The organism is Streptomyces sp. NPDC043896, from assembly GCF_056435605.1.
Map to the genome: position 1 here is coordinate 1 of NZ_JBWKEE010000004.1, position 41,512 is coordinate 41,512.

Annotated in this window: 32 protein-coding genes, 1 tRNA gene and 1 rRNA gene; 22 read left to right on the forward strand and 12 right to left on the reverse strand. The window is 73.4% G+C overall.

What is annotated here, in order from left to right; genetic code table 11:
• Positions 1-138 precede the first annotated feature (138 nt).
• The 3 genes from rrf to AC069X_RS06565 all read left to right on the forward strand — a co-directional run bounded on the left by rrf (position 139) and on the right by AC069X_RS06565 (position 1,068).
• A 5S ribosomal RNA gene (gene rrf / locus AC069X_RS06555) occupies positions 139-255 on the forward strand.
• Positions 256-260: 5 nt separating this feature from the next.
• Positions 261-333: transfer RNA gene (locus AC069X_RS06560), tRNA-Thr, on the forward strand.
• Between the two features lie 102 nt (positions 334-435).
• Entirely contained in the window at positions 436-1,068 is a 633-nt protein-coding gene (locus AC069X_RS06565; RefSeq protein WP_478725796.1) for a hypothetical protein, read from the forward strand.
• Positions 1,069-1,089: 21 nt separating this feature from the next.
• Here AC069X_RS06565 and AC069X_RS06570 read toward each other — a convergent pair whose 3' ends face one another.
• Entirely contained in the window at positions 1,090-3,672 is a 2,583-nt protein-coding gene (locus AC069X_RS06570) for a SpoIIE family protein phosphatase (RefSeq protein ID WP_478725798.1), read from the reverse strand.
• Positions 3,673-3,839: 167 nt separating this feature from the next.
• Between AC069X_RS06570 and AC069X_RS06575 the strand changes: the two genes are divergently transcribed.
• From AC069X_RS06575 to AC069X_RS06615, 9 genes are all read left to right on the forward strand, one after another.
• Positions 3,840-9,338 carry a HAMP domain-containing protein gene (locus AC069X_RS06575; RefSeq protein ID WP_478725799.1) on the forward strand — a complete coding sequence of 1,833 codons (5,499 nt, stop codon included), beginning with the start codon at positions 3,840-3,842 and terminating at the stop codon, positions 9,336-9,338.
• A 235-nt stretch (positions 9,339-9,573) separates the two neighbouring features.
• A complete protein-coding gene (locus tag AC069X_RS06580; protein ID WP_478725801.1) occupies positions 9,574-10,254 on the forward strand; it encodes a response regulator in 681 nt (226 codons plus the stop codon).
• A 169-nt stretch (positions 10,255-10,423) separates the two neighbouring features.
• Complete coding sequence (locus tag AC069X_RS06585; RefSeq protein ID WP_478725803.1) at positions 10,424-13,207, forward strand: FtsK/SpoIIIE family DNA translocase; 2,784 nt, start codon at positions 10,424-10,426, stop codon at positions 13,205-13,207.
• Positions 13,208-13,510: 303 nt separating this feature from the next.
• Entirely contained in the window at positions 13,511-14,413 is a 903-nt protein-coding gene (locus tag AC069X_RS06590) for a helix-turn-helix domain-containing protein (RefSeq protein WP_478725805.1), read from the forward strand.
• 125 nt (positions 14,414-14,538) lie between these two features.
• Positions 14,539-16,044, forward strand: coding sequence for a 30S ribosomal protein S12 methylthiotransferase RimO (rimO, locus tag AC069X_RS06595; protein WP_478725807.1), 1,506 nt, complete (start codon positions 14,539-14,541; stop codon positions 16,042-16,044).
• On the forward strand, positions 16,041-16,697 hold the full coding sequence (gene pgsA, locus AC069X_RS06600; protein WP_478725809.1) for a CDP-diacylglycerol--glycerol-3-phosphate 3-phosphatidyltransferase: 657 nt from the start codon (positions 16,041-16,043) through the stop codon (positions 16,695-16,697). The genes rimO and pgsA overlap by 4 nt, the downstream gene beginning before the upstream one ends.
• 56 nt (positions 16,698-16,753) lie before the next feature.
• Positions 16,754-17,263 (forward strand): CinA family protein, encoded by a 510-nt coding sequence (locus tag AC069X_RS06605; protein ID WP_478725811.1) that lies wholly within the window; start codon positions 16,754-16,756, stop codon positions 17,261-17,263.
• A 109-nt stretch (positions 17,264-17,372) separates the two neighbouring features.
• Entirely contained in the window at positions 17,373-17,753 is a 381-nt protein-coding gene (locus AC069X_RS06610; RefSeq protein WP_007266936.1) for a helix-turn-helix domain-containing protein, read from the forward strand.
• Between the two features lie 197 nt (positions 17,754-17,950).
• A complete protein-coding gene (locus tag AC069X_RS06615; RefSeq protein ID WP_478725813.1) occupies positions 17,951-18,220 on the forward strand; it encodes a hypothetical protein in 270 nt (89 codons plus the stop codon).
• Here AC069X_RS06615 and AC069X_RS06620 read toward each other — a convergent pair.
• The 4 genes from AC069X_RS06620 to AC069X_RS06635 form a co-directional block, all read right to left on the reverse strand.
• Complete coding sequence (locus AC069X_RS06620) at positions 18,168-18,938, reverse strand: SDR family NAD(P)-dependent oxidoreductase (RefSeq protein WP_478725814.1); 771 nt, start codon at positions 18,936-18,938, stop codon at positions 18,168-18,170. The two genes, AC069X_RS06615 and AC069X_RS06620, sit on opposite strands and share 53 nt — an antisense overlap.
• A 32-nt stretch (positions 18,939-18,970) precedes the next feature.
• Positions 18,971-19,783, reverse strand: a complete 813-nt coding sequence (locus tag AC069X_RS06625; protein WP_478725815.1) for an Fpg/Nei family DNA glycosylase — start codon at positions 19,781-19,783, stop codon at positions 18,971-18,973.
• Between the two features lie 121 nt (positions 19,784-19,904).
• Positions 19,905-20,615 carry a hypothetical protein gene (locus AC069X_RS06630; RefSeq protein WP_478725817.1) on the reverse strand — a complete coding sequence of 237 codons (711 nt, stop codon included), beginning with the start codon at positions 20,613-20,615 and terminating at the stop codon, positions 19,905-19,907.
• Positions 20,616-20,982: 367 nt separating this feature from the next.
• Positions 20,983-25,575, reverse strand: coding sequence for an ATP-dependent helicase (locus AC069X_RS06635; RefSeq protein ID WP_478725819.1), 4,593 nt, complete (start codon positions 25,573-25,575; stop codon positions 20,983-20,985).
• An 80-nt stretch (positions 25,576-25,655) separates the two neighbouring features.
• Here AC069X_RS06635 and AC069X_RS06640 point away from each other — a divergent pair, with 80 nt between their 5' ends.
• From AC069X_RS06640 to AC069X_RS06650, 3 genes are all read left to right on the forward strand, one after another.
• Positions 25,656-26,522: an AraC family transcriptional regulator gene (locus AC069X_RS06640; protein ID WP_478725821.1), complete on the forward strand. Its 867-nt coding sequence runs from the start codon at positions 25,656-25,658 to the stop codon at positions 26,520-26,522.
• A 105-nt stretch (positions 26,523-26,627) separates the two neighbouring features.
• The gene (locus AC069X_RS06645) at positions 26,628-27,338 is read left to right on the forward strand and encodes an AzlC family ABC transporter permease (RefSeq protein ID WP_478725823.1); all 711 of its coding nucleotides are present in this window, start codon (positions 26,628-26,630) and stop codon (positions 27,336-27,338) included.
• Positions 27,335-27,643, forward strand: a complete 309-nt coding sequence (locus tag AC069X_RS06650; RefSeq protein WP_478725825.1) for an AzlD domain-containing protein — start codon at positions 27,335-27,337, stop codon at positions 27,641-27,643. Before AC069X_RS06645 ends, AC069X_RS06650 begins: the two co-directional genes overlap by 4 nt.
• On the opposite strand, the gene AC069X_RS06655 is transcribed toward AC069X_RS06650, so the two are convergent.
• A complete protein-coding gene (locus tag AC069X_RS06655; protein WP_478725827.1) occupies positions 27,612-28,634 on the reverse strand; it encodes a hypothetical protein in 1,023 nt (340 codons plus the stop codon). The two genes, AC069X_RS06650 and AC069X_RS06655, sit on opposite strands and share 32 nt — an antisense overlap.
• An 81-nt stretch (positions 28,635-28,715) precedes the next feature.
• On the opposite strand from AC069X_RS06655, the gene AC069X_RS06660 reads away from it, so the two are divergent.
• Together AC069X_RS06660 and AC069X_RS06665 are read left to right on the forward strand one after the other, a co-directional pair.
• Complete coding sequence (locus tag AC069X_RS06660) at positions 28,716-28,910, forward strand: DUF3046 domain-containing protein (protein WP_478725829.1); 195 nt, start codon at positions 28,716-28,718, stop codon at positions 28,908-28,910.
• Positions 28,911-29,210: 300 nt separating this feature from the next.
• Positions 29,211-30,302, forward strand: coding sequence for an AI-2E family transporter (locus tag AC069X_RS06665; protein WP_478726342.1), 1,092 nt, complete (start codon positions 29,211-29,213; stop codon positions 30,300-30,302).
• On the opposite strand, the gene AC069X_RS06670 is transcribed toward AC069X_RS06665, so the two are convergent.
• Complete coding sequence (locus tag AC069X_RS06670) at positions 30,256-31,011, reverse strand: Clp protease N-terminal domain-containing protein (protein WP_478725831.1); 756 nt, start codon at positions 31,009-31,011, stop codon at positions 30,256-30,258. The two genes, AC069X_RS06665 and AC069X_RS06670, sit on opposite strands and share 47 nt — an antisense overlap.
• Before the next feature lie 137 nt (positions 31,012-31,148).
• On the opposite strand from AC069X_RS06670, the gene AC069X_RS06675 reads away from it, so the two are divergent.
• Complete coding sequence (locus AC069X_RS06675; protein WP_478725833.1) at positions 31,149-31,721, forward strand: HPP family protein; 573 nt, start codon at positions 31,149-31,151, stop codon at positions 31,719-31,721.
• Positions 31,722-31,993: 272 nt separating this feature from the next.
• Positions 31,994-32,824 carry a S1 family peptidase gene (locus tag AC069X_RS06680; RefSeq protein ID WP_478725835.1) on the forward strand — a complete coding sequence of 277 codons (831 nt, stop codon included), beginning with the start codon at positions 31,994-31,996 and terminating at the stop codon, positions 32,822-32,824.
• 62 nt (positions 32,825-32,886) lie between these two features.
• On the opposite strand, the gene AC069X_RS06685 is transcribed toward AC069X_RS06680, so the two are convergent.
• Positions 32,887-33,738, reverse strand: a complete 852-nt coding sequence (locus tag AC069X_RS06685; protein ID WP_478725837.1) for a hypothetical protein — start codon at positions 33,736-33,738, stop codon at positions 32,887-32,889.
• A 234-nt stretch (positions 33,739-33,972) separates the two neighbouring features.
• Here AC069X_RS06685 and recA point away from each other — a divergent pair, with 234 nt between their 5' ends.
• The 3 genes from recA (at position 33,973) to AC069X_RS06700 (ending at position 38,483) form a co-directional block, all read left to right on the forward strand.
• A complete protein-coding gene (recA, locus tag AC069X_RS06690; RefSeq protein ID WP_478725839.1) occupies positions 33,973-35,085 on the forward strand; it encodes a recombinase RecA in 1,113 nt (370 codons plus the stop codon).
• A gap of 3 nt (positions 35,086-35,088) precedes the next feature.
• The gene (gene recX / locus AC069X_RS06695) at positions 35,089-35,652 is read left to right on the forward strand and encodes a recombination regulator RecX (RefSeq protein ID WP_478725841.1); all 564 of its coding nucleotides are present in this window, start codon (positions 35,089-35,091) and stop codon (positions 35,650-35,652) included.
• A gap of 290 nt (positions 35,653-35,942) precedes the next feature.
• Positions 35,943-38,483 (forward strand): FtsX-like permease family protein, encoded by a 2,541-nt coding sequence (locus AC069X_RS06700; RefSeq protein WP_478725843.1) that lies wholly within the window; start codon positions 35,943-35,945, stop codon positions 38,481-38,483.
• Between the two features lie 109 nt (positions 38,484-38,592).
• On the opposite strand, the gene AC069X_RS06705 is transcribed toward AC069X_RS06700, so the two are convergent.
• The 4 genes from AC069X_RS06705 to AC069X_RS06720 all read right to left on the reverse strand — a co-directional run bounded on the left by AC069X_RS06705 (position 38,593) and on the right by AC069X_RS06720 (position 41,300).
• A complete protein-coding gene (locus AC069X_RS06705) occupies positions 38,593-38,991 on the reverse strand; it encodes a rhodanese-like domain-containing protein (RefSeq protein ID WP_478726344.1) in 399 nt (132 codons plus the stop codon).
• Positions 38,982-39,518 (reverse strand): cupin domain-containing protein, encoded by a 537-nt coding sequence (locus tag AC069X_RS06710; RefSeq protein WP_478725845.1) that lies wholly within the window; start codon positions 39,516-39,518, stop codon positions 38,982-38,984. Before AC069X_RS06710 ends, AC069X_RS06705 begins: the two co-directional genes overlap by 10 nt.
• A 78-nt stretch (positions 39,519-39,596) precedes the next feature.
• The gene (locus AC069X_RS06715; protein WP_311318651.1) at positions 39,597-39,683 is read right to left on the reverse strand and encodes a putative leader peptide; all 87 of its coding nucleotides are present in this window, start codon (positions 39,681-39,683) and stop codon (positions 39,597-39,599) included.
• A 33-nt stretch (positions 39,684-39,716) separates the two neighbouring features.
• On the reverse strand, positions 39,717-41,300 hold the full coding sequence (locus AC069X_RS06720) for an FAD-dependent monooxygenase (RefSeq protein ID WP_478725847.1): 1,584 nt from the start codon (positions 41,298-41,300) through the stop codon (positions 39,717-39,719).
• Between the last annotated feature and the right edge of the window lie 212 nt (positions 41,301-41,512).

Consider the following 41,512-nt stretch of genomic DNA (forward strand, 5'->3'; position numbering starts at 1 on the left):
CAGATGTGGAAGCCCGGTAACGGGTGGAGCTGACTGGTACTAATAGGCCGAGGGCTTGTCCTCAGTTGCTCGCGTCCACTGTGTTAGTTCTGAAGTAACGAACTCGCCTTGCCGGCTGGAGTTCAAACTTCATAGTGTTTCGGTGGTCATAGCGTTAGGGAAACGCCCGGTTACATTCCGAACCCGGAAGCTAAGCCTTTCAGCGCCGATGGTACTGCAGGGGGGACCCTGTGGGAGAGTAGGACGCCGCCGAACAACCCGCCCTTTTAGCTCAGTCGGTAGAGCGTCTCCATGGTAAGGAGAAGGTCAACGGTTCGATTCCGTTAAAGGGCTCTGACTTGACAAAAAGGCCCCCGCCTGATGGCGGGGGCCTTTTTTGCGTTCTAGGCTCCTTCGCGGCGCGACAGTCCACGAACGAGCGGGGAGAGAACGGCGATGTCGGAGAACAAGGCGGCCCAGGCGGAATTCGAGGAGGCGTGGAACGACGCGCGGTACACGCGTGCCGAGCTGCCGCCGGTCGACGTCAACGCCGTCCTGGCGGAGCGGTACGAGACGGACGAGCCCGTCGTCTTCACCGCGGACGCCCTCTGGGACATGGAGGTGCGAAAGGCCGGAGATCCGGCGTCCTTCATCCCCTACGTCGTGCAGGCCGGCACCGCGGCCGCGTGGGTGTCCGGGCGGGACGGCGGAGAGCTGGGTGACGTGTTCGTACGCCGTTCGGCGCAGCGGCTCTGGCTGTGTCCCGAGGAGTACGGGCTCGTGCTGGAAGAGGTGTACCTCGATCACCAGGCGAAGGTGGTCACCTTCCTGGGCCGGGCGGAGTTCCCGGAAACCCCGGACGGACCGCTCGTGGCCGGGACGGGACAGCCGCTCTTCCACGTCCAGCACGGGGTCGCCGGCACGGCGGAGCGGCCCACCAACACCTGGCGCATCGTGCTCCTCACCGACGAGCCGGACGAGCGCGTGGTGAAGGTGTTCGAGGAGATGGCCGCGGACGTGTGGCTGCCCGGGTTCGTCGAGAACTACGTACGGGACGTCCTCGGCGTCCCCCTGACCCGCAAGCAGTAACTGCCAAGGGCGGGGCAGGGGTCAGGAGCCTTCGCGCTGCTGGGGGACGCGGAAGGCCAGGATGGCCATGTCGTCCGAGGCGGGTTCGGCGGCGAAGCGTTCGACCGCGCGCAGGACGCGGGAGGCGACCGCGCCCGCCGTGAGGCCGGTACAGGTGGTGAGGACCTCGGCGAGGCCGTCGTCACCCAGCATCCGGGAGCCTTCGCGCCGCTCGGTGACCCCGTCCGTGACGCAGAGCAGGACGTCGCCCGGGTCGAGGGTCAGCGTCTGCTCGTAGAGGTCGAGGTCGTCGATCACGCCGAGCAGGGGCTGCGGCTCGGCCGCCGGGGTGACCCGGCCGTCCGGGCGCAGGCGCAGCGGGAGGGGGTGGCCGGCGCAGACCACCTTCATCAGGGCGCCGCCGTCCGGCTGGGGGTGGAGCTCCCCGTAGAGGAGGGTGAGGAAGCGGCTGCGGGCGCCCTCGTCGAGGATGGCCGTGTTGAGCCGCTCCAGTACCGCGGGCCCGCCGAGGCCCTCGCGGGCCAGGAGGCGCAGGGCGTGGCGGGCCAGGCCGGTGACGGCGGCCGCCTCGGGGCCCGTGCCGCAGACGTCGCCGATGGCGAAGCCGTAGGCGCCGTCCCGGATCGGGAAGACGTCGTAGAAGTCGCCGCCCACCTCGTTGCCCTCGCCGGCGGCGCGGTAGATGACCTCGACCTCCATGCCGGGGATGGCGGGGGAGCCGGGCGGGAGGAGGCTGCGCTGGAGGGAGCGGCTGATGGCCGTCCGCTCCGAGTAGAGGCGGGCGTTGTCGAGGGCCAGGGCAGCCCGGCGGGAGAGGTCGTCGGCCAGTTCGAGGATCTCCTGGCGGAAGTGCTCCTCGCTGGGCTTGCCGAGGGTCAGCATGCCGATCACCCGGTTGCGGGCGAGGAGGGGCAGGACGACCGTCTCGCCCCCGACCGCCGCGGCCGTGGCCGGCCAGGGCCGGGCGCCGGCCTCGCGGACCGGTTCCGGCGGACTGACCCGGGAGAGCAGGGCCTTGAGTCCGTCGATGCGTTCCTCGTCCTCGTGCAGGACGTACGCGAGGTACGGGTCCGAGGCCTGGTCGGCGATGGTGTAGACGGCGCACCAGGTGGCCAGGGTCGGGACGGTCATCTGGGCCATCAGTGCCAGGGTCTGGTCCCGGTCGAGGGTGCCGGCGAGCAGGTCGGAGGCCTCGACGAGGAAGGAGAGGGAGCCGCGGCGCAGCCTTTCCAGCTCGCCGAGGCGGGCGGACTCGACCGCGAGGGCGATCCGGTCGGCGGCGAACTGGAGGCGCAGGGCCTCCTCGTTGGTGTAGCGGCCCGGGTTCTCGGCGGCGACGCCGAGGGAACCGGTGAGGCGGCCCTCGACCTTGAGGGGGACGGTGACGACGGAGCGCATGCCGGTGGACTCCAGGAGCGGTACTGCTCCGGGGACGACGGCGAGGTCGTCGTGGACGGCGGGCAGGCGGGCCGATCCGTAGCGGCTGGTGCCGGCCTCGACGGGGACGCGGGCGAAGCGCTGGCGGGTGGAGGGCAGGCCGGTGGTCGCGCGGACCTCCAGCTCGGTCTCGTCGTCGGTGGCCAGCAGCAGGAAGGCGGCGTCGGCGTCGAGCATGTCGCGGGCCCGCTCGACGGTGCGCTGGAGCAGTCCGTCGAGGTCGTCGGGGGCGGGGGAGCCGATGAAGACCTCGAAGGGGTCCGCCGGGCGGGGGTCGCTGTGCTGGCCGTCGGAGGACGGGACGCGTGCGGGGGTCTGGAGGAGGGCGCGCTCGTCGTCGTGGACGAGGAGGCAGACGATGGAGGGCTCGCCGTGGGCGTCGCGTACCCGCAGGTGGGAGGCGTAGACGGGGATGACGCGGCCGTCTGCGCCGCGGATGCCGTAGCTGCCCTCCCAGCGGGAAAGGCGCAGGGCCTCGGCGACGCCGGTGCCGGTGCCGGGGGTCTGGGGCCAGGCGGCGATCTCGGCGAGTGGGCGGCCGACGGCCTTCTCGGCGGGGTGGCCGAAGATGTGCTCGGCGTCCTCGTTCCAGGCGGAGATGGCGTCGGCGGCGTCGATCTGGAGCACGGCCACGCGGACCCGGCTCTCGGCGAGGGGCAGGAACTGATCGGGGACGACGGGGCCGGCGGAACGGGTACCGACCGGACGGTCCGGCAGGTCGAGGCGGAACCACACGTGCTTGTGGGTGGTCGTGTACTCGACGCCCCAGCGGGTGGCGAGGGCGGCGCAGAGCATGAGGCCGCGTCCGCTCTCGCGGTCGGGGTCGGCGTACGGGCGGTCGCCGGGGTGCCGCAGCGGGAGCTCGCGCTCGGGGTACCGGTCGGCGACCTCGACGCGTACGCCGTCCTCGGCGCGCAGGCACAGGACTTCGGCCCTGGTTCCGGCGTGGACCACGGCGTTGGTGACGAGTTCGCTGGTCAGCACCACCGCGTCGTCGACGATGTCCGCGAAGCCCCAGCCCTGCAGCGTGTCGCGCACGAACGCGCGGGCGGCGGCGACCGACCGCCCTTGAGGGTCGAAACTGGCAGCCGCCCGTGCCGTGATCACAAGTCTCCTTCGACGCGGTTGGACATCGGATGCCAGGTTACTTACCTTCGCGGTCCCCATGAGGCCGTCGTACGGGATTCCACCCGCAGGGTGCGGCCGGTGTGCGATGGTGCCGAAGTGTTATCGCCGGGTTCGGCCAGGGTGAAACACTGGGCAGGCTTGGAGAGCCGGCTCTTGGACAGCCGGTGTCCGGTGGAACAGCGGTCGACCCTTTCGGGAGGGACACGGTGGAGTCTGGCGCAGCGGTGCGGCGTACGGGAACGCGGCCCAAGGGCGGGCGGTCCCGGCGGAACGGGACGACGGAAGTCGACACCGCCGCTCTGAACCGTCTGCTCACGGCCCTGGTGTCGATGCGGGACGGGAACTTCCGCAAGCGGCTGACGGTGTCCGGCGAGGGCGTGATGGCGGAGATCGCCGCCGTCTACAACGAGGTCGCCGACCGGAACCTGCACCTGACCGGGGAGCTGTCCCGGGTCCGGAGGATGGTGGGCCGTGAGGGCAAGCTGAGCGAGCGGCTGGAGACGGGCGCCTGCGAGGGCTCCTGGGCGGCCGCGATCGACGCGTCCAACCAGCTGGTGGACGATCTCGCGCGGCCGGTGTCCGAGGTGGGCCGGGTGCTGTCGGCGGTGGCCGAGGGCGACCTGGACCAGCGGATGGACCTGCGGACGCAGGCCCCGGACGGGGTGGGGCATCCGCTGCGCGGGGAGTTCCTGAAGGTCGGGCGTACGGTCAACAACCTGGTCGACCAGCTGTCCGCGTTCACCGACGAGGTGACGCGGGTGGCGCTGGAGGTCGGTACCGAGGGCAAGCTCGGCGGTCAGGCCCAGGTGCGTGGTATGTCCGGTTCCTGGAAGGATCTGACCGACTCCGTCAACACCATGGCGTACCGGCTCACCGCTCAGGTGCGTGACATCGCCCTCGTCACGACGGCGGTCGCCAAGGGGGATCTGTCGCGGAAGGTCACGGTTCACGTGGCCGGCGAGATGCTCCAGTTGAAGAACACCGTGAACACGATGGTGGACCAGCTGTCCTCGTTCTCCTCCGAGGTGACGCGCGTCGCCCGTGAGGTGGGCACGGAGGGCGAGCTGGGCGGCCAGGCGAAGGTGCCCGGGGTCGCGGGCGTGTGGAAGGACCTCACGGACTCCGTCAACACGATGGCGGGGAACCTGACGGCCCAGGTGCGCGGGATCGCGCAGGTCACGACGGCGGTGGCCAACGGCGACCTGTCGCAGAAGGTGCGGGTCAGCGCGCGGGGCGAGGTGGCGCAGCTGGCCGAAACGATCAATCAGATGACGGAGACCCTGCGGACCTTCGCGGACGAGGTCACGCGCGTGGCCAGCGAGGTCGGGGCGAAGGGCCTCCTCGGCGGTCAGGCGCAGGTGCCGGGTGCGGCGGGTACGTGGAAGGACCTCACCGACTCGGTGAACACGGTCTTCCGCAACCTCACCACGCAGGTGCGGGACATCGCGCAGGTGACGACCGCCGTGGCCAACGGCGATCTGTCGCAGAAGGTCACGGTCGACGTGGCCGGCGAGATGCTGGAGCTGAAGAACACCGTCAACACGATGGTGGACCAGCTCCAGTCGTTCGGTGCCGAGGTGACGCGCGTGGCCCGTGAGGTCGGCGTCGAGGGCGAGCTGGGCGGTCAGGCGCAGGTGCCGGGTGCGGCGGGTACGTGGAAGGACCTCACCGACTCGGTGAACACCGCTTTCCGCAACCTCACCGGGCAGGTGCGCAACATCGCGCAGGTGACCACGGCGGTGGCCAACGGCGACCTGTCGCAGAAGGTCACGGTGGACGTCTCCGGTGAGATGCTCCAGCTGAAGAACACCGTGAACACGATGGTGGACCAGCTGTCCTCCTTCGCCGACCAGGTGACGCGGATGGCGCGGGACGTGGGCACGGAGGGCCGGCTCGGCGGCCAGGCCCGGGTGGAGGGGGTCTCCGGCACCTGGAAGGAGCTCACCGACTCCGTCAACTTCATGGCGGGGAACCTGACGTCGCAGGTGCGGCAGATCGCGCAGGTGACGACGGCGGTGGCGCGGGGCGACCTGTCGCAGAAGATCGACGTGGACGCCCGGGGCGAGATCCTGGAGCTGAAGAACACCATCAACACGATGGTCGACCAGCTCTCCGCCTTCGCGGAGCAGGTCACCCGGGTCGCCCGGGACGTGGGTACGGAGGGCCGGCTCGGCGGCCAGGCGCAGGTGCCCGGCGTGGCCGGGGTGTGGCGGGACCTGACGGACTCGGTGAACGGCATGGCCGGGAACCTGACGTCGCAGGTGCGCAACATCGCGCAGGTCGCGACGGCGGTGGCGCGGGGCGACCTGTCGCAGAAGATCGACGTGGACGCCCGGGGTGAGATCCTGGAGCTGAAGAACACCCTCAACACGATGGTCGACCAGCTGTCGAACTTCGCGGAGCAGGTGACGCGGGTGGCCCGGGAGGTGGGTACCGAGGGCATCCTGGGCGGCCAGGCCGAGGTGAAGGGCGTCTCGGGGACCTGGAAGGACCTCACCCAGTCCGTCAACTTCATGGCGAACAACCTGACCTCGCAGGTGCGCAACATCGCCGAGGTGACCACGGCCGTGGCCATGGGCGACCTCTCGAAGAAGATCACGGTCGACGCCAAGGGCGAGATCCTCGAACTGGTCACGACCGTCAACACGATGGTGGACCAGCTGTCGTCCTTCGCGGAGCAGGTGACGCGGGTGGCGCGCGAGGTGGGTACCGAGGGCATCCTGGGCGGTCAGGCCCGGGTCCGCGGGGTCACCGGCATCTGGAAGGACCTCAGCGACAACGTCAACACGATGGCGGGAAACCTGACGGCCCAGGTGCGGGGGATCGCCCAGGTCTCGGCGGCGGTCGCCAACGGCGACCTGACGAAGAAGGTCACCGTCGAGGCACGCGGCGAGGTCGCGCAGCTCGCCGACACCGTCAACACGATGGTGAAGACCCTGTCGTCCTTCGCGGACGAGGTCACGCGCGTGGCGCGTGAGGTGGGTACGGAGGGCCGCCTCGGCGGCCAGGCGCACGTCCCCGGGGTCTCCGGGACGTGGAAGGACCTCACCGACTCGGTGAACTTCATGGCCTCCAACCTCACCGGTCAGGTGCGGCAGATCGCCATGGTCACGACGGCCATCGCCAAGGGCGACCTGACCAAGAAGATCGACATCGACGCCCGGGGCGAGATCCTGGAGCTGAAGACGACGATCAACACGATGGTCGACCAGCTGTCCTCCTTCGCCGACCAGGTGACCCGGGTGGCGCGCGAGGTGGGTACCGAGGGCATCCTCGGCGGCCAGGCCCGGGTCCGTGACGTGGACGGCACCTGGCGGGACCTGACCGAGTCCGTGAACGAGATGGCCGGGAACCTGACCCGGCAGGTGCGCGCCATCGCGGCCGTGGCGACCGCGGTGACCCGGGGCGATCTGAGCCTGAAGGTCGACGTGGACGCGGCGGGCGAGATCCAGGTGCTCCAGGACAACATCAACACGATGATCGTCAACCTGCGCGACACCACCCTGGCCAACAAGGAGCAGGACTGGCTCAAGGGCAACCTCGCCCGGATCTCGGCCCTGATGCAGGGCCGCCGGGACCTCGACGACGTGGCCTCGCTGATCATGAGCGAGCTGACCCCGGTGGTGTCCGCGCAGCACGGTGCCTTCTTCCTGGCCGTGCCGGCCGGGGGGACTTCCGAGATCGGGACGGACGGGGGCGCGGAGGGCTCGTACGAGCTGCGGATGCGCGGGAGCTACGCGTACGCGGGCGGCCAGATGCCGATCTCCTTCCGGCCGGGTGAGGGGCTGATCGGGACGGTCGCCGAGGAGAAGCGGACGATCCTCGTCGAGAACACCCCGCCCGGCTACCTGAAGATCTCCTCGGGGCTGGGCGAGGCCCCGCCGGCGCACGTGATCGTGCTGCCGGTGCTGTTCGAGGGGAAGGTGCTCGGGGTCATCGAGCTGGCGTCGTTCACGCCGTTCACGCAGATCCAGAAGGACTTCCTGAGCCAGATCGCCGAGATGATCGGTACGAGCGTCAACACCATCTCCGTGAACTCGAAGACGGAGATGCTGCTCAAGCAGTCGCAGGAGATGACGGAGCAGCTGCGCGAGCGCTCCGACGAGCTGGAGAACCGGCAGAAGGCCCTCCAGGCGGCGAACGCGGAGCTGGAGGAGAAGGCCGAGCTGCTGGCCCGGCAGAACCGGGACATCGAGGTGAAGAACACCGAGATCGAGGAGGCCCGGCAGGTCCTGGAGGAGCGGGCCGAGCAGCTCGCGGTCTCGATGCGGTACAAGAGCGAGTTCCTCGCCAACATGTCGCACGAGCTGCGGACCCCGCTGAACTCGCTGCTGATCCTGGCCAAGCTGCTCGCCGACAACGCGGACGAGAACCTCTCGCCGAAGCAGGTGGAGTTCGCGGAGACCATCCACGGGGCGGGCTCGGACCTGCTCCAGCTGATCAACGACATCCTGGACCTGTCGAAGGTCGAGGCCGGGAAGATGGACGTCTCGCCGACGCGGATCGCGCTGGTCCAGCTCGTCGACTACGTGGAGGCCACCTTCCGGCCGCTGACCGCGGAGAAGGGCCTGGACTTCTCGGTACGGGTCTCCCCGGAGCTGCCCGCGACCCTGCACACCGACGAGCAGCGGCTGTTGCAGGTGCTGCGCAACCTGCTGTCCAACGCGGTGAAGTTCACGGACAACGGGGCGGTGGAGCTGGTGATCCGGCCCGCCGGGGCCGATGTGCCGGCGGAGATCCGCGAGCAGCTGCTGGAGGCCGGTTCGCTGCGCGACGCGGACGCCGACCTGATCGCCTTCTCGGTGACCGACACGGGCATCGGGATCGCGGCGAGCAAGATGCTGGTGATCTTCGAGGCGTTCAAGCAGGCCGACGGCACGACCAGCCGCAAGTACGGCGGCACGGGCCTCGGGCTGTCGATCAGCCGGGAGATCGCCCGGCTGCTGGGCGGTGAGATCCACGCGGCCAGTGAGCCCGGCCGCGGGTCGACCTTCACCCTGTACCTGCCGCTGCACCCGAGCGAGCTCCCGCCGCAGGGGTACGCACCGCCGACGCCCGGCGGGGCGCGCGTGGAGTACCGCAGGACGGCCGAGGAGGAGCCGGCGGCCGTGCAGCCGCTGCCGGCGGTGCTGCCGTCGCCCGTGAGCGCGGCCCAGCAGCTGCCGGCGCCGGCGGCGGAGGCGGCGGGGCCGGGCTCCTCGGCGCTGTTCCGGCGGAGGCGCAAGCCGCTGAACGGTCCGCTGCCGCGTACGGAGGTGCCGGGTCAGCCCGAGGGCGACGACTGGGAGATGGAGGGTCCGGTCCCGGCGGCGCCGCGCACGTACGACTTCCACGGCGAGCGGGTGCTGATCGTGGACGACGACGTGCGCAACGTCTTCGCGCTGACCAGCGTGCTGGAGCAGCACGGGCTGGCGGTGCTCTACGCGGAGAACGGCCGGGAGGGCATCGAGGTCCTGGAGCAGCACGACGACGTGGCGGTGGTGCTGATGGACATCATGATGCCGGAGATGGACGGGTACGCGACGACTTCGGCGATCCGGCGGATGCCGCAATTCGCGGGGCTGCCGATCATCGCGCTGACGGCGAAGGCGATGAAGGGGGACCGGGAGAAGGCCATCGACTCCGGGGCTTCCGATTACGTCACCAAGCCGGTCGAGCCCGACTACCTGCTGACGGTCATGGAACAGCACATGCGCGGAGACTGATCGGAAGGCGGTCCGTGGGCGGGGTCCGTGAGGGGAACCTTCGGGCCTCCCCTCACGTTTCCGCTTCGTGCACAGTGACATCTTGGTGACAGGGTGTGGCGATCTCGGGACTGGGGCTACGATGACCGGCACAAGGACGGACGGCGCAAGGATGCCGTCCTCTGGGGCGGGGCCCGGCGCGCATGCCGGAGCCAGGAGCCGGGGAGGCCCCATGCCGGGGCGAGGAGGACAGGGCATGGTGCAGAAGGCCAAGATCCTCCTGGTCGACGACCGGCCGGAGAATCTGCTGGCGCTGGAGGCCATCCTCTCCGCGCTCGATCAGACACTGGTCAGGGCGTCGTCGGGGGAGGAAGCGCTCAAAGCGCTGCTGACGGACGATTTCGCGGTCATCCTGCTGGATGTCCAGATGCCGGGCATGGACGGATTCGAAACGGCCGCGCACATCAAGCGGCGCGAACGGACCCGGGACATCCCGATCATCTTCCTCACCGCGATCAACCACGGTCCGCACCACACCTTCCGCGGTTACGCGGCGGGCGCGGTGGACTACATCTCGAAGCCGTTCGATCCGTGGGTGCTGCGCGCCAAGGTCTCGGTGTTCGTCGAGCTGTACACCAAGAACTGCCAGCTGCGGGAGCAGGCGGCGCTGCTGCGCCTCCAGCTGGAGGGCGGCAGCACCAACGGCGACGGCAGCCGGGAGACGGCCGGGCTGCTGGCCGAGCTCTCCGCGCGGCTGGCGGCGGTCGAGGAGCAGGCCGAGGCGCTGACCAAGCAGCTCGGCGAGGACGCGGCGGATGCCGCGGTGGTGGCCACGGCCGCGCATCTGGAGCGCAAGCTGACCGGGCTGCGGCGGGCGCTGGACGCGCTGGAGCCGGGCGCGAGCGGGGGAGCGCCGGTCCTGCCGGCCCAGGGCTGACGGGCTCCGGGCCGCCCGCCCCGCCGGGGCGAAACGGCCCGGTCCGCAACCCCGCTGGGTACCCGTCAGTTCTGCCGTGGCGTCAAAGCGCTTACGGGCCCGGCGACACGAACGGGTGAAGGGGTGGGCACGCGTGTCCACCGGCGTGCGCACAGGTAATCTCGGGCCCATGGCCTCAAGTACGTCCGGCAAGGGTTCCCAGAGCACGGCGGGCACCGCGAAGGGCCGCACCGGCCGTACGACGGCGCCCACCAAGAAGGCGGCCCCCCGTAAGCCCCCCGCCAAGAAGGCCGCCGCGGCCGCCAAGCGCCCCCCGGCGAAGAAGGCCGCCGCCAAGCCGGCGCCGTCGCCGACCGGGGGAGTGGTGCGGCTGGTCCGCTGGTGCTGGCTCGGTCTCGCGCACGCGGTCGGCGGGCTGTTCCGCGGCATCGGCCGGGGCGCCAGGAACCTGGACCCGGCCCATCGCAAGGACGGTGTGGCGCTGCTGCTGCTCGCCCTCGCGCTGATCGTCGCGGCCGGCACCTGGTCGAACCTGAGCGGGCCCGTCGGGGACCTGGTCACGATGCTGGTCACCGGCGCCTTCGGGCGGCTGGACCTGCTCGTGCCGATCCTCCTCGGCGTCATGGCGGTACGTTTCATCCGCCACCCCGAGCAGACCGACGCCAACGGCCGCATCGGCATCGGCCTGTCCGCCCTGGTCATCGGGGTGCTCGGACTGGTGCACATCGCCTGCGGGGCGCCCGGCCGGGACGAGGGCACCACCGCCATGCAGAACGCGGGCGGGCTGATCGGCTGGGGCGCCTCGAAGCCGCTGATCTTCACGATGGGGGCGCCGCTGGCGGTGCCCATGCTGGTGCTGCTGACGGTCTTCGGGCTGCTGGTGGTCACCGCCACCCCGGTCGCCGCGATCCCGCAGCGGCTGCGCCGCCTGGGGATCCGGCTCGGGGTCATCCAGCCCAACGAGTACGACGAGGGGTACGGGGAGCAGGAGGGCACGGGCCGCCCCGACGGCCGGCCCGACGCCCGGCAGTGGCGGGCGCGTACCTCCGGGGACGCCGACGGGACGGTGGACGAGGCCGAGGAGGCGGAGCCGGCCCGCCGGCGCCGGCCCCGGCGGAGTGCCGGGCGGCCGGGCGAGCGGGAGCCGGACGCCGTGGACGTGGCCGCGGCGGCGGCGGCCGCGCTGGACGGGGTGGTCTACGGGGGGCTGCCGCCGAACCCGCTGGTCGCCGACCTCACCCAGGGGATCTCCGCCCGGGGGGAGGGCGTGGAGGTCACCGCTCCGGTGCCGCCGGCCCGGGAGGAGCGGCCGGCCCCGGCCCCGCCCCGGGCGGCGGTGCTGCCGACGGACGACGCGGACGCCCCGCACGAGCGCACCGCGGCGGCCTCCGGGACGCTGTCGGTGCCGGACCTGACGAAGACCCCGCCGCCGGCCCAGCCGCTGCCGCCGCGGGCCGAACAGCTCCAGCTGCGCGGGGACATCACGTACGCGCTGCCCTCGCTGGACCTGCTGGAGAAGGGCGGCCCCGGCAAGACCCGCAGCGCCGCCAACGACACGGTGGTGGCCGCGCTGACGAACGTGTTCACCGAGTTCAAGGTGGACGCGCAGGTCACCGGATTCACCCGGGGCCCGACGGTGACCCGGTACGAGGTGACGCTCGGCGCCGCGGTGAAGGTCGAGCGGATCACCGCGCTGGCGAAGAACATCGCCTACGCCGTGGCCTCCCCGGACGTGCGGATCATCAGCCCGATCCCGGGCAAGTCGGCCGTCGGCATCGAGATCCCGAACACCGACCGCGAGATGGTCAACCTGGGCGACGTACTGCGGCTCGCGGACGCCGCCGAGGACGACCACCCGATGCTGGTCGCGCTCGGCAAGGACGTCGAGGGCGGCTACGTCATGGCCAACCTCGCGAAGATGCCGCACGTGCTGGTCGCGGGCGCCACGGGCTCCGGCAAGTCCTCCTGCATCAACTGCCTGATCACCTCGATCATGGTGCGGGCCACCCCGGAGGACGTCCGGATGGTGCTGGTCGACCCCAAGCGGGTGGAGCTGACCGCCTACGAGGGCATCCCGCACCTGATCACGCCGATCATCACCAACCCCAAGCGGGCCGCCGAGGCCCTCCAGTGGGTGGTGCGCGAGATGGACCTGCGCTACGACGACCTGGCCGCCTTCGGCTACCGGCACATCGACGACTTCAACCAGGCGATCCGGGACGGCAAGATCAAGCTGCCGCCGGGCAGCGAGCGGGAGCTCAGCCCGTACCCGTACCTGCTGGTGATCGTCGACGAGCTCGCGGACCTGATGATGGTGGCCCCGCGCGACGTCGAGGACTCGATCGTGCGCATCACCCAGCTGGCCCGCGCGGCCGGCATCCACCTGGTGCTCGCCACCCAGCGGCCCTCGGTGGACGTGGTGACCGGTCTGATCAAGGCGAACGTGCCCTCACGGCTCGCCTTCGCGACCTCTTCCCTGGCCGACAGCCGGGTCATCCTGGACCAGCCGGGCGCGGAGAAGCTGATCGGCAAGGGTGACGGGCTGTTCCTGCCGATGGGTGCGAACAAGCCGGTCCGTCTCCAGGGCGCCTTCGTCACGGAGGAGGAGATCGCAGGGATCGTGCGGCACTGCAAGGACCAGATGGCGCCCGTGTTCCGGGACGACGTCACGGTCGGGCAGAAGCAGAAGAAGGAGATCGACGAGGAGATCGGTGACGACCTGGACCTGCTGTGCCAGGCGGCGGAGCTGGTGGTCTCCACCCAGTTCGGCTCCACCTCGATGCTCCAGCGCAAGCTGCGGGTGGGCTTCGCCAAGGCGGGGCGGCTCATGGACCTGATGGAGTCCCGGGGGGTCGTCGGCCCGAGTGAGGGCTCCAAGGCGCGCGACGTCCTGCTCAAGCCCGACGAGCTGGACGGGGTGCTCGCCGTGATCCGCGGCGAGGAGGTCCCGTAGGCCTCCGGACGCCCCCGGAGGCACCGGGGTCCCGGGCGAAGCGGAATCCCCGGGGGCCCCGGACGTACCGCTAGAACGGGGGTCCGTCCGGCTCACCCGACCGAATGGGATCGTGGCCGGATCGTCACCGGATCCGGCGGCAACCGTTTCCCTTGGGCGTGCGTCAAGTTGAGGGAGGCACCGGAAGCCGTTCCCGTCGCCATTCGGATGGCGTAGGAAGCGGACCCTCCGGTTGCCCCACCCTTTCGTCACCCCCCTAGACTGGACATCCAGCAGGTGGCTACACGCTCGAAAGGCGCCCTTGTGTCCATCGGCAAATCCAACTCCCCCGAAGAAGAGCGGCCTTCGACCGACGGCCGGTCCGAGGACCGGCCCGAGGACCGCATCGTCGAGCGCTCCGCCGAAGAGCCGTCCATCGGGACGGCCCTGAAGAAGGCCCGGATCGCCGCCGGGCTCACCGTCGACGAGGTCAGCTCCACCACCCGTGTGCGCATCCCGATCGTGCACGCGATCGAAGAGGACGACTTCACGCGGTGCGGCGGCGACGTGTACGCCCGCGGTCACGTCCGTACGCTGGCCCGCGCCGTACACCTCGACCCGGTACCCCTGGTCGAGCGCTACGACGCGGCTCACGGAGGCAGGCCGGCGCCGACCCCCGCCGCGCCGATGTTCGAGGCCGAGCGGATCCGTCCCGAGCGGCAGCGGCCCAACTGGACCGCGGCCATGGTCGCCGCCATCGTCGCGGTGATCGGCTTCGTCGGGTTCACCGCCTTCAGCGGCGGCGACGAGCAGTCCAAGCGTCCGGTGGCGGAAGGTTCCGTCTCGCCGAAGCCCGCGCCCAAGCAGTCCGCGGGGAAGCAGCCGGCCGCGCCGAGCCCCCAGGCCCCCAAGCCGGAGCCCTCGGACAGCGCCATCGCCGCGGCCCCCAAGGACCTCGTCACCGTCGTCCTGACGGCCGACTCCGGCGAGAGCTGGATCTCCGCGAAGGACCACAGCGGCCGGCTCCTCTTCGACGGCACCCTCGAACAGGGCGAGTCGAAGACCTTCACGGACAAGGAGTCGGTGGACCTGGTCCTCGGCGACGCCGGGGCCGTCAAGCTGTTCGTGAACGGCAAGGAGATCAAGGAGCGGTTCGAGTCGGGACAGGTCGAACGTCTCACCTACACCAAGGACGACCCTCGGCAGGGGCAGGCCCAGGCGGGCTGACCAGCGCGGAATAAGAAATTCCAGATCCCCGGGAGCCCGGGCGGCAGCCGCCGCCGGCCCCGGGGATCTTGCCGTGGGGGGACTTGGGGCGGGGGGCGGCGCCGGGACGAAGTAGTCTTGAGTCCATGCCCGAACGCCGTACCGTCGCCCTTGTCACTCTTGGCTGCGCCCGTAACGAGGTGGACTCGGAGGAGCTCGCAGGCCGCTTGGCGGCGGATGGCTGGGAGCTCGTCGAGGACGCCGCCGACGCGGACGTAGCCGTCGTCAACACCTGTGGCTTCGTCGAAGCCGCCAAGAAGGACTCCGTAGACGCCCTGCTGGAAGCCAACGACCTCAAGGATCACGGCAAGACCCAGGCCGTCGTCGCCGTCGGCTGCATGGCCGAGCGCTACGGCAAGGAGCTCGCCGAAGCGCTTCCCGAGGCCGACGGCGTGCTCGGCTTCGACGACTACGCCGACATCTCCAACCGCCTCCAGACCATCCTCAGCGGCGGCAGCGTCGAGGCGCACACCCCGCGCGACCGGCGCCAGCTGCTGCCGATCAGCCCCGCCGAGCGGCAGAGCGCCGACGTGGCGCTGCCCGGCCACGCCCAGGCGGCCGCCGAGGAGCCCGCCCCGGCCCCCGCCGACCTGCCGGACGGGCTCGCGCCCGCCTCCGGGCCGCGCGCGCCGCTGCGCCGCCGCCTGGACAAGAGCCCCGTCGCCTCGGTCAAGCTCGCCTCCGGCTGTGACCGGCGCTGCTCCTTCTGCGCCATCCCGTCCTTCCGCGGCTCCTTCATCTCCCGCCGCCCCTCCGACGTGCTGGGCGAGACGCGCTGGCTCGCCGAGCAGGGCGTCAAGGAGATCATGCTGGTCTCCGAGAACAACACCTCGTACGGCAAGGACCTGGGCGACATCCGCCTGCTGGAGACCCTGCTGCCCGAGCTGGCAGCCGTCGAGGGCATCGAGCGCGTCCGCGTCAGCTACCTGCAGCCCGCCGAGATGCGGCCCGGTCTGATCGACGTGCTCACCTCGACCCCCAAGGTCGTGCCGTACTTCGACCTGTCGTTCCAGCACTCGGCCCCCGACGTGCTGCGCGCCATGCGCCGTTTCGGCGACACCGACCGCTTCCTGGAGCTGCTGGACACCATCCGCTCCAAGGCCCCGCAGGCCGGCGTCCGGTCCAACTTCATCGTCGGCTTCCCCGGCGAGAAGGAGTCGGACTTCGCCGAGCTGGAGCGCTTCCTCACCCACGCCCGCCTCGACGCCATCGGTGTCTTCGGCTACTCCGACGAGGACGGCACCGAGGCCGCCGGCTACGAGGACAAGCTGGACGAGGACACCATCGCCGAGCGGCTCGCGCACATGCAGCGGCTCGCGGAGGAGCTGACCTCGCAGCGCGCGGAGGAGCGGATCGGCGAGACCCTGGAGGTCCTCGTGGAGACCGTCGTCCCGCTCGACGAGGCGGAGGAGGGCGAGGGCGCCTACGGGCGCGCCGCGCACCAGGCCCCCGAGACCGACGGCCAGGTCGTCTTCACCGACGGCGCGGGCCTGGTCCCCGGGCGCATCGTCACCGCCAAGGTCGTCGGCACCCTGGGCGTGGACCTCGTCGCCGAGCCCCTGGGCGTGGAACTCGAGGAGGCGGCCGGATGACCGGAGTCCCGGCATCGGCGGCGGGCGGGACCGGCCGCCGGCCCGCTCCCGGCACGAAGCTCGGGACTGCGGCCGTCAACCAGGCCAGCCTCTGGAACATCGCCAACATCCTGACGATGATCCGGCTCGTCCTCGTGCCGGGATTCGTCCTGCTGCTGCTCGCCGACGGGGGCTACGACCCCGTCTGGCGGGCCCTGGCCTGGGCGGCCTTCGCCGTCGCCATGATCACGGACATCTTCGACGGGCACCTGGCCAGGACGTACAACCTGGTCACGGACTTCGGGAAGATCGCCGACCCCATCGCGGACAAGGCGATCATGGGGTCGGCGCTCGTGTGTCTCTCGTGGCTCGGGGACCTGCCCTGGTGGGTGACCGGGGTGATCCTCGGCCGCGAGCTCGGGATCACGCTGATGCGGTTCTGGGTGATCCGGTACGGGGTGATCCCGGCCAGCCGGGGCGGCAAGCTCAAGACCCTGGCCCAGGGCACGGCGGTGGGCATGTACGTGCTCGCGCTGACCGGGCCGCTGGCGACCATGCGGTTCTGGGTGATGGCGGTGGCCGTCGTGCTGACCGTCGTCACCGGTTTGGACTACATCCGGCAGGCCGTGGTGCTGCGCCGGGCCGGTCTGGCGGCGGAGCGGGCCGCGAAGTGACACACGGGGCGGGGGATGCGCCGGGGGCCGCGGAAGCGGCGGAAGGCGCCGCAGGGGTGGCGGAAGTGGCCGAAGACGTGCTGCGCCTGCTTGCGGAGAGTGACCAGACCCTCGCGGTCGCGGAGTCGCTGACCGGCGGAATGGTGGCTTCCGAGCTGACGGCCGTGCCGGGGGCGTCGCGCGCGTTCCGCGGCTCGGTCACCGCGTACGCCACTGAACTGAAGCACCGTGTCCTCGGGGTGGACGCGGAGCTGCTCGCCGCCGAAGGTGCGGTGAACGCGCAGGTCGCGGAGGAGATGGCGGCCGGCGTGCGGCGGGTGCTGGGTGCATCGTGGGGGATCGCGACGACCGGAGTGGCCGGCCCCGACCCCCAGGACGGGCAGCCGGTGGGCACCGTGTTCATCGCCGTGGCGGGTCCGGCGGGCAGGAAAACGGCCCGGCTGCGGTTGAACGGCTCCCGTACGGAAATCCGTAGGGAGAGTGCACGGACAGTGCTCGAACTCCTCTCGAGCGAACTCCGCGAGAATCTGCGGGGGCAGGATACGGAACAGAACGGGGGGATTTGATGTTTGCAGCCCTGAGTGAACACGACATCGCTCCCCGCACGGCCGCGGCGCGAGGCGGTACGGTGGGGCGTGAAGGTTACGGCTACACGGTCAGAGGAGGGAGCCACCGATGATTCTGCTCCGTCGCCTGCTGGGTGACGTGCTGCGTCGGCAGCGCCAGCGCCAGGGCCGTACTCTGCGCGAAGTCTCCTCGTCCGCCCGAGTTTCGCTCGGCTATCTCTCCGAGGTGGAGCGGGGGCAGAAGGAGGCATCCTCCGAGCTGCTCTCCGCGATCTGCGACGCGCTGGACGTACGGATGTCCGAGCTGATGCGCGAAGTCAGTGACGAGCTGTCGCTGGCGGAGCTCGCGCAGTCGGCAGCCGCGAGCGAACCGGTGCCGGCACCGGTGCGCCCGATGCTCAATTCGGTCTCCGTGGCCTCGGTCACGGGCGGACCCGAGCGGGTGACCATCAAGGCACCCGTGGAAGCGGTGAACGTCGTAGCCGCTTGAGCGCGCCGTCGAGTACATGAGCGTGGCGGGAGCCCCGGGTGGTGCCTACGGCACCGGCCGGGGCTCCTTGCCGTCCGCGGGGCGTGCGGGGTGCCGGTGGGGGCGTACGGGGCTCTGTGCCGGGCGTTCTGGGTGCGGGGGCGGGGAGGGTGCGGGAGGATGGGCCCGTCCGGGAACCGGCCCTCCGGGAGGTCGCCGTGCGGCGGTTGCTGCGCATACCTGTGACGGCGCCCCTCGCCCTGGCGGTGGGGGCGCTGTGGTGGTGGGCCGTGCTGCGGCTGGTGCTGGCGCCGGCCGAGGCGGGACCGGTGGAGGGCGCGATGGCGGTGGGCGGCTGGGGGCTGGGGCTGCTGCCGGTGCACTGCGTACCGGGGCCCGTGCGCGGGGCCGGACGGGCCCGGGGCGCCGCGGGCGCTACCAGGGCATCGACACTCCGCCGTTCGGGCGCAGGATCTGGCCCGTCATGAAGGACGAGGCGTCGGAGGCCAGGTAGAGCACGGCCTGGGCGATGTCCTCGGGCTCCCCGACCCGGCGCAGCGGGGACATGCGGACCATGGCCGCTTCGGTCTGCTGCTGCACCTCCGGGCCGTGGCGGGCGGTCATGGGGGTGCGGATCCACCCCGGGGCGACGGCGTTGACGCGGATCCCGTGCGGGCCGCTCTCGGTGGCGAGGGTCCTGGTCAGCTGGACGACGGCGGCCTTGGCGGCGCTGTAGCAGAGGAGGCCGGGCTGGGCGGCGTCCACGGCGCCGGAGGCCATGGTGACGACCGAGCCGGGGCGGCCCGCGGAGATCATGGCGCGGACGGCCTCCTGGCAGGTGCGCAGGACCCCCTTGAAGTTGACGTCCAGGACCCGGTCGAGGTCCTCGTCGGTGGTCTCCAGGACGCTGCTGGTGTGCATGATCCCGGCGATCGCGGCGACGACGTCGAGCGGCCCGGCGGCGGTGACGGCTGCCCGCACGGCTGCCCGGTCGGTGACGTCGAGGGGGTGGGCGGTGGCGGAGCCGCCGTCCTTGCCGATCAGGGCGGTGGTCTCGGCGAGGCCCCGTCCGTCGCGGTCGGCGCAGTGGACGGCGGCGCCGGCCCGGGCCAGCAGCAGGGCGGTGGCCCGGCCTATGCCGCCGGCGGCCCCGGTGACGAGCGCGGTGCGGCCGGTGAGGTCGTACGCGGCGGTGGGTGTGGGCATGCCAGGACGGTACGAGCGCATCTGACGAGCCGTCAACTACCGGGACGCTCCGGGAACGGGCCGGACTGGCAGCGGGGGCACCAGTACGTGGGCCGGCCGTCCTGCGGGGCCTCGCGGACCGGGGTGCCGCAGCGCAGGCAGGGGCGGTGGGCGCGGCCGTACACGAACAGCTCCCGGCCGGGGTGGCGGCTGCCGGTGGTGTTGCGGGCCCCGCCGTGCCCGGCGTTCGCCGCCAGCAGGCGCTGGGCGGCGGCCGCGATCCTGGGGACGGTGGCCGCGGGGTCCGGGAGCGCGCCGACCGGGGTCCAGGGCGTGGCCTGGGCCAGGAAGCAGAGCTCGCACTTGTAGATGTTGCCGATACCCGCCAGGTTGCGCTGGTCGAGCAGGGCCTCGCCGAGCGGGCGGCCGGGGTCGGCCAGGAGGTTGGCGGCCGCCCGGTCCCGGTCCCAGTCGGGGCCGAGGAGGTCGGGGCCGAGGTGGCCCACGGCCCGGCCCTCGTCGGCGGTGCGCAGCAGTTCGAGGACGGGGAGCCGGTAGCCGACCGCGGTGGTCCCGGCGGTGGCCAGCACGGCCCGGATCTCGAAGACGGGGCCGCCGCGCCACTTCTCGCCGGGGCCGAAGAGGCGCCAGGTGCCGTCCATCCCGAGGTGGCTGTGGAGGGTGAGGCCGCCTTCGAGGCGGGCCAGCAGGTGTTTGCCGCGCGGGGTGACGTCGAGGGTGGTGCGGCCGGTGAGGTCGGCGGTGGCGAAGCGGGGCACGCGCAGGTCGGCGTGGGTGAGGGGCTTGCCGGCGAAGGCCGCGTGCAGGCGGGCCGCCGCGCGGTGGACGCTGTCTCCTTCGGGCATGGGGCCATTGTCGGCCCGCCCGGCCTCCGCGAGGCCCCGGGGACGCGCGGAACCCCCTGGGCGGGATGCCGCCGCAGGGGGTCCGGGGGTCAGGAGGCGGGAGGGGCCGGTTGGCCGCCCGTCACTTCCAGGTGAGGCCCTTCTGGGGCGGGCTGGACAGGTTGTTGTACGGGTTGCCCCAGTACAGGGCGCCGGAGACCTTGGTCTGCGCCGACGGGGCGAGGGCGATCACGCAGTTGGTCTGCGTCTGGCCGGTGGTGAAGCCCTTCGGAAGCGAGTCGTCCTTGCACTTCTCGAACTTGCCGATGATCGAGACGCCCTGCGCCTCGCTGCCGTCGCCGAGCAGGCCCTTGATGTGGCCCACCGAGGAGTACGACAGGTCCGTCGTGCCGGTGTTCTTGACCGTGTAGCGGATGTAGTAGGGGATCATCCCCTTGACCTTGTCACCGAGCTTGAGCGGCTCCAGGTCGGCAGGGTTGCCCTGCTCGATCGAAGCGACGGTGAGGGCGAGCTGGCCGCCCTTGTTGCTGCCGTAGCTGAACGGGACGGTGGCCGCCTCGCCGATCTTGAAGGCCTGGCCGGACGCGGCCACCGCGCCGCCGCCCGCACCGCCCGGGGCGGCGGAGGCACCCGCCGAGCCGTCGTAGCCGCTCGCCGAGGAGCTGGGCGCCGCTGCCGGGGCGCTCGGCTGGGCCGAGGAACCGGCCGACGGCGCGGCCGGAGCCGCCGGGATCTCCTCGTTGCCGTCCTTGCAGCCGGTCAGGACGAGGGTTCCGGCGACGGCGAGGCCGGCCGCGGCGAGGGTGGTTTTGCGCATGCTCTTGGTGCTCACTGTCGTGTCCCCCATGGAGGGGCACCGCCGAACGCGGTGCCTGTGATCACCTTTGATAAGCCACGGATAAGCGGCGGTGCCAGCTCTGGGGCGCCTGGGGAACGGCTGGCAGCAGTTTCGTGACATGCCCAAGACATACGTGTCCGGGCCGAGACCGGACCGGCTCCCCGGGGGAGGCCGCACCGGCTCCCCGGGGGAGGCCGCACCGGCTCCCCGGGCGAGGCCGGGCCGGGCCTCCCGGCGGACCGGTCCCGACGGCCGCGCCCCCGGCGGAGCGGGACCGGCGGGCCGGTCTCGGCGGAGCGGCCTTGGCGGCCCGGACCCGGACGCCACGCCCCCCCGCGGCCGGGTTCCCGGCGGCGCGGCCTCAGCTGCGCAGCCGCAGTCCCCTCGGCGTGGCGTGGAAGCCGGCCGCCTCCAGCGCCCGGCCCAGCGGCGAGGTCAGCGCCGCCGCCGCGTTGATCCGCTCCACCGTCAGCGCCGGCAGCGTCCCCGCGCGGGAGCCGGCCGCCAGCGCCTCCGTGGCCGCCGCCAGCCGCGGATCCCCGGGATCCGCCCAGGCCAGCAGGGTCTTGCCGCCGCGCTCCAGGTACAGCACCAGCTCACCGTCGACCAGGACCACCAGCGAGCCCGCCTTGCGGCCCGGCTTGTGCGCCGCGCCGGCCGGGGGCTCCGGCCACGGCAGGGCCGCCCCGTACGCGTTCGCCGGATCCGCCGCGGCCAGCACCACCGCCGCCAGCGGGGGAGGGTTCTTCTCGGCGGCCCGGAGTCGGTCCACGGCCCCGTCCATCGCGAACTGGGCCGCGCCCAGCCCCTCCACCACGTACCCCCGGCGGGCCTGGCCGCTGTCCTCGAACGCCGACAGCACCCGGTACACCGCGCTGAAGCCGCCCTCGACGCCCTCCGCCGCCACCGCGCCCCGGGTGACCACCCCGTGCCGGTCCAGCAGGGTGCGCGCCAGGGCGTGGGCCCGGTGCGTCGGATCGGGGGCCCGCTCGGGCAGCAGCGCCCAGCGGCCCGAGACCGTCGGCGGGCCCGTACGGGACACCGAGGCGCTCAGGCTGCCGTACCGGCCGCGCGGCACCGTACGCCGCGCCCGGTGCGCGGTGGCGCCCGCCGTACGGCCCGACCCCAGCAGGGAGCGCAGCGGGGCCAGCGTGTCGTTCGTCAGCCGGCCCGACCAGGCCAGGTCCCACAGCACCTCGGACAGCTCCAGATCGGAGGCCTCCGGATGGCGGACGCGGACGGACTGCGTGATCTGGCGGAAGAACAGCCCGTACCCGCCCGACAGGCTCTCCAGGACCGCCTGGTGCAGTGGGCCCGCCTCCAGCGGATGCGGATCGGGCAGCAGCAGCGGAGCGGCCTCCGCCAGGTACAGGGAGATCCAGCCGTCCTTGCCCGGCAGGGCCCCCGCACCCGCCCACACCACCTCCCCGGTGGTGGTCAGCTCGTCCAGCAGCGTCGGCGAATAGCCCGCCACCCGCGAAGGCAGGATCAGCCGCTCCAGCGCCGACGCCGGCACCGGAGCCCCCTGGAGCTGCTCCACCGCGCGGGCCAGCCCGTCGATCCCGCGCAGGGCACCGCCCAGGTGCTGCCACTGCGGCAGGAAGGTGGCCAGCGAGGCCGGCGGGACCGGCTCCAGCTCCTGGCGCAGCGCCGCCAGCGAACGCCGCCGCAGCCTGCGCAGCACCGTGGCGTCACACCACTCCTGGCCGATCCCCGCCGGATGGAACTCGCCCTGCACGACCCGGCCCGCCGCGGCCAGCCGGTGCAGGGCCCCCTCGGTCACCGCCGCGCCCAGGCCCAGCCGGGTGGCCACCGCGGTGGTGGTGAACGGCCCGTGGGTGCGCGCGTACCGGGCCAGGAGGTCGCCGAGGGGGTCCTTGACCGGCTCGGTGAAGGCCTCCGGGACCCCGACCGGCAGCGCCGTGCCCAGCGCGTCCCGCAGCCGGCCGGCGTCCTCGATCGCCGCCCAGTGGTCCGCTCCGCCGATCCGCACCCGGATCGCCCGCCGGGCCGCCTCCAGCGCCGACGGCCAGGCCGCCCCGGCCCCGCGCGCGGCCAGCTCGGCATCCGTCAGCGGACCCAGCAGCCGCAGCAGGTCCGCCACCGACTCGGCGTCCTTCGCGCGCCGGTCCTCCGTCAGCCACTGGAGCTCCCGCTCCAGCTCCTCCAGCACCTCCGCGTCGAGCAGTTCCCGCAGCTCCGCCTGGCCCAGCAGCTCGGCCAGCAGCCGCGAGTCCAGGGAGAGCGCCGCCGCCCGCCGCTCGGCCAGCGGCGAGTCGCCCTCGTACAGGAACTGGGCGACGTACCCGAAGAGGAGGGAACGGGCGAACGGCGAGGGCTCGGGGGTGGTGACCTCGACCAGCCGGACGCGGCGCGCCTCGATGTCCCCCATCAGCTCGCTCAGGCCCGGCACGTCGAACACGTCCTGGAGGCATTCGCGTACGGCTTCCAGCACGATCGGGAAGGAACCGAACTCCGATGCCACCTGGAGCAGTTGCGAGGCCCGCTGGCGCTGCTGCCACAGCGGGGTGCGCTTGCCCGGACTGCGCCGGGGCAGCAGCAGGGCGCGCGCCGCGCACTCGCGGAACCGGGACGCGAACAGCGCCGAACCGCCCACCTGGTCGGTGACGATCCCCGCCACCTCGCCCTGGTCGAACGCCACGTCGGCGGCTCCCAGCGGGGCCTGCTCGTCGTCGAACTCGAACGCCGCCGGCCGGGCGGGATCGTGGTCCAGCAGGTCCATGGAGAGCAGGTCGGCGTCCGGCAGGCGGAGCACGATCCCGTCGTCGGCGTGCATCACCTGGGCGTCCATGCCGTACTTCTCGGCGAGCCGGGCCCCCAGCGCCAGCGCCCACGGGGCGTGCACCTGGGCGCCGAACGGCGAATGGACGACGACCCGCCAGTCGCCGAGCTCGTCACGGAACCGCTCGACCAGGATGGTCCGGTCGTCCGGGACGTGCCCGCACGCCTCCCGCTGCTCCGCGAGGTACGCCAGCACGTTGTCGGCGGCCCAGCCGTCCAGGCCGGCCGCCAGCAGCCGCAGCCGGGCGTCCTCGTCGGCCAGCGCACCCAGCTCCCGCAGGAAAGCCCCCACCGCGCGGCCCAGTTCGAGGGGACGCCCCAGCTGGTCACCCTTCCAGAACGGCAGCCGGCCCGGCACCCCCGGGGCCGGGGTGACCAGGACCCGGTCGCGGGTGATGTCCTCGATCCGCCAGGAGGTGGTGCCCAGGGTGAACACGTCCCCCACGCGGGACTCGTAGACCATCTCCTCGTCGAGCTCGCCGACCCGGCCCCCGCCCTTCTTCGGGTCGGCGCCCGCCAGGAACACCCCGAACAGCCCGCGGTCCGGGATGGTCCCGCCGGAGGTCACCGCGAGCCGCTGCGCGCCGGGCCGCCCTGTGATCGTCCCGGCCACCCGGTCCCACACCACCCGGGGTCTGAGCTCGGCGAACGCGTCCGACGGGTAGCGGCCCGCCAGCATGTCCAGCACCGAGGTGAACGCCGACTCGGGCAGCGCCGCGAAGGGAGCCGCCCGTCGCACCAGCGCCAGCAGATCGTCCAGCTGCCAGGTGTCCATCGCGGTCATCGCCACCAGCTGCTGCGCCAGCACGTCCAGCGGATTGGACGGGATCCGCAGCGACTCGATCGCCCCCGTCCGCATCCGCTCGGTGACCACGGCGGCCTGCACCAGGTCCCCCCGGTACTTGGGGAAGACCACGCCCGTGGAGACGGCGCCCACCTGGTGCCCGGCACGGCCCACCCGCTGGAGCCCGGAGGCCACCGAGGGCGGCGACTCCACCTGCACCACCAGGTCCACGGCGCCCATGTCGATGCCCAGCTCCAGGCTGGAGGTGGCGACCACGGCCGGCAGCCGCCCCGCCTTCAGGTCCTCCTCGACCAGCGCCCGCTGCTCCTTCGACACCGACCCGTGGTGGGCGCGGGCCAGCAGCGGCGGGGCGCCCAGGGCGGCACCCGACTGCGCCATGATCTCTGCCGGGGGCGGGGCGCCCTCGGCGAGCGGCTCGCCCGTGGCGCGCTCGTGGGCGATCTCGTTGAGCCGGTTGCACAGGCGCTCCGCCAGCCGGCGGGAGTTGGCGAACACGATCGTCGACCGGTGCGCCTGCACCAGGTCCGCGATCCGCTCCTCCACATGCGGCCAGATCGACGGCTTGTCACCGCCCTCCCGGCCCTCGGTGGCGGGGGAACCCCCCAACTCGCCCATGTCCTCGACCGGGACGACGACCGAGAGGTCGAACTCCTTCGCGGACGGCGGCTGCACGATCTCCACCCGGCCGCGCGGCGCGAGGTAGCGGGCCACCTCCTCCACCGGCCGGACCGTCGCCGACAGCCCGATGCGGCGCGCCGGGCGCGGCAGCAGCTCGTCCAGCCGCTCCAGGGACAGCGCCAGGTGCGCGCCGCGCTTGGTCCCGGCGACCGCGTGCACCTCGTCCACGATCACGGTCTCCACCCCGGACAGCGCCTCCCGCGCCGCCGAGGTCAGCATCAGGAACAGCGACTCCGGGGTGGTGATCAGGATGTCCGGCGGCCGCACCGACAGCGACCGGCGCTCGGCCGCCGGGGTGTCCCCCGACCGGATCCCGACCCGGATGTCCGGCTCCGGCAGGCCCAGACGGGCCGACTCCTGCCGGATCCCGGTCAGCGGGCTGCGCAGGTTGCGCTCGACGTCGACCGCCAGGGCCTTCAGCGGCGACACGTACAGCACCCGGCAGCGCTTGCGCGGCTCCGCCGGCGGCGGCTGCGAGGCCAGCCGGTCCAGCGCGGCGAGGAAGGCCGCCAGGGTCTTGCCGGAACCGGTCGGCGCCACCACCAGGACGTCCGAGCCCTCCCGGATGGCCCGCCAGGCGCCCTCCTGCGCGGAGGTGGGCGTACGGAAGGCCCCCGTGAACCACGAGCGGGTCGCGGGGGAGAACGAGTCGAGCGCAGCGCCTGCCATGCCCCCATCGTGCACCCCGCCACTGACAGCGGACCCGACCTGCGCAAACGCGCCGCCGGGACGGGGCGCAGAATGAGGACATGGGGACGGACGGCGGACGCGGGGAGTGGGCACGGCACTGGCGGTACGAGGAACTGCCCGGCCTGGACCTGCTGCGCGCCCACTACGTGCGCCACACCTTCCCGCGCCACGCCCACGACGGGTACGTCATCGCCGCCGTCACCGGCGGCGTCGAGGAGATCGGCCTGCCCGGCGGCACCGTACGGGCCGGGCCGGGCAGCGTGGTGCTGATCAACCCGGAGGTCGCGCACACCGCCCGCGCCGGGGTGCCCGAAGGCTGGGCGTACGCCACCCTCTACTCCCCGCGGGAGCTGATCGCCGAGGTCGCCGCCGAGATCGCCACCCCGCGCGGCACCCCCGGCTTCACCGCCGACATGGTCGCCGACGCGCAGGGCGCGCGGGCCATCACCGAGGTGCACCGGGCCGCCGAGGCCGGGAACGCGCTGGCCGCCGACACCCTGCTGCGGGGCGTGGTCGCCCGGATGCTGAGCAGGCACGCCGGCCCGCTGGCCGCCCGTACCGTCCGCGGCGCGGCATCAGCCGACGCCGAACGGGCCCGCGCCGTACTGGAGGAACGCATGGCGGAGCCGCCCTCGCTGGAGCAGCTCGCGGCCGGACTGGGGACGAGCCCCTTCGCGCTGCTGCGCGCCTTCCGGGAGCGGTACGGGATGCCCCCGCACACCTGGCTGACCGACGCCCGCGTCCGCAGGGCGCGCCGCCTCCTCGACGCGGGGACCCCGCCCGCCGAGGCCGCCGTCACCGTCGGCTTCACCGACCAGCCGCACCTGAACCGGCACTTCACCCGCATCGTCGGCGTGCCGCCGGGCGCCTACCGGCGGGAGCGCGCCGGCTGGTCCCGGCCCGTGGACACCGGGGGACTCGGGTAGCCGGCGGGTGCGCCGCCGGGGCCGGGCCGCGAGCGCGCAAGAACGTACAAGACCGCCGGGTGCCCGCCCGCCTACCTTCGCGGGGTGGAAACGGATCAGAGGGTTGTGAGGGAGACCCCCGACGGGGTCGAGGGGCGGCCGGGGGCCGCCGTCGTACGGGATTCGCTCGGGGTCGGCGTGGCCGTCGGGCTGTCCGGGTTCGCCTTCGGGGTGACCGCGGCCGGGGCCGGGATCAGCGTGCTCCAGGCCTGTGTGCTGAGCCTGCTCGTCTTCACCGGCGCCTCGCAGTTCGCGCTGGTCGGAGCACTCGCGGCGGGCGGCAACCCGTTCACCGCCGCCGCCGGGGCCTTCTTCCTCGGCACCCGCAACGCCTTCTACGGGCTGCGGCTGTCGCAGCTGCTGGCGCTGCCGAAGGCCGTCCGGCCCCTCGCCGCGCACTGGGTGATCGACGAGACCACCGCCGTGGCCCTGGCCCAGCCCGACCGCAGGTCGGCCCGGCTCGGCTTCACCGTGACCGGGCTGACCCTCTTCGTGCTGTGGAACCTCACCACCCTGCTGGGCGCGCTCGGCGCCGAGGCCATCGGCGACACCGCCGCCTGGGGACTGGACGCCGCCGGGCCGGCCGTGTTCCTCGCGCTGCTCGCCCCGATGCTCAAGAGCGCCACCGAGCGGGCCGTCGCCGCCCTCGCCCTGGTGCTCGGGCTCGGCTTCCTGCCGGTCCTGCCCGCCGGGGTGCCCGTACTGATCGCCGCGCTGGCCGCCCCCGCGGTGCTGTGGATGAAGGGCCGCCGATCGCCGGAGGGAGAGCGCTCGTGAACGTCTGGATCGCCATCGGCCTCACCGTCGCCGGATGCTACGCCGTCAAGCTCGCCGGACTGCTCGTGCCCGCCGGGGCCCTGGAACGGCCCGCGGTGCGCAGGCTCTCCGCCCTGCTGCCCGTGGCGCTGCTCGCCGCGCTCACCGCCCAGCAGACCTTCAGCACCGGCCAGGAGCTGGTCCTCGACGCCCGGGCCGCCGGTCTCGCCGCCGCCGGCGTCGCGCTGCTGCTGCGTGCCCCCTTCCTGCTGGTCGTCGGCGCGGCCGTGGTGGTCACCGCGGGCGTCCGGGCGCTGGGAGGCTGACCGCGCCGCCCCCGGCGGGCGCCCCCAGCGGCCGCCCGTACGCCCGCAGGGTCAGCAGGGCCTCCAGGGTGGCGATCGGCCGCCGCTCCAGCGAGCTGCCCGGTGCCCAGGCCCGGCGGCGCACCGGCCAGCCGCCGTCGGGCTGCTGCTCCGCCGCGAGGAAGTCCAGCGAGCCGCGCACCTCCTCGTCGGTGAACCAGCTCCGGGCCAGCGACTCCGGCCGCCGCGCGTAGTCGTGCGGGAACAGCTGCTCCCCCGGCGCGTAGCCGGGGGCCGTCGGGTACTCCGCGCGCCGGTCCGGTTCGAGCACCGCCAGCCGCCGCGCGCGCACCAGCCGCCCCAGCCGGTCGGCGGCGGCCGCCGCGCGCGCCCGGTCGGGGGCGCCGTCGAGGAAGGCCACCGCGCTCTGGACCTCGTACGGGTGCCAGGTGCGCAGCGCCTCGACCCGCTCCCAGCAGAAGTCCGTGGCCCGGAAGAGCCAGGCGTGCCAGATCCGGTTGCGGTGCAGCACCCCGACGACGGGGCCCGTGGTCAGCAGCGCCCCCGGCGGGTCGTCGCACACCGGGTGGTAGGGGGCGGCGGGGTAGTCGCGCGGGCCCGGGAGGACCAGCGGGAGCGCGCCCTCCGGGGTGGAGATCCGGGTCAGGTGACGGCAGAGCCGTTCGATGCGCTGCCCGGCGCACCGGCCGAGGCCGTCGAGGATCCGCAGGGCGTGCGCGGTGTGCAGGGGCTGGCTCAGCGGACCGCGCAGGTCCGGGTCGAGGGCGTGCCCGTAGCCGCCGTCGTCGCCGAGGTAGGAGCCGAGGGCGGCGTCCACGGCGTCGGGATCCCCGCCGAGGAAGTGGAAGGCGAACCGCCGCTGCTCCAGCACCCGGGCCGTGAGCCAGACGAACTGCTCGGCGCGGGCCAGCGGGGTCGAGGGGGCGGAGGAGGGGGCCGAGGGGGCCGCCGGGCTCGGTGGGGCCGGCGCGGAAGCTTCGTCTCCAGGCATGCGTGACACCGTAGGGCGCGCGCACGGGGGCGCAGGGGAGCAACGGGGCCGGTGCACTCTCCGGGGCGGGATACTGGTGGCATGCGGTTGACGATTTTCTGGGAGCGGATGGCCGAGCACTTCGGTGCGGCCTACGCCGAGTCCTTCGCCAGGGACCACGTGATGGCCGAACTGGGCGGACGCACCGTCCACCAGGCGCTCGACGCCGGCTGGGAGACCAAGGACGTGTGGCGCGCGGTGTGTTCGGCGATGGACGTGCCGGCCTCGCTGCGCTGACGCCGCCGGCCGCGCCGCGGGCGGCTTCGCGGGCGGCTTCGCGGGCGGCTTCGTGGTCCGGGCGGCCGGTGGGACAGACTGGACGGCGTGGCAGCGACAGACAGCACGACCGACGACCGGCCCGAACACCCGCGGGACGCAGGACATCCGGGCCTCCCGGACCAGGCCGGGCCGGCCACCCCGCCGCTGGACGGGGCCGGCCCTGGCGGGGAGAGCGCCCCGGGCACCGCTCCGGCCGCAGGCTCGGGCGGCGGGCCCGAGGGCCCCGCACCCGCCGCCCCCGCCGGGGGAGAGGCCCGGATGCCGCGCTGGCTGCCGCGCGCGGTGGTCCTCGTACTGGCCCTCGTCGCCTGCTTCCAGCTCGGCAGCTGGGCCTTCCACCAGCTGATCGGGCTGCTCGTCAACATCCTGATCGCGTTCTTCCTCGCGCTCGCCATCGAACCGGCCGTGGCCAGGATGGCGGCCCGGGGCATGCGCCGCGGGCTCGCCACCTTCCTCGTGTTCCTCGGGGTGTTCGTCGCGAGCGCGGGATTCCTCGCGCTGCTCGGCTCGATGCTCGCCGGGCAGATCATCGACATGGTCGCGGGCTTCCCCGGCTACCTCGACTCGGTGATCGACGCGATCAACCGTACCTTCCACACCGAGCTGTCCCGGCTGGAGATCCAGGACAGCCTGCTGCACTCCGAATGGCTCCAGAAGTACGTGCAGAACAGCGCCAGCGGTGTGCTCGACGTCTCCACCACCGTGCTCGGCGGGCTCTTCCGGCTGCTGACGGTCTTCCTGTTCTCCTTCTACTTCGCCGCCGACGGGCCGCGGCTGCGCCGCGCGCTGTGCTCCGTACTGCCCCCCGCCAAGCAGCGCGAGGTGCTGCGGGCCTGGGAGATCGCCGTGGCCAAGACGGGCGGCTACCTGTACTCGCGCGGGCTGATGGCCCTCATCTCGGGCCTCGCGCACTACGTCCTCTTCGCGGTGCTCGACGTGCCGTACGCGCCCGCGCTCGCGGTGTGGGTGGGGCTGGTCTCCCAGTTCATCCCCACCATCGGCACCTACCTGGCGGGTGCGCTGCCGATGCTGATCGCCTTCGCCGCCGATCCGTGGGACGCGCTGTACGTCCTCGGGTTCGTGGTGGTCTACCAGCAGTTCGAGAACTACGTCCTCCAGCCGAAGCTGACCTCGAAGACCGTGGACATCCACCCCGCGGTGGCCTTCGGCTCGGTCGTCGCCGGCACCGCGCTGCTGGGCGCGGTCGGGGCGCTCATCGCGATCCCGGCCGTCGCCACCCTGCAGGCCTTCCTCGGCGTGTACGTGAAGAGGTACGAGCTGACGGGCGGGGCGGCCGAGGAGGCTACTGCGCCGCGTCCCCGTCGAGTACGGCTGCGAGGACTTCGGTGACGGTCGCCTCGGCGGCGGCCTTGTCGAGTCCGGCGGCGCTCAGCGGGCCCTCGCCGTTCTCCAGCTCCAGCAGCGCGAGGAGGATGTGCTCGGTGCCGACGTAGCCGTGGCCCAGGCGCAGGGCCTCGCGGAAGGTGAGCTCCAGGGCCTTCTTGGCGTTCGCGTCGAAGGGGATGAGGTCGGGGACCTCCGCCGCCGCCGGGGGCAGGGTGGCGGTGGCGGCCGCGCGCACGGCCTCGGGGGTGACGTCCCGGCTGGTGAGGACGTGGGCGGCCAGGCCCTCCGGTTCGGCGAGCAGCCCGAGGAGCAGGTGCTCGGTGCGGATCTCGGTGTTGCCGGCGGCGCGGGCCTCGTTCTGGGCGGACATGACGACGTTGCGGGCGCGGGGTGTGAAGCGTCCGAAGCCCGCGTTCGGGTCGAGGCCGGGGTCGCCGTCCTTGTCCGCCTTGGGGACGAAGCGCTTCTGGGCCGCCTGGCGGGTGACGCCCATGCTGCGGCCGATGTCGGTCCAGGAGGCGCCGGAGCGGCGGGCCTGGTCGACGAAGTGGCCGATGAGGTGGTCGGCGACGTCCCCGAGGTGCTCGGCGGCGACGACGGCGTCGCTGAGCTGGTCGAGGGTGTCGGTGTGGACCTTCTTGATGGCCTCGATCAGGTCGTCGAGGCGTACCGGGTTGGTCATGCGAACGGGTTCCACCGAAGGGTTCGTCATGAGTGCAACCCTAGGTTGACACCCAGGGGGTGTCAACCAGTGGTTGTCACCTGTGTCGTGGGTGCGGGCGGGGCCCGGGGTGGGGGTGTGGCTCCCGTATAGGGCCGGGATGCGGGCGGCGCGTAGACCTGGCCCCCATGAGTGTGGACACGAGCGGCACCCGTACGGGCCGGGCCGCGAAGGCGCTCGGCCGCGCCCGCCCGGCCCTCCCGAACTCGCTGGCGGGACGGGCCCCCGCGCCCGCGTCGCCCGCCCGGGTCACCGCCCTGCACAGCGGCGGGGTCGCGGCGGCCGCGCTGCTGGTGCTCGTCGGCATCGGCGCCGTCCTGCACGAGCCGGTGCTGATCCCGCCGATCGCGGCGAGCGCAGCCATCGTCTACGGGGTGCCCGCGCTGCCGCTGGCCCAGCCGCGCGGCGTGGTCGGGGGGCACCTGCTGTGCGCGGCGGTGGGCTACCTCGGACTGGCGGCACTGGGGGACGCGCCGTGGGTGGCGGCGCTGGGGGCGGGGGTGGCGGTGGGGGTGATGACCCTGGCCCGGACCCCGCATTCGCCGGCGGCGGCGACCACCGTGGTGGTGGTGCTCCAGGCGCCGGATCCGCTGGTGTTCGTACCGCTGTTGACGGGGGCGGCGCTGCTGCTGGTGCTGGCCGGGATGGCGGCCTCGCGGGCCCGGCGGGGTGCGGTGCGCTACCCCGTGTACTGGTGGTGAGCCGGGGCGGAAGGGCCGGGGCGCGGGCCTCGCGGCCCCGGCGGCCCGTCAGGTGCCGTGCGGTGGGCCGGGTCTGAGGCGTCGCCGGCCCGGCCGCGGCCGGTCCGCGTCGCGGGGTGGCGGAACGGGCGATTCTGTCCGCCCTTCCGGGGGCCGGATGGACGGATCTCCCACGGGGAAGGCCCTCTTGTGGGCCGGCCCGCTCCGGTTTGAGAATGCACATGACAACCGAAGGATCTTCGGTCGCATCCTCACCAGAGGGGACCCCCCACATGCACAAGCCTCTCGCCGGCCTCGCGCTCTCGTTACTCCTGACCGGAGTGGCGGCGGCCCCGGCCATGGCCTCGGCAACCGACACCGCGCCCGCCGTCGCGGTCACCTACGCGGGCACGGTCGCGCTCAGCAACTGCTCCGGCTCGGTCGTCCGCACCCCCGACTCCCAGCCGGGCGACCCCGCGCTGGTCCTGTCCAACGGGCACTGCCTGGAAACCGGCTTCCCGGCGGCCGGCGAGGTCCTCGTCAACAGGGCGTCCAGCCGTACGTTCTCCCTGCTCAACGCCTCGGGCGCGAAGGTCGCCACGCTGCGCGCCGGCAAACTCGCCTACGGGACGATGACGGACACCGACGTCTCGCTCTACCAGCTGACCAAGACGTACGCGCAGATCCAGAGCCAGTACGGCATCGGTGCCCTGACCCTCAACGACACCCGCCCGGCGCAGGGTTCGTCAGTCAAGGTCGTCTCCGGGTACTGGAAGCGCACCTACAGCTGCGCCATCGACGGGTTCGCGTACCGGCTCAAGGAGGGTGCCTGGACCTGGAAGGACTCGGTCCGCTACACCCCGTCCTGCAACACCATCGGCGGCACCTCCGGATCGCCCGTGATAGACACCGCCACCGGCAAGGTCGTCGCCGTCAACAACACGGGCAACGAGAGCGGCGGCCGCTGCACCGACAACAACCCGTGCGAGGTCGACGAGAGCGGCAACGTCACGGTCCGGCAGGGCATCAACTACGCCCAGCAGACCTACACCCTCGTGCCCTGCATCGGCCCCGGCAGCCAGATCGACCTGAGCCGACCCGGCTGCGCCGTGCCGAAGCCGTAACCCCGCGCCGCGCGGCCGCGGCCGCGGTCCCCGGCCCGTCGGCGCCGGGGCCGCGCCCGCCGCTACGGCGTGGGCGAGGACCCGGTGACGGACATCCAGTGCCGGACGGTCTCCTGGTGGGAGCCGGTGGCGGTGGCCGTGCCCACCGCCACCGCGTCGGCGTATCCGGGCCCGGCCTCGCCCTCGGCCGGGCACGGCAGGCCCGCGCGGGTCAGCAGGGCGAGCGGCCACTCGGGGCCGGCCCCCGGCGGCTCCCCGTCGAAGGGGGTCCACTCCCAGGGCCCCTCGAACAGCCAGGCCCGCCCCCCGGCGTCGGCGACCTCGTCACCCGGCTCCAGGAACGCGTACGGGCGCAGCAGCAGCTCGTAGGTGTAGGGGATCCCGTTGTCCGGGTGCAGGCCGTACCCCCAGCCGTCGAGGTGGCTGCCGTCCGGGAACTCCCGGTAGGACAGGCCCAGGGGCAGCACGGACACCGTCATCCCGGGGCGCGGCAGCCAGCCCCTGTCCTCCGGCGGGTCGTGGACGTCGACGCACGTCACGTGCACCACCGTCGGAGGCACCCCGACCAGACAGGTGTCCCCGGCCTCCAGGCGCCCGGGCGGAGGGTCGGTCCGGAACAGCTCCACCTCCGCCTCGGGGATGAGGGAGCCCTCCCGCTCGACGCCCAGGGCGACGATCCCGTTCCAGTCGTAGAACGGGCTGCCGGTGTCGATGTCCCACCACGGCCACCGCACGGCGACGCAGTCGCGCTCCAGGCCCCGCTCGACCCGGGCCGGGGTGAACGCACACGCGACCGACAGCACGTCCCCGGCCCGGAATCCCGGGTCCTGCGCGTACGCCGTCGGGGCGTCCTCGCAGGGGGCGGCCGTCGGCCGCCGGTGCGACGGAGAGGTGGAGAGGTGGTGCTCGCGCATGTGGGCCCCCCGGCGGTGAGTGGATCAGGGACGATCCGCGCCGCACTGTAGCCGTCTCCCGCGGCGGCGCCCGGGCGCCCCTCCCGGTGCGGGCGTGGCTCGCTTGACAGGGAAATCGAACATCCATTCTGATGGGTTATCCACAGCCGAAACGGGCGTGGGAGCGCATTGTCAGTGGCAGGCGTTAGCGTCAATGGCGTGAAGCGATCGACTCAAGCAAACCGGGTGGAACCCATGGCAGGCACCGACCGCGAGAAGGCTCTCGACGCCGCGCTCGCACAGATTGAACGGCAATTCGGCAAGGGTGCGGTCATGCGCCTCGGCGACAAGCCGAACGACCCCATCGAGGTCATCTCCACCGGGTCGACCGCGCTGGACATCGCCCTCGGCGTCGGCGGTCTGCCGCGCGGCCGCGTGGTCGAGATCTACGGCCCGGAGTCCTCCGGCAAGACGACCCTGACCCTGCACGCCGTGGCCAACGCGCAGAAGGCCGGCGGCACGGTGGCCTTCGTGGACGCCGAGCACGCGCTCGACCCCGAGTACGCCCGCGCCCTCGGCGTGGACACCGACAACCTCATCCTGTCCCAGCCGGACACCGGCGAGCAGGCGCTCGAGATCGTCGACATGCTGGTCCGCTCCGGCGCGCTCGACCTGATCGTCATCGACTCCGTCGCGGCGCTCGTGCCGCGCGCGGAGATCGAGGGCGAGATGGGCGACTCCCACGTGGGTCTCCAGGCCCGCCTGATGAGCCAGGCGCTCCGCAAGATCACCGGTGCGCTCAACCAGTCCAAGACCACCGCGATCTTCATCAACCAGCTCCGCGAGAAGATCGGTGTGATGTTCGGCTCGCCGGAGACCACCACCGGTGGCCGCGCGCTGAAGTTCTACGCCTCCGTGCGCATCGACATCCGTCGCATCGAGACGCTGAAGGACGGCACGGAGGCGGTCGGCAACCGCACCCGCTGCAAGGTCGTCAAGAACAAGGTCGCGCCGCCGTTCAAGCAGGCCGAGTTCGACATCCTCTACGGCCAGGGCATCAGCCGCGAGGGCGGCCTGATCGACATGGGTGTGGAGCACGGCTTCATCCGCAAGGCCGGCGCCTGGTACACGTACGAGGGCGACCAGCTGGGCCAGGGCAAGGAGAACGCCCGCAACTTCCTGAAGGACAACCCCGACCTCGCCAACGAGATCGAGCGGAAGATCAAGGAGAAGCTCGGCGTGGGCGTCCGCAAGGACGGCGAGGGCGACGAGCCCGCCGCCGCTCCGGCCGCCGACGCCGCGGCCGGTGTCCCCGCCCCCGCGTCGAAGGCCAAGACGACGGCCAAGGCCGCCGTCGCCAAGAGCTGATCCGTGCGGGAGCAGGAGAGGGGCGGTACGCGCGGCGGCCGTGAGGGCCGTCAGGAGCTGCCGCCCCAGAGTCCCGAGGAGCAGGCGCGGGCGATCTGCCTGCGCCTGCTCACCGGGATGCCGCGCACCCGACGGCAGCTCGAGGAGGCCCTGGCGAAGCGGGGCATCCCCGAGGAGGTGTCGCAGGAGGTCCTCTCCCGGTACGAGGAAGTGGGCCTGATCGACGACGCCGCCTTCGCCGACGCCTGGGTGGAGTCCCGGCACCGGGGCCGGGGCCTGGCCCGCCGGGCGCTCGCGCAGGAGCTGCGGACCAAGGGGGTGCACACCACCCTCGTCCAGGAGGCGCTGGAACAGCTGGATTCCGAGCAGGAGGAGCAGACCGCCCGGGAACTCGTGGAGCGCAAGCTCCGCAGCACCCGCGGCCTGGACCGGGACAGGCGGATCCGGCGCCTCGCCGGCATGCTCGCCCGCAAGGGATACCCCGAGGGCATGGCCCTGCGGGTGGTCCGGCGCGCGCTGGAGACCGAGGGCGAGGACGCCGACGACCTGGGGTACCCCGGGGACTGAGCGGCAGCCGGGCCGCACCGAGCCCGGCCGCACCGAGCCGGGCCGGGATCGAGCCCGGCCGCACCGAGCCGGGCCGGATCGAGCCCGGCCGCATCGAGCCCGGCCGGGCCGGGACCCGGGACCCGGACCCGAGCCCCGGCGCGGTGGATCCGGCGCGGGGTTCCGGGCCGCAGCCGGAGCGAACGGGTGCCGGCGCCGGGTACGGCTCCCCGGGGGTGGGGGTAGCCCCCGCACGAGGACGCCGGAGCGCTCCAGTGCCCGGAAACCGGCTCGCGGCCAGAGTTGACCGCATGATGCTGCGTTACGCCCTTCAGACCGTCCGGGACCGCAAAGCCGGCTTCCTCGGCGCCTTCGTCGCGCTCCTCTGCGCGGCGGCCCTGATCACCGCCTGCGGCACCCTCCTGGAGACCGGCCTCCGCGGCCGGATCGCCACCGAGCGCTACGCCGGCACCCCGGTGGTCGTCTCCGCCGACCAGAACGTCCACCAGACGACGGTCAAGGAGAAGAAGGGCAAGACCAAGACCAAGCACAAGGCCAAGCCCGTCGCCGAGCGGGCCTGGCTCCCGGCCTCCGCCGTGGACACCGTCCGCTCCGTGCCCGGCGTCGAACGGGCCGTCCCCGAGCTGACCTTCCAGGCCGTCCCCCTCCTGGAGACGCCCGGCGACGCGGCGAAGCCCTCGTACGGGCACGCCTGGACCTCCGCCGTCCTCACCCCCTTCACCCTCGCCGAAGGCCGCGCCCCCCAGGGCGCGGACGAGGTCGTCATCGACCGCGCCCTCGCCGCCCGCGCGGGACTGGCCGCCGGAGCCCGGCTGACCGTACAGGCCACCGGCGACCCGAAGAGCTACACCGTCAGCGGCATCGCACGCACCGCCCACGGCGACCTCGGCCACCAGACCTCGCTGTTCTTCAGCGACACCGAAGCCGAACGGCTCGCCGCCCGCACCGGACAGGTCACCGCCGTCGGGGTCCTGCCCCGGCCCGGAACCGACGCCGCCCAGCTGGCCGGAGAGGTCGGCCGGGCCCTGGCCGCCACCCCGCAGGGCGCCACCGCGCGGGTCGCCGCCGGGGACGCGCGCGGCCCGGTCGAATTCCTCGACGCCGCCGGAGCACGGACCAAGCTGGTCTCCATGGGCGGGGCCATGGGCGGCACCTCGCTCCTCGTCGCGATCCTCGTGGTCGTCGGCACCTTCGCCCTCTCCGTCCAGCAGCGCTACCGCGAACTCGCCCTGCTGCGGGCCATCGCCGCCACCCCCAGGCAGCTCCGCCGCATGATCGGCCGCGAGGCGCTGCTCGTCGGCCTGGCCGCCGGGATCGCCGGCTCACTCGCCGGACTGCCGCTGGCCGCCTGGCTGCACGGCCGCTTCGTCGGCAGCGGAGTGATCCCGGCCACCCTGGAGCGCACCGCCGGGGTGTTCCCGATGTTCGCCGCCGTCGGAGCCGGCCTCCTCGGAGCGTGGGCCGCACGGATCACCGGACGCCGGATCGCCCGCATCCGCCCCGCCGAGGCACTCGCCGAAGCCGCCGTCGAGCGGGGGCGCCCCGCCTGGATCCGGACCGTGGCGGGACTGCTCCTGCTGGCCGGGGGAGCGGTGCTGGTCGTCGTACTCGGCTCGCTGCGCACCGAGCCCGCCTCCACCCCGGTGACCTTCCTCGCCGTGGTGGTGCTGGCCGGAGCGGTGTCGCTGCTCGGGCCGCTGCTGGTCCGGCTCGCCACCGTGCTGCTCGCCGGACCGCTGCGGCTGACCGGCCCCGGCGGCCGCCTCGCCACCGCGAACCTGCGCGGCAACGCCACCCGCATGGCCTCCGCCGTCACCCCGCTCACGCTGCTGATCGGCATGACCTGCACCGTGCTCTTCGTCACCCCCACCCTCGGCGACGCGGCCCGAGCCCAGGCCCGTGAAGGGGTCAGGGCCCAGTGGGTCGTCACCGCGCAGGGGCCCGGCGTGAGTGCGGGTACCGCCGAGCGGATCCGCCGCACCCCGGGCGTCACGGCGGCGACCGAGATCGTGCACACCTCGGTACGGGTCGGGCTGACCAAGTACGCCGCCCAGGGGGTCACCCCGGCCGGCCTCACCCGCACCTGGGACCCCGGTGTCACGCGGGGCAGCCTGGACGGCTTCGGCGAGGGCAGCGCGGCCGTCAGCGAACTCGCCGCCGACCAGCTGGGACTGGAACCCGGCAGCCCGCTGAAGCTGACGCTGGGCGACGGGACGCCGGTGACCCTGACGGTGTCCGCCGTGTACGCGAAGGGGCTCGGTTTCGGGGACCTGACCCTGCCCCACGGGCTGGTCGCCGCGCACGTGGACAACCCCCTCGCCGGCAGCGTGCTCGTCGCGGCGGAGCCGTCGGTCGGCCGGGAGCGGCTGGCCGCCCCCGGGACGGCGGTCCTGTCCGCGGCGGAGGCCGACGCGGTGCGGGCGGAGCGGCAGGCGGCGGGGGCGGAGATCAACCTGCTGGCCATGGGCCTGGTACTGGCCTTCACCGCCATCGCGGTCGTCAACACCCTGGCGATGTCCACCACCGAGCGCTTCCGGGAGTTCGCGATGCTGCGGCTGGCCGGGGCGAAGCGGCGGCAGGTCCTGCGGATGCTGCGTACGGAGACGCTGGCCGTCCTGCTGATCGGGGCGGTGCTGGGGTCGGGGATCTCGCTGGCCGTGCTGACGGCGTTCAGCGTCGGCATGACGGGTGTGGCGGCGCCGGCGGTGCTGCCGCTGGTGTACGCGGTGGTCATCGGCGCGGCCGGGCTGCTGGCGCTGACCGCCACGGCCCTCCCGGGACGGGCCGCGCTCCGGCTCCGCCCGGTGGAGGTGGCCACCTCCAAGTCCTGACCGGGCCCGGGGCCCCGGACCCCGCGCCTCAAGAGAACGCCGGCGGGGCTGGATCCTCCAGCCCCGCCGGCGTGCGTGAGGTGACGGGCGCGCAGCACCCGTACCGGAGTCAGGACTGCGGCGGTGCGACCGGGAGGCCGGCGCCGCGCCAGGCCTGGAAGCCGCCCGTGAGGTCCGTCGCCCGGTGGAGCCCCAGCGCGTGCAGCGACACCGCGGCCAGCGAGGACGCGTAGCCCTCGTTGCAGACCACCACCACCCGCAGGTCGTGCGAGACGGCCTCCGGGAGCCGGTGGGAGCCCAAGGGGTCCAGCCGCCACTCCAGTTCGTTCCGCTCGACGACCACCGCCCCCGGGATCAGCCCGTCCCGCTCGCGCAGGGCCTGGTAGCGGATGTCCACCAGCAGGGCCCCGTCCAGCGAGGCCTCGTACGCCTCCTGCGGCCCGACCCGGTCGTACGTCGCCCGGACCCGCTCCAGCAGCTCGTCGACGCCCACCGCGCTCACTGCCAGTCCGCCGGACGCTCGACGTGCTCCAGCCGCAGCACCGGACCGCTGCGGCCGTACCGGCGGATCAGCGGCAGCGGCGGGTAGTACGCGTGGACGGACACGGCGTGCTCCGAAGCGGACTCGTTGAGCACCTCGTGGACGTGGTGCTCGCCGAAGGCGCGCCCGGTCACCGCGCCGAGGCTGCGGGTGCGGTCCACGCCGGGGGCCAGTTCCAGGCTCTGCCAGCCCTCCGCGGGCAGCCGCACCGTCAGGGAGTGCTCCGTCAGCCGGCCCCGCGCGGTGGCGAACGCGCCCCGGGACTCGGCGTGGTCGTGCCAGCCGGTGCCGGTGCCCGGCGGCCAGCCGATCAGCCAGGCCTCGCTGCCTCCCGGCCCGTCGAGCCGGATCCAGGTGCGGCCCTCCGGGTCGAGGGGGAGCGAGTCGACGACCGCCGGGTCGGCGGCGGTGCGCAGGGCGAAGTCGAGGAGTTCCGCCGCCGTCGGGGCGGACGCCGGGCGGGCAGGGGCGTGGGTGGGCAGGGGGGAAGGCATGGAGGTGACCGTCCTGGGGTTCGCGAAGGTGCGCGCGCGGGCCGGTGAGGGCTCAGGGGCGCGCGGAGGGAAGGCGAATCAGCAGGAGGGGCGACACACGCAGCCCGCGTAGCGGAGCAGGTCCATGTGGACCCTCCGCCACAGGCGTACGTCGTTGCCGGTCATGTCCGCGAGTGAACCACGCGCCCCCGAGAGCGGTCAATCGATCACAGGGGCGGGTGTGGCGGGAGCGCCCGCCGGGGCGCCCGCACGGACGGCGTCGGCCGCCTCGTACAGTTCGGCCGGCCGGACGCCCGCGAAGGTGGCCGCCAGGTGCCCGTCCGGGCGTACCAGGAGCACGGTGTGCGCCGGCGCCCCCGGGTAGGCGTCGGCGACCAGCAGGTCGGCCGGGACCGGCAGCGCGGTCACGGCCGCCGCGAGCCGGGGCATCACCCCGGCGCCCACCCAGTGCCGCCGGTCCCACACCCCGGTGCCCGGCGCGACCAGCAGCACCAGCAGCCGGCCCCGCCCCAGCAGGTCGCGCAGCGGGACGGTGGCTCCGTCGGGCGCGGTCACGGGGACGTTCGCCACGGGCCCGCCCGGCTCCGTCGCCGTCGGGACCTCGCGCACGGCCACCGGCGCGGCGTACACGGGCTGCGCGCCCAGCGGGCCCCGGCCCAGGTGCCCGTCGGTCAGCAGGGTTTCGGCGGACCGCCCCGACCCCGGGAGCAGGGTGCGCAGGCCGCTCCCGCCGCGCAGGACGGGCATGGCCTGGTCGGCGGCGCGCAGCCGGGCGGCCACGGCGGTGCGGCGTTCGCCCTCGTAGCTGTCGAGCAGGGCCTCGGAGGCTCCCTGGTGCCAGGCCAGGGCCAGCTTCCAGGCGAGGTTCTCCGCGTCGCGCAGCCCCTCCTCGACGCCCTGGGTGCCGAGCGCGCCCAGCAGGTGCGCGGCGTCGCCGGCGAGGAAGGCCCGGCCGTCGCGGAAGCGTAGGGCCAGGCGGTGGTGCAGGGTGTGCACCCCGGTGTCGATGAGGTCGTACGGGGGAGTCGTGCCGCCGCACCACAGGGCCAGGGTGTCCCGGATCAGGGTGACCAGCGTGTCGGGCGTGACGAGTTCCCCGCGGGCGGCCAGCAGCCAGTCGAGCCGCCACACCCCGTCGGGCAGCGGCCGGGCGGTGATCTCCTCGGGCCCGGTCGGCGGGCTGCGGTGCAGCAACGCTTCGCCCGGCCAGGGCAGTTCCGCGCGGAGCGCCGCCACGGCGTGCCGCTCGACGGCGGTCCGGCCGGGGAAGCGGATGCCGAGCAGCTTGCGCACGGTGGAGCGGGCTCCGTCACAGCCGACGAGGTGGCTGCCGCGCCACCACGCGCTCTCGGCGCCCCGGGTGCGGGCGGTGACCCCGTGGTCGTCCTGCTCCAGGGAGTCCAGCTTGGCGCCGGTGACCAGCTGGACCAGGGGGTGCGCGGTGGCGGCGGCGCGCAGTCCGCGCGCGAGGGCGTGCTGCGGCAGGTGCAGGGGCGCGCCCTGGCCCTCGAAGGCGCCGTCGAAGGTGATCCGCCGGGACTCCTGACGGCGCCTCATGGTGCGCCAGGCCGCGTACTGCGCGCCCTCGTCGCGCAGGGTCGTACAGCCCAGCCGGTGGGCCATGGCGGCGGTGTCGGAGTGCAGGACGACGCTGCGGGCGGGCCGGGGCTCGTCCTTGCCGGGCCCCTCGTCGAGCAGCACGCTGGGCACGCCGTGTCCGGCCAGGGCGAGGGACAGGGACAGCCCGACGGGCCCCGCGCCGACGACGATCACCGGGTCCATGACGCGGCTCCCGATGTCCGGTATGTGATCACAGAACGTATGCAACCCACTGGAGGTTCCTGCGTCAAGTGACACCGGCTCCGGACAGCAGCGTGTGGTGGGGGGGGGGGGTCGCCGCACCCCAAGGGACCCACAACACGAATGACCCCCCATCCGCCCCCCCGGAGTTCTCCCCCAGGGGGGGGTCCGGGGGTCAGGCACCCAAGTTGCTC

Coding starts and splice junctions, on each gene's coding strand:
- AC069X_RS06565 (WP_478725796.1), top strand. CDS start 436: ATGTCGGAGAACAAGGCGGCCCAGGCGGAATTCGAGGAGGCGTGGAAC.
- AC069X_RS06570 (WP_478725798.1), bottom strand. CDS start 3,672: ATGGGGACCGCGAAGGTAAGTAACCTGGCATCCGATGTCCAACCGCGT.
- AC069X_RS06580 (WP_478725801.1), top strand. CDS start 9,574: ATGGTGCAGAAGGCCAAGATCCTCCTGGTCGACGACCGGCCGGAGAAT.
- AC069X_RS06585 (WP_478725803.1), top strand. CDS start 10,424: ATGGCCTCAAGTACGTCCGGCAAGGGTTCCCAGAGCACGGCGGGCACC.
- rimO (WP_478725807.1), top strand. CDS start 14,539: ATGCCCGAACGCCGTACCGTCGCCCTTGTCACTCTTGGCTGCGCCCGT.
- pgsA (WP_478725809.1), top strand. CDS start 16,041: ATGACCGGAGTCCCGGCATCGGCGGCGGGCGGGACCGGCCGCCGGCCC.
- AC069X_RS06610 (WP_007266936.1), top strand. CDS start 17,373: ATGATTCTGCTCCGTCGCCTGCTGGGTGACGTGCTGCGTCGGCAGCGC.
- AC069X_RS06620 (WP_478725814.1), bottom strand. CDS start 18,938: ATGCCCACACCCACCGCCGCGTACGACCTCACCGGCCGCACCGCGCTC.
- AC069X_RS06625 (WP_478725815.1), bottom strand. CDS start 19,783: ATGCCCGAAGGAGACAGCGTCCACCGCGCGGCGGCCCGCCTGCACGCG.
- AC069X_RS06635 (WP_478725819.1), bottom strand. CDS start 25,575: ATGGCAGGCGCTGCGCTCGACTCGTTCTCCCCCGCGACCCGCTCGTGG.
- AC069X_RS06640 (WP_478725821.1), top strand. CDS start 25,656: ATGGGGACGGACGGCGGACGCGGGGAGTGGGCACGGCACTGGCGGTAC.
- AC069X_RS06655 (WP_478725827.1), bottom strand. CDS start 28,634: ATGCCTGGAGACGAAGCTTCCGCGCCGGCCCCACCGAGCCCGGCGGCC.
- AC069X_RS06660 (WP_478725829.1), top strand. CDS start 28,716: ATGCGGTTGACGATTTTCTGGGAGCGGATGGCCGAGCACTTCGGTGCG.
- AC069X_RS06665 (WP_478726342.1), top strand. CDS start 29,211: ATGCCGCGCTGGCTGCCGCGCGCGGTGGTCCTCGTACTGGCCCTCGTC.
- AC069X_RS06670 (WP_478725831.1), bottom strand. CDS start 31,011: ATGACGAACCCTTCGGTGGAACCCGTTCGCATGACCAACCCGGTACGC.
- AC069X_RS06675 (WP_478725833.1), top strand. CDS start 31,149: ATGAGTGTGGACACGAGCGGCACCCGTACGGGCCGGGCCGCGAAGGCG.
- AC069X_RS06680 (WP_478725835.1), top strand. CDS start 31,994: ATGCACAAGCCTCTCGCCGGCCTCGCGCTCTCGTTACTCCTGACCGGA.
- AC069X_RS06685 (WP_478725837.1), bottom strand. CDS start 33,738: ATGCGCGAGCACCACCTCTCCACCTCTCCGTCGCACCGGCGGCCGACG.
- recA (WP_478725839.1), top strand. CDS start 33,973: ATGGCAGGCACCGACCGCGAGAAGGCTCTCGACGCCGCGCTCGCACAG.
- AC069X_RS06700 (WP_478725843.1), top strand. CDS start 35,943: ATGATGCTGCGTTACGCCCTTCAGACCGTCCGGGACCGCAAAGCCGGC.
- AC069X_RS06710 (WP_478725845.1), bottom strand. CDS start 39,518: ATGCCTTCCCCCCTGCCCACCCACGCCCCTGCCCGCCCGGCGTCCGCC.
- AC069X_RS06715 (WP_311318651.1), bottom strand. CDS start 39,683: ATGACCGGCAACGACGTACGCCTGTGGCGGAGGGTCCACATGGACCTG.
- AC069X_RS06720 (WP_478725847.1), bottom strand. CDS start 41,300: ATGGACCCGGTGATCGTCGTCGGCGCGGGGCCCGTCGGGCTGTCCCTG.